The sequence below is a fragment of the Paraburkholderia sp. DHOC27 genome, assembly GCF_003429005.1.
GTDB lineage: Bacteria > Pseudomonadota > Gammaproteobacteria > Burkholderiales > Burkholderiaceae > Paraburkholderia.
Window position 1 is genome coordinate 57,672 of the sequence record NZ_QVQV01000009.1, and the last position, 57,671, is coordinate 115,342.

Genomic DNA, 57,671 nt, shown 5'->3' on the forward strand with positions numbered 1-57,671 from the left:
GCCAGCACGGGCGTCGTTCATGCCGCAAACAACGCATTGCAAAGACGCAGCGCGTTGCTACTTGCGCTTCGCCCGGTACGCGTCCAGTCCTTTGCGTGCCTGGGCACGGATGGCGCGCTGGACCAACGGCGTCCACCCCAGCAACGCGCCCTTCAGGCCGAGCGCCTGACGGGACCAGCGCCACAAGTCGAAGCTGTCGTGATGTTCGGCGATCAGGCCGTCGCGGAACACGAAGCGTGCCTCGATACGGTTGACCACCGTGCGCCCCGTCTGGCTGAACAGATAACGCGCCACCCACTGCGCGCTGCCCGTCTGCGGAGTCGCTTCGATGTCGGAAAACGTCAGGGAAAACGCTTGTGCGCGCTGCGTCAGCATGCGCCACATATCACGCGCTTCGTCGCCACGCAGTTCACCGAAGACGGGATCGCTGAACAGCACGTCGGGTACATAGCACGCGCTCATGGCTTCGGCATCGAGGCGCGCGAAGGCTTCGTAGAAGCGCTGGATCAACGCGCTGTTCGGGTCGGTCATCGGGGTGGGGTCCTGTGGCGGATAAGACGCAAGCGCCACGATATCGGAAATCGGCAGCGAACCGGACCTGTCCGAGGTCACGCTCTAAAGCGGCCCGCATCGCACCCGCACATGCACCCGCCGCCCCGCCCCACTCCTCACTCTACGACCACACCGCTCACATGCGCAGGCGTCGCACGACCCGCCAGCACGCGCACGCCGATCGCCATCGCAATGGCCGCCAATCCCGCCAGATACAGGGCAGCCGCAAAGCCACTGGCAAAACTGAAGTGTGCAGCACTCCGAAGCGCCGCCCCGGCAGCCGGCGACAGATGAGCCGTCGCACCGGCAATGTCCCCGGAGAGCACGCGTGACATGAAGCCCGCATCGAGTCCGCTGCGCAGCGCCGGTGTCACTTCGGGCCGCGCGTCGAACACGCTATGCGTGCGCGCCGCCAGCACCGCGCCGAGCACACCTACGGCGCTGACAATCCCGGTGAAACGCGTGGTGGTGCTGATGCCGGAGGCCATCCCCGTACGATGAGCCGGCACGCACGCCATGATGGCCTTTTGCGTGTCGCCGTTCAGCACGCCGGCACCCAGCCCGGTGATCACCATGCCGACCGCGACGAACGCATAGTGGGCGTCGCCCGCGAACGGCGCCGCGCACAACGCAGTGACCAGATTACCCACGCCGATCATCAGCAGTCCGGTGCTCAACAGCGACAGCGCCGACTGGCGTTTTGCGAGCGCCGCGCCCAGATGCGGGCCCACCACCATGGCGAGCGCGAACGGCAGCATGCCCATGCCCGCCGCAATCGCGCTCAGGCCGAACGCGTTCTGCAGATACAGCGGCAGGAAGGTCATCATCACCTGTGCACAGGCGGCGTAACCGAACATGGCCAGCACGGCCGCGACGAAACGCGGCTGGGTGAACAGCGTCAGATCCACCATCGCGTGCTGGCGTACGCGTTGTACCCAGACGAAGCCGACGAACAGCAGCACGCTGGCGCCGCAGCGCGCCGCCGTCGCGAGGCTGGCCCAGCCCGCCGTGGGCGCTTCGATCAGAGCCCAGATCGCGAGCGCCAGCGCCGCGCCGAACAAGGCGCTGCCGGCGATATCCACCGGCCCCGCGTCTGGATTGCGCGATTCGCGGATAGCACGCAGCGCGCACAGGGCCAGCACCGTGCAAACCGGCAGATTGAACAGGAAGATCCAGCGCCAGCCGAACCACTGCGTAATCATGCCACCAATCAGCGGCGCGACCGTCGTCGCCAGTCCCATGCAGGTGCCCCACACGGCCCACGCACGCACCCGCGCGGGCCCGGCGTGAAAGGTGTTGGCAATCACCGCCAGCGCCGCCGTCAACAACAGCGCGGCGCCCACGCCCTTCAATGCACGGGACACGTTGAGCACCGTCACCGAAGGCGCGAGCCCGCAGCCCAACGACGCGAGGAAAAACACCGCGAGCCCGAGCAGCAGCATGCGCTTTCTGCCAAAACGATCGGCCAGCGCACCGGCGGGCAACAGACACGAAGCGAACGCGACCATATAGGCGCTGACCACCCATTCGACGTCGGCGAAGCTCGCCTGAAACGAACGCGCAATGGACGGCAGCGACACCGCTACCACATTGGTATCGAGGACGATCAACGCGCACATGGCCGAAGCGGTGGCCAGCACGAAACCGGGTTTGACGGGACGCCGGCTGGGCGCGGCGCCGGCGTCGCCGTGCGCTGTCGCCGCGTGGGGCGCAGCGGGCCGCGCCGCCTGTTCGGATGATTCAGCTTGCGAGGAGGACATGGGCAATGACGCGAAAGAGGCGACGAAAAGAAGCGACGAAAAGAAACCTGCTGCCATCGTAGCGGGCTGTGTATTCCCCGTCATTGCCATAGAATCACAGAATAATTGCTCTGGATGGCAATACCATGCAACCGCTCGAACTCCGCCACATGCGCTGCATCGTCAGCGTCGCAAAGCATCTTCACTTCGCCCGCGCAGCAGAGGAGCTGGATATCACCGCGCCGTCGCTCACCCGGCAAGTTCAGGAAGCGGAGCGTCTGCTCGGCGTGCGGCTCTTTCATCGCACCCGGCGCTCGGTGTCGCTGAGCGCCGCGGGCGAGGCGTGGCTGGCCGAGGCGCTGCCCGCGCTCGAACAGCTCCAGCGCGGCGCCGAACGCGCCAGCCTCGCGGAGCGCGGCGAACTGGGACGGGTGGCGATCGGTTATGTCGCTTCGGCCGCGTATGCGGGCGTGCTGCGCCAGGCGGTGCGCGGCTTTCGCCTCGCCCATCCACGTATCGAGGTCGCGGCGCGCGAGGTGCCGATGGACAGCGTGCCTGCCATGCTCGCGGACGGCCAGCTCGATGCCGCCTACGTCCGACCACCCATGCAGTTTCTGGAAGGCATCGAAGCCACCACGGTGTACCGCGATTCCTTTGTGATCGCCCTGCCGGAAGACTCCGAACTCGCCGCCTTCCCGGTACTCGCGCCCGCGCAACTGCGCGACCAGTATTTCGTGCTGCCGGAGCAGGACTCCGGCACGCTCGAACTGGCGCGGCGCGGACGTTTTTCACCCAAACTCGGCCCGCGTTCCGGCACGCTCGCGGCCGTGCTCGCGTGCGTCTCGCTGGGCGGCAAGGTCGCCGTCGTGCCCCATACGCTGACCGAATGCGTGACCTTGCCGGGCATCGTGTATCGCGGCATCAAGGGCAAGCCCATTCCGTCGGAAATCGCGCTTGCCTACCGTAAATACGAGCGCACCGCCGCCGTGCGGGCCTTTCTCGCTTACGCGAAACAATCCTGACTTGAGGCGCCGCGCGCTGCGCCGGCGTGCCCATCCAGCGACCGTGCAACGCTGACGGAGGCCGCGCGCCAGGAGTATCGTTGACCGTGTCGTTGACCGTATCGTTGACCCCGAGCGCTATATTCGATGGTATATTGCGGTACAGAGACTGGTGCAAACCCAATGCTGGCCCAGCAGGCAGGCGTGACGCGCCCGACATCAACTGCGCCGTGCCGCGCGCCTTGCCAGCGAGCCCGGGCACCAGAACCGGATTCGAGGTCACCATGCACACTCCCCCGTTTCGCCTTGCTCAAACTGCCGGCGCCGGGCGCGTCGGCAATGACGCCACGGGCCGCCCGGCAGTTATCGCAGACGCCTGCTGCGCGCCGTCGACGGTGCAACTCGGCCGTGCACGGCGCCGCAGCAAGCTCGCTGAACTGGACCCGCATCTGCACTGCTCGGTGATCGGCACGTGCCTCACCACGCATGAACTGCGCAAGCTGGTGCCGAAATTCACGGATCTCGACCGTCAGCACGCCAGCGACCTGCAGATTCACCACGCCGCAGTGGAACTGGCCATCGCGGGCGGTCCCGGCAGCAAGGCGCTGCATAAGGCGCTGGACGAGCGCTACGCCGGCGCGATCCGCCGTTTCGACGAAGCGCGTGACGAAGACGCGCTGCTGGCGTTATGGAACGAAGCGCTGAAAAGCGGCGACATCCCGCCCGCCTATTGGGCCGTGATGACGCATGCCTGCGCAACCATGCCGGTGCGCCAGTCGGCCTTCGGCGAGTTGCATATGCTGTCGCACCTGGTGGGCGCGGCCAATCGCGCGGATATCCGCCGTCTCGTCGCGCTGGAAGAAGAAAACGCCGAACTGCGCGACAAGGTCGAGCGGCAGCAGAATCGTCTGCGCGAAATCAGCGCGGAACGCGACACGGTGATCGAGCAACTCACCGAACAGATCGTCAAGCTCAACGCCCAGGCCGAACGGCAACCGTCCGCCAATAGCGCGGAACTGGCCGCCGAGGTGCAGGCGCTTCGTCAGAAGCTCGCGGAAAGCGAACAGCGTCTCGCGCTGCACACGAGCCGTCGCGAAGCGGCCGAACAACGCACGTTGCAGGAACAAGGCACGGTCGAGGCGCTGCGGCAGAGCCGCGACCAGGCGCTCGCCATGCTGAAAGTGGTGCAGGCCGAATGTCACGCGCTGGAAAGCGCCACACTGGATGCGCTGGATCAAGCCGGCAGCCGCCGCGCCGCGCTCGAGAACGTGCGCGGCAAGCGGGTCGTCTATGTGGGTGGGCGGCCGGGCTCGAACTCCGCGCTCAAGTCGCTGGTGAGTTCGGCGGGCGGCGACTTCGTGGTGCACGACGGCGGCCTCGAAGATCGCAAGGGGCTTCTCGCGGCCGCCTTACCGGGCGCGGATATCGTCGTGTTTCCGGTGGACTGCATCGACCACGATTCGATGAACATGCTCAAGCGTGTGTGCGAGCGGCATCAGGTGGATTACTACCCGCTGCGCAGTGCGAGCGTGGCCAGTTTCATCGAACTGATCGCGCGGATACATGCCGACCCCACGCCGGTTGATAACGCGCGGCCGGCGTCGGCATTTTGTCTGCGGCATGGGTGATGCGACGCGGCGGATCTGTACGCCCGCCTGTCAGCGGATCATTCGCGTCAACTCGCTAATCTGCTTCGCGCAGCTTTTTTGCGCCTGCGCTTCCACCTCGCGATACAGCCGCACGATGGTTTCCCCAACCGGCGTCAGCACGCAGCCGCCGCCGCTCTGACCGCCCTGTTCGGAGACGGTGGCGGGCGACTTCAACGACTTGTTGAGTTCGTCGATCAGCAGCCACGCGCGCCGATACGACATGCCGAGGCTGCGCGCCGCAGCCGAGATCGAGCCCTGTTCGCGCACGGCTTCGAGCAGGTCCACTTTGCCCGGCCCGAGCGCCACGGTTTCGCCCGTGCGGATGCGCATGCGAAAGCGCACTTCCGGAGCGGTTTTAGCGGACGCCGTGGTGCGCGCTGCGGCGGCGGAGAGGGTTGAAGTTTTCGCGGATTCAGCCATGCGCGCAAGCATACACGCATCGCCCGGCTCACTTCAAACCCTTCAGAACAGTTCGGGTTTGAGCACCTGCACGACCACCCGCGCGAGCCGCTTGACATGCCGTGGCGCCGCCATGATGTCCGCGCCTGAATACAGGGTGGGCACGCCGTCTTCGATACTCAGGGGTTGATCGTCGCACTCGTACGCGATCAGCACGCTCTCGCCAACGTGGGTGTTGAACAACTCGTGCCAGGAGAAGGTGACGGCGTAACCGTCGTGCGACATCGCCATAAACACGGCGCGCTTGAAATCGCCAGGCGCATCGTTGCGCAGACCCGCTTCTTCGATCAGTTCGGTCAGACGCACGCCCCGGTAGCACCCCACCTTGCGGATGTAGCGGTTGGTGGTGAAGCAGCGCAGATCGAAGGGCTCGACTCGCACGCTGTCGTAACGGCGCAGTTGTTCCACTGACAGCGTCAACGGACGCAGCACCTGCCCGCTAAGAACGAAGTCCGTGGAAAGGTTTGCTCGAGTCGGCTCGGCCGCTTCGACAGTTGGGTGCATCAGGTCCATGCGTGCAACTCCTCCAGCAGTACGAACAGCACGCGGCACACCAGGCCGCGCTGCGCTGTATTTTCACATATATTACGAGACGAACCGGCCACGCGTATGCCGTGGCACGGACATACCGGCTATATGAAGCGGCCCATGTGATGGAAAACCCGGCGGGAGTCCCGCGATAAACAAGGTAGGAACAAGGCGGGAGCGGGTAAAAGTACGACGCTTGCCGGGCCAGACCCGGAGGTTGAACCGCGCAAAAACGCGCCCAGGATTCGAGCCACGCAACGCATTGGCATCGTAAGATACCGTTCTCAGTTTTTTCTCTCTAAACGCTACAGGAAACAGCATGATCCGCAAGCTGCTCGCCTCAGTCACCGTCATCGCCAGCATGGCAATGGCCACGCCCGGTTTCGCTCAGGACAACACCGTGAACGTGCTGTACGCCGGCTCACTGGTGAATCTGATGGAGCGCAGCGTGGGTCCCGCCTTCGAGAAATCCACCGGCCTGCAGTTTCGCGGCTACGCGGCGGGTTCGAACAAGATCGCCAACGAGATCAAAGGCAAGCTGCGCCGTGGCGACGTCTTCATCAGCGCCAGTCCGAAGGTCAACCAGAGCCTGATGGGTGCGGAGAACGGCGATCACGTCTCGTGGTACGTCAACTTCGCACAGTCGCCGTTGATGATCGGCTACAACCCGAAGAGCAAGTTCGCCGCCGACTTCAAGAAGAAACGCTGGGATCAGGTGCTGCAGGAACCGGGCATCAAGGTGGGCCGCACGGATCCGAAGCTCGATCCGAAGGGCGCGTTCACCGTCGAGATGATGACCAAGGCGGCGGATCTTTATCATCAACCGGATCTCGTCGAAAAGACGCTCGGTGCGCCGGACAATCCCGACCAGGTGCTGCCTGAAGAAACCCTGGTGGGCCGGCTGCAATCGGGCCAACTGGATGCCGGCTTCTTCTACTCCACCGAGACTTCGGATCTGAAGATTCCCGCCATCCAGCCCGCGCCGGAACTGCATGCCCAGGCGAGCTACACGCTCACCATCCTGAACGACGCGCCGGACAATGCGGGCGCGGTCCGCTTCGTGAACTTCCTGCTGAGCGCCGAAGGCCGCGCGTTGTTGAAGCAGCATGGCGTGGATGTGATCAAGCCCACCGTGAGCGGCAACGGCTCGGCCATTCCGCCGTCCGTGCAGGCCGTGCTGGATGCCGCGCAATAAGCGTCGACACCCTGCACGTCGTTATCTTTTGACGTTTAGCGAGCAGTCATGACGCGCACGGCGGCCCGGCCGCTTTTCTGGTTGGCCACGCTGCTGGCCGTGTACCTGTGCGCGCCGTTCATCGCCAGCGTGCCGCAACTGGGCGCGGCGGATTGGGCGAGCGTCAACTGGTCCGCCACGTGGTCGGCGGTCGCCGTCTCCGCCGGCAGCGCCAGCGTCGCGGCGCTGGTGATCCTGCTCGGCGGCGTGCCGCTCGGCTATTTCCTCGCGCGGTCGAACTCCCGCAAGGTGGCCGTGCTCGGCTTCGTGGTGCAGTTGCCGCTGGCACTACCACCGCTCACCAGCGGCGTGCTCTTGCTGTTCTTGCTGGGACCGTATAGCTGGGTCGGTCAATTGACGGGCGGCCGGCTCACCGATTCGTTTGCCGGCATCGTGCTGGCCCAAACCTTCGTGGCCGCGCCGTTCCTCATCATCGCCGCCAAGTCGGCCTTTGCTGCCGTCGACCCCGTGCTCGACGACGTCGCCGCCACGCTCGGCCATCATGCCGGCAGCCGCTTTTTCCGGGTCGTGTTGCCGGTTGCGTGGCCGGCCATCCGTGCAGGCTTGGCGCTCGCGTGGTTGCGTGCGTTCGGCGAGTTCGGCGCGACCGTGATGGTCGCGTATCACCCGTATTCGCTGCCGGTCTATACGTATGTGATGTTCGGCAGCCTCGGGTTGCCCGCCATGATGCCGTTGCTGCTGCCCACGTTGTTCATCGCCGTGGTGTGTGCGGCGCTGTCCTTGTATAGCCGGCGTCAGACGGGCGCGGATAGCCTGATCGACAACAGCGACGACGCGGCCGAACCCGTCGCCGGGCAAGCGCCTGTGGAGGACGGCGAGCGCCGCCTCGCCTTCCATCTGACGCGCCATCTGGGCGCCTTCGATCTGGACATTGCGTGGGCGCCGGTCACGCGTCGTCTGGCGGTGATCGGGCCGTCGGGCTCGGGCAAGTCGCTGGCGCTGCGTCTGATTGCCGGGCTCGAGCGCAATGAGCGCGGCACGGTGCGGCTCGGCGATGCGGACCTCGGCGCGCTGCCGCCGGAAGACCGCCAGATCGGTTATATGCCGCAAGACTACGGGCTCTTTCCGCACATGACGGTGGCGCAACAACTCGCCTTCCCCGTCGATGCGGACCCCGCCAGCGCCCGCTACTGGCTCGATCATCTCGGCCTCGCCGCGCTCACTGGACGGCTGCCGCATCAACTGTCGTTCGGTCAGCGCCAGCGGGTCGCACTGGCACGCGCACTCACCCGTCACAGTCAACTGCTGCTGTTCGACGAACCGTTCGCCGCGCTCGACACGCCGCGTCGGCGTCGGCTACAGCAATCGTTGCGAGCCTTGCAGCGCGAGATAGCCGCGGTGACGATCGTCGTCACGCACGATCCCGACGAAGCCGCCCTGCTCGCCGACGAGGTGCTGGTGATCGAACAGGGACGCGTGTTGCAGGCCGGTGCCCTCGACACGGTGTACGAGCGGCCCGCCAGCCTGCGCGTGGCTGAACTGCTCGGCCTGCACAACGTGGGCGAAGGCATCATGCGCGCACAGGGACGGCTCGAAATCAGCGGGGGACTGTTGATCGAGTTGGCAGACCGGAGCCTCGACAACCTCATGGCCGGTCAACGCGTGATGTGGCGCGTCTCGTCGCACGCGCTGGTTGCCGCGCCGGATGGCCCGTACCTTGGGACCATTGAAAGCATCGAACTGCGGCGCGGCGAGCGCTATATCCAGGTGGCGATGGGCGGCGCGCGCTTCGATCTCGCGAGCGAAGACGCCCGCTTCCGGCAAGGTACGCAGCATCGCTTTGCGATTGCCGCCGCCGGTGTGTCGGTGTGGGCGGCTGAGGCGGTAGTTGCGCGAGACGTGATGTTGGAAACGAAGGCCGTTGCGAGTCATTCCTGAGCGCAGTGATCCGCACCGCTGTTTTCGCGGAATCACTTTCGCAGGACCTTTTTCGCCGGATCGTTTTTCGCAGGTTCGCACCGCGGCGCTTCAGCGGAGCGCATGGCCGTGTTCCAGCGGACCACCCCACGCTCCTCACTACCCGACTCGCCAATCCGCATTCCAGCCCAATCCGCGCCGCGCTTTTTCGCAGTCGAGCGCGCCGTCCTCTTCCGCGATGTTGTAGATACCCGGTGTGCCGCGCGTCACGGCCAACGCGGCGGCATACGCGGCCGCGTCCACGTGCAGCGACCCTGCGCCGGTGGGCGCATCGAAGCCGGTGCCCGGACCATACAGCAGCCCATACCGCAACACGATGCTCTCGATGGGCGCCTCCAGCACCTGACGCTCGAGGCTCGCCACACCACCGACAGACACGGCTCGCCTGCCTGGCGCGCCGAGATCCAGTGGATCGTCTTCGCTGTGCGGCAACGGACCCTCTGCATAGGCAAACGCGACGCTCTGCGCGACCATGCGGCGCGCGCCTGCCGCCCGCGCGGCGGCCACCAGGTTGCGCGTGCCTTCATCGCGCAGGCGGGCGTTGCGTTCCGTGGCTTCCGCCATGCGTGACGGGTCCAGCGCGGGCGGCAGGTCGGTCAACTGATGAACGACCACGCTGGGCCGCGCCGCCACGAGCGCTGCCTGCAACGCGGCGGCGTCGAAGACATCCACCAGCACGGGTTCGACGCCCAGCGCGCGCAACGCGGCTGCCTTGTCGGGCGAGCGGGTGGTCCCCACCACGCGCCAACCTGCCGACACATACAACGGCGCGACGCGGCGCCCAATCGCACCCGACGCGCCGGCCAGAAACAGACATTCAGACATCGCAGACACCTCCCAGGATTGCCCGGCACGCGGCCCAACGGCCACGTGGCCCGTAATATCCAAACTCTAACATGTTATAAGAGTTCTGATATTAAGGACGAGCCGAAGCGGCGGACGGTCCTGGGGGGTATGTCGAAACCCGGGTTTGAATGGTGCTGAAGGAAGCGGGCGAGCATCAGGCTGGCGTCGAAGTGCGCCGCGGTCAGTCGCTGCTCCCTGTGGCGCGCAGTGCGGCCTGCATGCCACCCGGCCGAAGCCGTTCCCCTGAAGCGCTGCCGCGACCGGTACACACAGGACATTGAAACAACCTCCCTTGTCCAGTGAGCGCCGGTCAACCTGATCACTCGCCCGTCGTGAAACCCCGACTGCGGGTGCCTACTGCGTGAAACGTGTTCCCCGCTTGTTCACTGCTTATATCCTGCTTGTTCCCCACTCGTATCGCGCTTGACCGCACGCGTTTTTTCTTCGTTGCTGCTGTCGATTGGTTGGCCCCATCGCTTTCCTGCTACTGCTTTCCTGCTGCTGCTTTATTGGCCCCGTCGCACCCGTCGTTGCGGGCTCGATCGTCGTACTGCTTTGGTTTCTTTTTTTCCATCCCTGAGCGTCTACGCGCCTGCCTGCCCAGATTTACTTCCCCGACCTGCCTTGTGCTCCCGGCGTGAACCGGGTTTCGTCCGTGGACGCTCCTCGCACTTCCCTCGCACTTCCCTCGCACTTCCCTGCTAGCCGCCGCGTCATGCATGCACCGGCCTTGCGAGACATATAGCGACGATCGTGCCAGCGTGAGGCAACGTCCCGTCGCAACGGGGTTTGCGCTCGAACCACCGGGATGGCGCAAGCTGCGTTGCGGACGCTCCGTCCAAACTGTTGCAGCGCTGTTACTGGGTGGGCCCGGTTTTGGCAAGGCGTGATCGCGTCGTTGGGTCGCCGGCGACAGGTGGAGCGAGACACCCGGCTCCAGCATCACGCGCCGCGAACCCAGTCGCGACAGCATGCGATGACTGGCGACAGGTAGTGATGGCACTCGGCGCAGGGCTTTTAATGGGCGGCCGCCGCAGCACCGAAGGTCGTCTCAAAAGTGAGACGACGGCTTCGACGAAAGCAGCGCCGCGACCGGCGACCGTTTTTCCTCGCAAGCCGGCGCGTACGCAAAACAACGTCCGTCAGGGTCGTCAACCCGCGCGCTCGACGCTTTGTGTCGCGCATTCGCCACGCCCGGAAACACGCGTTTAAATTATCTGGATTTAACCATCCAGTGCACGCGCTCACGGCATTGCATTGCCAGGCTTGCAGGCACCCAACCTGGCGCTTCGTCTCGTCGAACTAATTCATTTCTGAATAATGGAGGTCCGCAAAGGTTTGCGTGCTTTCAGAGAAAATCGGGCCCGCCATATTTACGTCGTAATAAATCAACCGTTCGGTCAAATATTCCGTCTGATTATTTAACAATTGCTGAAAATTAATTCGTCACGGGTTTTCTCAACTCTGAGACAATCGTGTAACGACGCGGCTTTCAGGCCTGTTCCACTGGCTTGCTTTTAGCGCTGATAATTTTAAGCAAGAAATGAAAAAACCATTTGCCGGTCAGGTTTGCTAGCATGGGAGCGACCCATTCTTTTGAATGGCTTTGTTTCATCTGCGCTACGTGACGCAATATGAAGAAGCTGATTGATAGTCAGACTTATTGCATGGCCATTTGAAAACGATCGTTCGAGTCTGAACGACTACGACGGACATGAGCACGATTTGTCGCGTCGCGGCCAGTTTGGCGCAGCCGCCTGTGAAGGCGGACGCGAAGGTTCAATGGCAGCCGGCGGCCCGCACATTCATCCAGCAGAGGCCAGCACAGGCGCGTCGTGAACCCAGCATCAACCGGGGAAATTGAATGAGTACAACGGCTTCACCGCCCGACACGGAACGCACGGTGCTATGCGTTTCCGCCACGCCTGATGAGACGCTGGGCCGGTTTCTGGCCGCCTCCGGCTGGCACGTCGCGCACGCCAGAACCACGGCCATCGCCGAGCGCGTGATCGAGCGCGACAACATCAAGGTCGGCCTGCTCGAACTCCCCGAAGACTGCACGTCGCAATACCTGTCGGCGCTGGAAACGTGCATGCGGCGCATGGAAACCAACTGGGTTGCGCAGATCGCGCCGGGCCAGGCCGACGACGAACTGGTCAGCCGTTTCATCCTCGACTATTGCTTCGACTTCGTTACGCGCCCTTGCCTCAACGACCGTCTCATCTTTGCACTCGGCCACGCCCACGGGCTGTCCAGTCTGCGCAAGGCGCCGGTGGCGCCGGAACCGTCGCAAGGCCGGCATGAGATGGTCGGCCAGTGCGAGGCCATGCAGCAGTTGTACCGCCATATCGACAAATGCGCCGTCACCGATGCCCCCGTGTTCGTGGCCGGTGAATCCGGCACCGGCAAGGAACTGACCGCGCGGGCCATTCACGTGCGCTCGCCGCGCGCGCAAAACGCCTTTGTCGCCATCAATTGCGCGGCGATTCCCCCCAGCTTGCTGCAGGCGGAACTGTTCGGCCACGAGCGCGGCGCGTTTACCGGCGCGGTGCAACGCAAGATTGGCCGCATCGAAAGTGCGCATGAAGGCACCCTCTTCCTCGACGAAATCGGCGACATGCCGCACGAGTGCCAGGCCGTGCTGCTGCGTTTCCTGCAGGAAGGCACCATCGAGCGCCTGGGCGGCACCGGCCAGACCAACGTGGATGTGCGCGTGATCTCCGCGACGCACGTCGACCTGGAAAAAGCCGTCGACGAAGGACGGTTTCGTTCCGACCTGTATCACCGCCTGTGCGTGCTGCGGCTCGTCGAGCCGCCGCTGCGCGAACGCGGCGGCGACATCAAGCTGCTTGCCAACTACGCGCTCAGCATGTACCGGCAGGACGGCGCCCGCAAGATTCGCGGCTTTTCCAGCGATGCGATGCTGGCCATGTCCAGTGACGCGTGGCCGGGCAACGTGCGCGAGCTGATCAACTGCGTGCGCCGCGCGGTCGTGATGAGCGAGGGACGCTTCATCACCGCCGCCGACCTCGGCCTGCCGCATGTCGTGCGCACGCCGGCCGCTACACTCGCGGAGATTCGCAGCAAGGCGGAAAAGGATGCCATCGAACAGGCCTTGCAGCGCCACAACTTCAAGCTATCCGAAGCAGCGGCGGATCTGGGTGTGTCGCGGGCCACGCTATACCGGCTGATGCATGCGAACCGTATCGGCAATGGCGGCACAGCGGCGCCGGTGGACGCGCCGGAGCGCGATGACAGCCATACCGAGAACCGCGGCAACGGCGGCAACGGTCATGACAAGGGTGATAGTGGCGCAGGGCTGCCGTCGCTGCGGGCCTCGGGGGAGTGAGGCTGCGAAGCGCACTCCAAGCGCTAGTACAGCCCGGGGATGACCCTGTACCGCACCTTGCCCTGATAGGCGCGATAACGCTCGTCCTCGGAGAGCAGCTTTTCTTCCCGCCCGATGCGCACCACCTGCAGCGCGAACTGACCGGCATACACGAGCACGTTTTGCAGACCGAAGTTGGCCAGCAGGAAACCCATATCCATGAGGAAGTAGCCGAGGTACATGGGGTGCCGTACGAAGCGGTAGGCGCCGCGCGAAACGACGCCGCGATTGGCCGGCAGGATGCCGAACGAGCGGCGCAGCGAGACCTTGGCGAAGAGTTGCCAGCCGATCCCGGCAATCTGCAGCGAAGCGCCGACCGCTTCCGGCACGAGGCGCAAGCCCGGTCCGAGGTGCACCGCCAGGAAGTAATACGTGGCACCCAGTGCGCATAGAAACGCCACCGGATTCCAGTCGCGCCGCTGGGGCACGCGCACGACCAGCGACAGCCCGAGGGTGAAGAATTCCGCCACCACCAGCAGTAGCAGCGTGATACGCGTGGGGTCGGCGCGCCAGTTCTTGATCGCGAGGTAAGCGAACAGGCCGAGCAAGAGCGCGGTGCCAAGGCGCGCGGCCAGTTCGACCGTGAAATCGCGCAGGGTCGGCATGGCCGCTTCGGCCGGTGTGAGCGGCAGTGCGTCTCCCCCGGATTCAACCGAAGCGGTAAGAGATACTGATTCGTCTGTGAATGTGCTCATGCGTTTCCCGGCTTCGACTTCGCATCATGCTACGTTTTGCCGTTGTTTGGCTATCCGTAGAATTTCCGACGCAAGTTTTTCGAAACGCGGCATGAGGGCAGTGGGCGGGAGCTGCGCCGACGACGGCGCAAGCCCGAAAACGATACGTCGTTTCAGAACACCCCGGGAATCACGCGATAACGAACCTCGCCTTTATAGGCACGGTAACGTTCGTCGTCGGAGAGGATCGCCTCCTCCCGCACGATGCGCCCGATCTGAAACGCGAACTGGCATACGTAGACGATGATGTTTTGCAGACCGAAATTGGTGAGCAGGAAGCCCACTTCCGCGACCAGATAGCCGAGATACATTGGATGCCGGACCAGCCGGTATGCCCCACGCGAGACCACCCCGCGATTGGCGGGCAGGATGCCGAACGAACGGCGCAGCGACGCCTTCGCATACACCTGCAGCAGCAGCCCGGACACCTGAAGCATGGCGCCGACCGTCTCCGGCACGAGCTTCATGCCGGGGGCCAGACGAATCGCGACGAAATAGTACGTACCGCCAAACGAAAACAGCAACGCGAGCGGACGCCAGTCGCGCTGTTTGGGGGTTCTGGAAAAGAGCGACAGCCCCGTGGTCATGCACGCCGTCACCACCAGCAGCACTAGCGTAATGCGCGACGGCGCCGCGAGCCATTCACGTATCGCCGCGAAGGCAAAAATGCCGAGGCAGCTCGCGGTGAACACGCGGATCGCAATTTCGAGCGTGTTCAGCGACACGCGCGGCGCCGTGCCCTGCCCGAGCGTATCGGACAACGTGGGCTCCGCGCTGGGAGAGGAGCAAACTGGTTCGATGGTGGACATGGCCGATTCCCCGCTGGTTTGTGCGTTGGTTTTGCTTTCGTTTTATGGCTTCGTGCGAGCCGTGCTCACTTCGTAATGCGCAGAATCTGCGACGCGAGTTGCTCGTAGCAGGGTCCGAGATCCGCCGGCGTCGCCGCATAACAGAACACGCCCACCGGCTGGCTCGGCGTATAGCAGCGTGCCAGCGAGTCCGGCGTGTTGGCCATGCATTTGAGAACGTCTTCACCGAGTTCGCCGTTCGCGCCTTCAGGCTCCACCAGTTCCGGCCCATATCCCAGCGTGAACACAAAGATGCCTTCCGCGCGCGCCTCCGCGGCCATCTCTTCGAGCAGGTTGCGCGACGCATTGTTGACGTTCACGAAGTTCACCGTGCTTGTCACAGGACGCGGCGTATTGGTGATGATGGGGAACGTGCCCGGCACACCGGAAGCGGGGTGAGCGTTATATGCAGCCGGCAGCGAGGCGACCACGTTCGACGCCCGGCTCGAATAGCAGTTGGGCGCAGGTTGCTGCTGCGAAGGCTGGGTACCGTTGAGCTGCTGCGATTGAATATTGTCCGCGTACAGACCGGCAGGCGTGCTGTTCGAGTCGGCGGTGGCGATCGTCCCGTCCTGCTGTTTGCAGGCCGCGGTATACGCAGAAGTGGTCGGGAACACCGAGGCGAAACTATTGGGCGCACCGTCGGAGAAGAAAACAATGACGCGCTGGCTCGACGGTTGCGTGACGACCACGTCCAGTTGATACAGCGCGTTGAAGATCGCCTCGGACGAGTTCGTGCTGTCCTTGAAATTGTAGCCGCTGATAGCCGAGGTCATCGCCGCCAGATTGAAACCGCGCGTGTTGCCGTTAAACGGCTGATCGACCTGCGTGCCGTACGCGAAGTGCATGAGCGCGACGCGGTCCTGGGTGACGTTGAAATTGTTCAGGAAGCTGATGGCATTGGCGCGCACCGCCGCCGGCACGCTGGTGCCGTTCCACGTAGTATTCATCGACCCGGTCGTGTCGATCACGAACACCATGTCCAGGTCCTTGCGCGTCGCGACCGAACTCGCGGCAACGTTCAGCAGGCTGAAGCCGTAGGTCTGCATGAACGTCACCGGCACCTGCGCCTGCGCAGCAACGTTGATCGTCACCGTGCCGGTCTGATCGAAGACGATGGACGGCGTTTGCAGCGTCGCTGTCGAACCCAGATAGCCCACCGGATAATTCGCCCCGAAGTACGCAACCGCGGCCTGCTGTGCATTGGCAATCTGCTCGGACTGGTTCGCGCCCCGCGAGACGGCCTCACCCGCCGCAATCGCCGCACCGTCGAGCGCGGCATCGAGCTTCGCGCGGGTCATGTAGCCGAGGCCCGAATCGAGCGCGAGCCCCAGAACGCCGATCAATACGAACAGCAAAATCGCTACGAGGATGCTGACCGCGCCCCGTTGATGTTTCCGTCTGGTTATTATTTTCATCGCATTACCCGATCATGGTGCGGAAATCAGAAAACAGTCATCGCGTACAGGTTCGGCGACAAGGCGGGCGTCGAAATGCCGAAGCCCAGATTGAGCGCACCCACCAACGGCGTTTCGAGGTAAAACGACTCGACCACATACGCAATCTCGCCCTGATAGAGCTGGCCCTGCAACAGGTTCACCACCGGCGAGGTATTGCCCGGCGAGGGCAGACCGCTACAACTGCCCGTGCCGTCCGTGGCCCACGAGGTGTTGTTGTTGCCGCAATTCCAGATCTGGCTCGCGGGATAGTAGTTGCCGCCGGTCCAGCGGTATTGCGCGAGCACGACCCCCGTGCAGTTGTTGCCGTTCGCATCGCAGTTGTTGTTGCCAATCACCTCGGTGATATAGATCATGCCGTTTGCGGCCATATCGAGCGGCGGCGTCGTGGCGGCCAGCGAAGACATGATGGTCTGCATCGGATACGTCAACGACGCACGCGACGACAGATTCGCCCCTTCGCGGCTGATGTTGGTCAGGATCATCTGCGCCTGGATATTGCGCGCGAAGTCGTAGACCGGCAGCGCAACGGCGACCAGCATCGGCAACAACAGCGCCATCTCCACGCTGACGGCGCCCCGCCATGCGCGCCGACCTTTCAGCGACGATTTGGCTTTCATGTCAGAAGTCCTCGTTGCGCATCGTTGCGGCCACGCTGAACGCGTACGATCCCCCCGGGAAGAACGGCTGCACCAGCGGCGTAAGCAGCGGCCAGGTGCAATTGAGCTGCAGCACGACGATGTCGTCCGGGTTGCCGAACATGTTGCCGTTGTAGCTGCTCTGGTTCGCGTAGCTCTGCGTGGTGCCGTTGATCGTGATGACGTAGCTCGGATTGACGATGTTGTAGAGGCCCATCGAGCTATCCTTGATCTCCTGAATCACCGCGAGGTAGCGCTGCTGGCTCGACGAATTCGGATCGAGATTGCTCTGGCCCGTCACGGCGTAACGCGCGCCTTCGCGCACCGCATACTGCATGGTCAGGTTCACCCACAGCAGCAGCCCGAGGTCCACTGCGATGAACAACAGCAAAAACAGCACCGGGGCGATCAGTGCGAATTCGATCGTGCTCACGCCGCGCTGCCGCCGGTCTGCCCGCTTTGAGAGCCGTAACGTCATAACCCCTACTCCTTGCATCACCTGAGGGCTTGCCATGCTGTCCCGACCAGCAGGCAAGGCCGACCATTTTTTATTGGGCCATCTGGGACATCGCCGGCATCAGCGTTTTGCTGGCCTGGATGAAACACGGACCGAGCAGCACGAAAATGAGCGCGGGGAAGATGAAGAAAATCAGCGGGAACAGCAGCTTCACCGCGATCTTTGCCGCCGCCTCTTCGGCACGCAGGCGGCGCTTCGTGCGCAGATTGTCCGTGTAGACACGCAGCGAATCGCCCACGCTCGTGCCAAAACGGTCTGCCTGAATCAGCATCGTGGCGAGCGTGTCGATGTCCTCGACTCCCGTTCTGAGCGAGAGATTGCGCAACGCCTTGTCGCGGCCCGAACCGGCGCGCAATTCGAGCAGCACCAGTTCCAGTTCGTCGCGCAGCGCCTTGCTCTTCATGCCGATTTCCTCCGTGACCCGCGCAAGTGCCGCGTCGAAGCCGAGACCCGCTTCCACACACACCGTCATCAGGTCGACCGCATCGGGCAAGTCTTCGAAGAGCTTGCGCTGACGCCTTTCGATCAGACGTGCGAGCACGCCGTTGGGCAGATAGAACCCGGCCGCCGACGCACCCAGCAGCGCGAACAGCAGATACAGGCGCGACATGTCGTGCAGACTGCCGCTCAGGGCAAGCATGGCGACGAGCGGAAGCGCGAGCGCCAGCAGGGTCTTCGCCGTGAAGTACATGGCCGAGGCCGACTCGCTGCGCAGCCCCGCGTTCATGAAACGCACGCGCAGCGGCGAGGTGTTCCAGTCCTCGCTCGGCGCCGAGTATTTCGCTACCCGCGACGACACACGCGCAATCGTCTCCGCCCACTTGCCGTCGTCCGGTGCGGCATTGCCGCCATTGCCCGGAATGCCGCCTGCCGCGGATGCCGGTCCGATCTGGCCGATGCGCCGCTTGAGCGTGTCGGGCCGCATCATGCTCATCGCTTTCAGCACGGCGCCGAACACGAGGAAAAACAGCACTGCCAACATCACGATCTGTTCGATCTTCATGATTGCCGGGTTGCCCCGCCCTCGTCGAAGGGTTGAAGGACTATGGTGTTCATACGCGGATCTGCACCAGCTTGCGGGTCCAGATAATCCCGAACAGCATGCATAGCAGCGCGGCGCCCGCCACCTTCATGCCGGTGGGGTCGGTCCAGAAAATGCGCATCAGCGCCGGGTTGAGGAACCAGATCACAGCGGTCAGCACGAACGGCAGCAGACACAGAATCCACGCGGATAACCGCCCTTCCGCTGACAGCACGCGCACCTTGCCGAGCAGTTTCAGACGCTCGCGAATGATGGTGCTGATGTTGCCGAGAATCTCCGCCAGATTGCCGCCCGCATCGCGCTGGATCAGCACGGCGATCACGAAGTAGCGCAGGTCGTCCACCGGCACGCGCTTGACCATGTTCAGCAGGGCGTCGTTCATCGACACACCGAAGTTGATCTCATCGAAGGCGATCTTGAACTCGCCACCGAGCGGCTGCGGCATCTCTTCGCCCACCATGCCGAGCGCGCTGGGAAACGAGTGCCCCGCCAGCATGGCGCGGCCCACGAGGTCTGCGGCGTCCGGCAGCTGCCGCTCGAGAACCGCAATCCGCTTGCTGCGCTTGCCCCGCACATGAAGCAGCGGCAACGTTCCGCACAGGGCCGCGAGTCCGAGCAGGAAGGGAAACGGCAGATGCATGACCAGCCCCACCATTGCACCCACCCCCGCGAATACGCCCATGTAGCCGACCAGACGCCCGAGCGACCAGCTCAGGCCCGACTGGCGCAGCATGGCTTCGAGCATCTCGATGCGCGGCACGGCATTGAGCAGGCGTCCCGCGAGCGCCGAGCCGTTTGCCGAGCGATCCTTCATGATCGAGAGCGGCTCGCCGTTCACGCGGTTGCCGACGCGCAGTGCGCCGACGCGTGCCTTGACGCGCGTGACCGCCGCACCATGACGCCCGTTCCAGTACAGGTAGAGGCCTTCGATCAGCAGTACGGTGGCGACGAAAATGAGTACGGCGAAGCCGAGAAACGTGGTGTTCATGCTGCCTCCTTCCTGTGTCCCGTGCGACTCATACTTCGAAGCGCCGCGACGGATCGAACATGTTGTCGGGCAGCACGATGCCGAACGCCGACAGACGGTCGCAGAACTTCGGACGCACGCCGGTCGCACAGAAATATCCGCGCACGCGTCCGTCCTGATCGACGCCGGTCCGCTTGAACGTGAAGATCTCCTGCATGTTGATGACCTCGCCTTCCATGCCGGTGATTTCCTGAATGCTCATCAGCTTGCGGCGGCCGTCGGTCAGGCGGGACGCCTGCACGACCACGGAAATCGCCGAGGCGATCTGCTGGCGCATCGCCTTGACCGGCATCGTCAGGCCGGCCATCGCCACCATGTTCTCGAGACGCGCCAGGGCATCGCGCGGGGTGTTGGCGTGCAAGGTGGCCATCGAGCCTTCGTGGCCGGTGTTCATGGCGTGCAGCATGTCGAGCGCTTCACCGCCGCGCACTTCGCCGAGCACGATACGGTCAGGGCGCATCCGCAGCGCGTTGCGCACCAGCGCGCGCTGCGAGATTTCGCCCTTGCCTTCGATGTTGGGCGGGCGCGTCTCCAGCCGCAGCACGTGCTCCTGGCGCAACTGCAGTTCCGCGGCATCTTCGATCGTGACGACCCGCTCGTCTTCCGGAATGAAGCCCGACAGCAGGTTCAGCAAGGTGGTCTTGCCGCTACCCGTGCCGCCGGAGATCAGCACGTTGAGCTTCGATTTGATCAACGCCTCCAGCAACTCCGCCATCGACGTGGTCATGCTCTGGTTGTTGAGCATGTCGTTGACGGTGAGCGGGTGCACCGAGAAGCGCCGGATCGACACCAGCGGTCCGTCGATCGCCGACGGCGGAATGATGGCGTTCACCCGCGAGCCGTCGGGCAGACGCGCATCGACCATCGGGGTCGACTCGTCGATGCGCCGTCCCACCCGCGACACGATGCGCTCGATCACCTTCATCAGATGCGCGTCGTCATAGAAGGTCACGTCGGTGAGTTCGAGCTTGCCGCGCCGCTCCACATACACGTGCTGCGACGTGTTGACGAGAATGTCCGACACGGTCGGATCGTTCAGCAGCGGCTCCAGCGGGCCGAGGCCGAGCATTTCGTCCTGCACGTCCTGCACGAGCCGCTTGCGTTCGGCTTCGTTCATCGGCAGCTTGTCTTCGTCGACGATCCGTTCGACGAGTTGCGCCAGCTCGCGCTTGACCTGCTCGGGCGTCAGACGTTGCAGCTTGTCCAGTTCGACGCGCTCGATGATCGTCTGGTGGATGTTCATCTTGAGCTGCTGGTAAGCCTGCCGCGTGGCGCGGGCATCGAGCGCGGAAGCGACCGGGTTCGGCGCCGGTGCTTCGGCGACCGCCAGATCGCTTTGCATCAGAAGTTGTTCGCGCAGTGACATGCTGGTCTCCGGTATGGCTTAAGTGAATCGGCTTCAGTGAATCGGCTTGAGCTGGCTGTCCGAGCGCGCTCTCGACGCGAACAGACGGCTGAACGCACCCTTCGACGCCACTTCCGGATACGGCCAGAGCAGTTCCGTCAGCGCGACGACGTTCTTCGTGAGCGCGCCGGACTTTGCGACGGCGAGCAACGGCATGCCCTGATTCGCTGACTGACGTGCGCTCTTCTCATCCGTCGGCAACAGGTGCGACGGTTTGGCACCCAATGCCTGTTCAACGGCGTCGAGGCCGATCTGGGCGCGCTTGTCGTACTGATTGACGAGCACCCGCGCGCGGCTCGCCGGATAACCCAGTTCCGTGAGCATGTCGAGCAGACGCCGCGTGGTGTGCAGATGCGGGATGGTCTGCTGCGCCACCACGCAGATCGCCTCGCTCTGGTCCAGCACGTGGATGGACAGCGGGTTGACGTTCTGGCCGATGTCGAACACCACCGCGTCGTACTGGTCGCGCACCAGCGTCAAGAGACGCTGCAGGTGCGAGGCGCGCAGATCCGCTGCCTTGACGGGGTCGCCTGCCCCGGCCAGCACATCGAGGTTCGGATGCACGCGCGTCACGCAGGCCTCGAACAGCGACGTGTCGAGCCGGTCGATCTGCGCGCACAGGTCGCTCAGGGTAGCGGGCGGTGTCTTCTCGCTCAGCAGCAGGCTGGCATCGGCGAAGTGCTGGGTGAGGTCGATGAAGAGCACGCGCTTGTCGCGTTCAGCGGCAAGCGTGTAGGCCACGTTGGTGGCGATCAGGGTCGTGCCGCAACCACCCTTGCCCGCCGCGAACGAAATGACGCGCCCGGCGCGCCGTGCGTTCGCGCTTTTCTTGCTGGCCACGTGCGCCAGCTCACGCGTGAATTCGTGCACGTCGATGGGCCAGGACAGCACGTGCCGCACGCCCGCGCGCATCGCCGCCATCAACATGTCGGTCGAAAGCGCCGCAGTCACCAGCATGCAGGTCAAGAGAGGCGTATGCACGATCGCTTCCTCGATGGCCGCGAGATCGGCCACTGCGAGTTCCGCGTCCTCGACAATCAGAAGATCCGCCTTCTTGATCTGCGCGCTGAAGCGGGCAAGCTGCTTCGCGGAGCCCGCCTCGATGCGCAGGCTGTGGCCGATGCTGCTGTTGGCCAACATCGTGCCAATCGCAGTGGCGCGCTCGTCGCTGGACGAAAGCAAAAGAATGTCGATCATGGTGTGTCTCCTTCTCTACTCAACCTGACGCCAGTTTTCAATTACTGGCTGAACCGGCGCTAACGCCGATCGTGAACATGTTCGCCGGCGGCGTGGGTGTCTTGAACGATTTGTCGTAGTTGGCCTGGGCCGATTGCGCAGCGGGTCCGTCGACGCCCGAGACCGGATTGTCGTTATCCGAGGCATTCGGGTTGAGGGTCTGCATCACGGTGATCTGCGTCACGGCACTGCCGAAGGTTTTGTCCCACGTGGGGGACGAACTCAGGCACGCACCCAGCATCGAGCACGCGCCCACGCACAGTGCGAGGCGAAGGGCCGTGGCTAGCATTTTTGTGTTCATGTTCGGTTCCTTTGAATCCAGACCGCAAACTCGGATCATTGCAAGGTGTCGGAGCGGGGTCTTGCATGTGCAGCCCCGGTCAATGCGACTGCGTCGGAGCGCTCGGGCGTGTTGCTCGCCAGGATCGGCACCCGGTCGGCGGCGCTGTGACTGACCTCGTCGGGCGCATTGGCTGGTCCCGGTCCTGGTCCTGAGCCTGGTCCTGAGCGCGAGCCAGGCAAAGGCGGCGGTTCGGGTAGCGGCGTCACCGTGATCTGGGCCGTGCGTATGGTGTCCACCCGGGGCTCGTCGAGCGCAATCGGCTTGGCGCCCGGTGCGCTCTCGTTGACCGCCGGCTGCGTGCCCGGCACGGTGGTCTGGGTGGGCAGCGGCGCGGCATCGGGCGCTGCTGCGGGTGCCATGACCGGCAGTCCCGAGGCCGGCGGCACGACCACGGCGGTCGAGCCGGGCATGGCGGTGCTGCCCGAGGCAGGCACGGCCGGTGCGGCAGGCTTCGTGCCTTCCATGTTGCCGGTGGCGTAGACGTTGGCCTCGTTGACGTTCGCGAAGCTGTCGGTCGGCAACGGGTAGGTCTTCGGCAACGGCTTGGCGAGACGCGGGGTGACGACGAACACGAGTTCTGTCTTGTCGGATTCATAGTTCGTACTGCGGAACAATGCACCCAGTACCGGCAACTCGCCGACCCCCGGCAGGGCTTTCAGCGTGCCGGTGACGTTGCTCTTCAGGAGGCCGCCAATCGCGAAGCTCTGGCCGTCGTAGACCTGCAGCGTGGTGGAGGCGCGGCGTGTCGTGATCAGCGGCAGGATCGCGGTACCGGCGACAGTCCCGGTCGAAACCGCGACGCCTGTCGGCGAAAGCTCGGACACTTCCGGCGCCACTTTCAGGTTGATACGGCCGTTGGCGAGCACGGTCGGCGTAAAGGTCAGTCCCACGCCGAACTGTTCTTCCTGCAGCACGATGGTCGTGCCGGCTGTGCCGTTGCTCTGCGGCACCGGAATGAAGACCTTGCCGCCCGCGAGGAAGCTCGCTTCCTGGCCGCTAATGGCCATCAGGTTCGGCTCGGCCAGAATCTTCACCAGTTGATCGCTCTTCTGCGCATCCACCACGAGATTCAGCGGTAACGTGTTCGCTTTCGATGCCCCCACCGCGCCGAGGCCGCCGGACAGAAACTGCGCCAGCAGGCCAAAGCTCCAGCTACCGATGTTGCCGTTCAGGTTCGCCTGGGCGCCCAGCTGGTCGATCAGGGTCTTCGAGACTTCGGCCACCTTGACTTCGAGCATCACCTGCTGGGGCGCGGCGATCTGCATCATGTTGATGATGCGCGCATCCTTGTTCCCCGCCGCAACCGCAACGGGCGCAGCCGCGAGGCGCGAACCGGGCGCCGGCGGGACCGCCGCGTCGGGGCGTTGCGTGTAGGCTTCGGCCAGTTCCACCACGCGCTGTGCCTTCACCGAATCCGATACGGTACCGGTCAGCACGAGGGAGTCGCCCGCCGTCTTGACCTCGACGCCGGTTTCTTCCGGCATCAGTGCGGCGAGCGTTTGTTGCAGGCCGGCCGGATCCGCGCCGACGATCACGTCGATCACGCTGCACGAGCCGCTCTTGCCCTGCACGATCATATTGGTCGTGCCGATTTCCGCGCCGACCACATAGAGTGTCTGCGGCGATACGAGCATTGCCTGGGCGACCGTCGGGTTGCCGACCGTGCGCTCGCGAATCGGCTCGCGCAGATTGACCATCGTCGATTTGCCGAGCGGCACCGTGACGGTGGAGTGTTCGCCAACCGGTCCGGCGCAGTTCGGTCCGCGCGCCGACATGCCTGCCGACGTGCCGGGTTGAGGCGCGCCCGGCGCATTCTCCGCTGAACCGATCGTGAGACGGATGGGGCCGGTTCCGGCCACGGTGATGGGTTCCGCCGATGCGTAGGTCTGCGCCGGCACCGTGCCCGACACCATGCCCACCGCCGTGTTTGCCGCACGGGCACCTTCCGCCTGCGCCGACGGCAACACCCACAGGAATGCGCCGATCGCGCCCAACATGACCGTCAGCGCGACGCGTGCTCCGCCCGATCGTCCACTCGTTGCCTGTCTAGCTGACGGGCGCGCAAGGCGCCGTGATTTCGCGTTCATGTCCTACCCCCGTTAAGGTGCTGCCGGTCCTGCTTATTCGATGTGTATTCGGGCGACTCTCTGGTCGCGCCGGTCAGAAACATTCTTTGGTCGTCTCACTGCCGCTGATCACCCGCACGCAGTTGCTCGGCGCGCGCGCCGCCACCCGCTGCACCACATGCACCGGCGCGGGCTCCGAAGCCGCCACCGGCGCCGCCGCGACGACATTCAGCAGCGACGCGCGGGTCGCGCCGCCGGTCAGGGTGGCCTGCGGATCCACCTGATTGCGCAACACGAGCGAGAGCGTGCCGATGCTGCGTGCCAGGTCGATCTTCTCCGCCTGATCGGGCGTCACTTCCAGCGTGACGGCATCCACGACTTTCGGTTTGGTATCGTCACGGCCCACCTCCTGGGCCACGGCCAGCACGAGGATCTTTTCGAGGACGATCTTCGAGATGTTCTGGTCGTGCGTGGCGTTGGCGTCCTTCTGCGTGTTGACGATGATGTCCACGTAGTTGCCCGGCAGCGCGAAACCGGCCACGCCGATCACGTCGTTCACGCGCACCGTGATGGCGCGCTTGCCTTCGTTGATGACCGCGGACAGACCACCGAGTGTGCCAACCGGCGACAGCCGCGACTCGACCACCGGCTCGCCGCGCAGCGTGCTCTCCTTGAGCACACGGCCGTCGATCTTCTGTACGTCCGAGAACGAGCCCGGCGGCACGCTGGTGGATGGCCAGTCCACGGCCTTCAACAGGTCCGGTGTAATGCGCTGACCCAGATTGATGTCGGAAGTCGCCACCACCACCTTGGTCGTGGTTCCGGCAGACTGGGACACCATCCAGCGCGATCCAAACATCACCGCTGCGAGCCCTGCTACGGTCGCAATCAGCAACATGACGACGCCTCTCGAACTGTTCATTTCGTTCTCCTGCTTTTATCCGTCTGAGGACGGCATTTCCGATAAGTCAACGCTTTTTCAGGCCGTTTATTCAGGTGCGCTTTTCACGCGCACTTTTCAGGCACTCACCAGACGCCGGATCCGCTCGGCCGCGCGCACCGGGTCTTCTGCAACGGGATCGGCGTTGCCCGAGTTCGCGAAGTAACTGTTCCACGCCTGCCGCAGGCTATTTGCCGTGGCCACCGGCTGCTGTTCGCGATAGCTCGCCTGCGCCACCACCAGACCGAGCAGATCGCGCGGGTAGCACGCGAGCAACGGCCGCCGTGAGGGCTGGTGCAACTGCTGGATCAGATAGTCGAAGGCCTCTTCGTCGGACTGCACGCCCAGCTCATTGCAGAAGCGGTCATACAGCACGCGGTAGTCCTGTTCGCTCAGCGGCCCCACGTAGAGCTTGCAGCCCAGCCGGCGCAGGAAGGCTTCATCGCCGAGCTGATCGGGCGTCAGATTGCTGGAAAACGCGAGGCGCACGTCGAACGGCAGCGAAAAACGCGCGCCGCTTTGCAGCGTGAGGGTCTCGGTGCCACGCCCGAGCGGCACGATCCAGCGGTTGAGCAGGTCTTGCGGCGCGACGCGTTGCCGCCCGAGGTCATCCACGATGTAGAGACCGTTATTGGCCTTCATGTGCCCCGGCGCCTGATAAAAGCCGGTGCTGGCGTCGTAACGCAACTCGAGCATGTCGAGCGTCAGTTCGCCGCCCGCCATCACCACGGGACGGCGGCAGCGTTGCCAGCGGCGATCCGGGACCACGGCCAGCAATGAGTTATCGACCGGCGTGGGCACCGGTACGTGGATCAACGGATCGAATACCTGGACGATCGAGCGGTCGATCAAAAGCGCGTAAGGCACGTCGATCGTGCCGGGCAGCAGTCGCGCGAGGCTCTCGGCAAGATGTGTCTTGCCGCCGCCCGCCGGGCCATACAGCAGCACCGGACGGCCCGAGTTGACCGCGCCGCCCAGTTCGTCGATCAACGCATCGCTGATCGTGAGCCCGGCCAGCGCCGTGCGTGCAAACGAGCGCGAGATGCGCACGAGGTTCACCGACTGGCGCGCGATGGTTTCCGTGTAGTTCTCGAGCGTGACTGGCGCCGGACCAATGTAGGCGCACTTCGCGAGATACCCGATTGCGCGGATCCGGCCGTCTTCGGTGAGCTGATACTGAACGTCGAAGTCCGAGGCGCCACGGTGGGTGATCTCGAGCTGGCGCTCGCGGATCATGAAGCCGGTGATTTCGTCGAGTACGGTGATGGGCAGCTTGAGACGCTCCGTTAACTGAGCGACGCTGATCTTGCCCTCCACGGCGGCGGCTTTCGCGGTAAGTTCAGCGAGGAAACGCAGATCGAGCCCGGTCTGGCTCACTGTCTGCGGCGCACGGCGCACGCTCGCCGCGCCGCTCTCTTCGGCAGACGGACTGCTACCACGGGACGCAATCCCGCCCGGTAGAGGCGTAGTGTTCATCGTACTTCCCCGTTTATGGCCAACTTTTCTTGTTTGAACGCTTTTATCTTTTCTGCTGCCACTGCGCACTGGTCGATGCACAGCTCACCGCCTTAAACGCGTCCCTCTGTGGGGACTGAAAACAATGCTTCGCTGCTAATGCCATCGTGCGTTGCAACTGCATCAACAGCGCGTGGTCTTCCTGCGCGCTACGTGCCTGCCAGCCCTGCGCCTTACGCGCCCGCCAGCAGCACGCACACCGTACTCAGAGCGATGGCTGCGCCATACGGCAGCCTGCCAATCGCTCGTGCATTTTTTGCTTCGGTGTACTGTGAATCTGCTGACGGAGCAGCCCCGACTTCAGACTCCACCTCAGCTTGAGTGTCAACCTGAATGTCAACGTTAGCGTCAGCTTGAGCGACGACTTGAGCGACAGCGGGACGCGCACTCAACATGGACAATTCGTAGTTCGAACCAGCAAGGCTATGCCGGCGTCGAATCAACGTGATCAGTGCCCAGATGCCGCCAATCACACACGCGATCACCGCGATCTGAACCACGGCAAGCGCACCGCAGAAAGAGCCGACTGCGGCCGTCAACTTGACGTCGCCGGCGCCGACCATCCGCATCAGGTAACCTGGAAAAAACATCAGACCGCCAACGAGGCAGCCGAACAACCAGAGCTGCACGCCCCCGAGCACGCCGTGCAGCGCACATTGCATGGGTAGCGCAACCAGCAGCGCAGTTGCAACCAGCCAGTTCGGAATGCGTCGGGTCTGGAGATCCCATGCAGCAGCCAGGACCACCAGCAAAATCACGCACGGACCAACCGGGAAGTGAATACCGTCCATCGCAGACTCCGCTTTCGAAATCGGCACACCCTGCGGCACCGAACGAAGGTGACCCTCTGCCTCGCCCTTGGGACGCGAGGCAGAGCGCACCGTTCTCGTGTGTTGCCTCAGGCCGGAATGGCGATGCCCGTCAGCTTGTTGCCGATGTTGGTGAAAATCGTCGAGATGTCGGTCCCGAGTGCGGCCGATGCAGTGATGATGCCGACGCCGATCAGGCCTGCCAGCAAAGCGTATTCAATAGCCGCTGCACCTTCTTCGTCGCGCAGGAATTGTTGGATCATGCTCTTCATAAAAACCCCCGTAAGAGAAATTTAACTACTCAAGAATCCGCCTCTCCCCCTATGGAAGGACGGAAGTCGACCGCCTTGGCTGGGCGGAATTTCAGCAGGCCCGGTTGCATCACAACGATGTGGCAGGAAGAGCGAAGCCGTGCTTCATTCGTTCGTACCGCTCACGGTATGGTGCAATCCGGTCCTGCTGTTCCCCGGCGTTCGCCGCGAACAGATGTCCGCAGCGCCGTCGAAGTTCTGCGTCGCCTTCGCAACCGGTCCTTGTTTGCGAGCACGACTTTTCTTGAGTCGCTCTAGAGCAATGTGTATGCCATGCGTGCGCAAAGTCTTGTTTTTACGAGGTCACGGAGAGGGGTGCCGCATTTTTTACTGCCCTGTGCGCAAGGAATGTTGCGTGATCGTTACGCTTTCTGTTCGGGCGCAAGATGTGAATCACGCTTGAGATGCGCGTAATGCGTGCCCTTATCCACGGGGTAAAACGGGCGCAGAGCGAGCACCGGCGCTCGCTTTACGATAAGTCACGCCCGATAAGCCGCTATTGCCGCATGGCAATGGCGAGCCAATACGAAAGTGGAAAATGTGTCGCACGTCTGAGACGGCATTCAGCAGGCGCTAAACAAGCCTTTGCCAGCCATTGCGACACGGCCAAAAAAACTTCCTTAACAACCCTAAAGTTTTTTTTAGCGCCGCCGATAATGCAGGGATTGCGTCCAGTGGCCCCGACCAGCCTCTGTTCGCGCCCATGATTCAGGCAGTCCGCACTAAAAGAACAAACGTGGGCTTGACGAGGCCGGCATGAATTTATTGCCGCCCGTTTAGCGCCATCATCGCAGTGCTGTTTGGTATCGCTGAGATCCTTTCGTCATCCTGAAAGGATATTTTCTTATGGCAATTTGAATCGCTTTGTTCTATGTTGGCATTCATGTGCCATTCAGAGCGCATCGTAAAAGTCAAAGAAGACAGCAGGCCAGTCAAGATACGGGGGTATCAAAACATGGTTAAGCACCATCGCTCGCGGTGCGCGCTTCAGCGTACCGGTCATCTGCAGCGGCCTTGCACCGCGCACACTCAATTGTCCGCCACAACGGCAGCGCGCCAGTATCAACGGCGTTGAACGTTTGCGTCGGACTCCGACATTGAAGCGGGCTCACCCGATTCGCTGTGAACCGGCCCGTTTCGATGCGACTTCCGCGTGCGGCGCGTCGCTGGCGGCACGCCCTACGCGCGGAACCAGACGGGGGCATCATGAACACGAATAGCACGTCGGGCGCGACGCCGCGCACTGCGCTGTACCTTTCGTCCGCGCATGACGAGCGCGTTGCCGACTTCCTCAGCCAGGCCGGCTGGCAGGTGGAGCGCGCCGGTTCGATTGCCGAGATGGAGCGTGCGCTGGAACGCCATGAGATACCCGTGGGTCTGGTCGACATTCCCGCGCGCTGGACGACGCCGCAGCGGCTTTCGCTGGCGTCGTGCATGGAGCGCAACCAGACCACCTGGATCGCCCAGGTGAGCCCCGGTCAAACCGAGGACGAGGCGCTGCGTCGCTTCATCCTCGACTACTGCTTCGATTTCGTCACCATGCCCTGCCTCGACGAGCGACTGCTGTTCGCGCTCGGCCATGCGCATGGTCTCGCCGGGCTGCGCGGCAGCGGCGCCACGCCTCAACTGAGCCTCGGCAAGCACGAAATGATCGGCCAGTGCGACGCCATGCTCAGGTTGTATCGCGGCATCGAAAAGTGCGCCAACACGGACGCGCCGGTGTTCATCGCGGGCGCCTCGGGCACCGGCAAGGAACTCACGGCGCGGGCGATCCATGAACGCTCGGTGCGCGGCGGGCACGCCCATGTCGCCATCAATTGCGCGGCCGTGCCGGCTACTCTGTTGCAGTCCGAACTATTCGGCCATGAACGCGGTGCCTTTACCGGCGCCATGCAGCGCAAGATTGGCCGCATCGAAGCGGCACATGGCGGCACCCTCTTTCTCGACGAAATCGGCGACATGCCGATCGAGTGTCAGGCCGTGCTGTTGCGCTTCCTGCAGGAAGGCACGATTGAACGGCTGGGCGGCAGCGGTCCGATCAAGGTCGACGTGCGCGTGATCTCGGCCACGCACGTGGATCTGGAAGCGGCCGTGGAAGCGGGCCGTTTTCGCGCCGACCTGTATCACCGCCTGTGCGTGCTCAAACTCCAGGAACCGCCGCTGCGCGAGCGCGGCGGTGATATCAAGCTGCTCGCCCAGTACGCGCTCGGCATGTTCAGGCAGGACAATGCCCGCAAGATTCGCGGCTTCACGTCCGATGCGATCACGGCGATGTGCAACTACCCGTGGCCCGGCAACGTGCGTGAGCTGTTCAATTGCGTGCGGCGCGCGGTCGTGATGGCCGAGGGTCGTTTCATCACGGCGCGCGATCTCAGCCTGCCGGTCGACCCGGCCTTCGTGCCGCGCACGCTCGCGGAAATTCGCGCGGACGCGGAACGCAGCGCCGTGCAGGACGCGCTGAAACGGCACGGATTCAATCTGTCGAGCGCGGCCGAGGAACTCGGCGTTTCGCGCGCCACGCTGTACCGCTTGATGAACGCGGTCGGCGTACGTTCGGAGCCGGCCACGGTCCGCCTGCTACGCGCGCAGGGTGCGCAGCAGACGCCAGACACCGAGGAAACCCACGCGGCCGTGGCGGCGGCCGCGGTCGCGGCGAACGACGCTACCGCAGTTCATGTGGACGAGCCGCGTCTGCTGGCGGGCCAGGAAGGCTGATCTGCCAGCGGCGTCCGCGTCCGCAAAGATTGTCGCTGTCGCGATGACGGGTGCCGCAGATGGTCTGCAGATGGCACCCGTTAGCAAGTCCTTCCCCCCTCGCCCGTCCCTCCATCGCAGCCCTGTCGATAGCGTCACGCTGCGACGCCGCGCGTCGCCATCCTGAGCGTGCGTGCATAATCTCCCCAAACCCCGGCAATTACGATTGACTGACAGTGCTGTTCATCGCGCCGGTTGAGTGCCGAATCTGCGCGTGGCTTGATACGCCGCCGCCATCTGCACCGCGGTGCGGAACTTGCTGCGCTGGCCTGCTGTCGTCATATATTCAGTCAATTGGTCCCGATCGACCGCGGCCCGGATGCGATGTCCGCTGCCGCCCTGCCCAATTTCTATGCGCAAACTACTCGTTGCCTGCTTTCTGCTCCTGTTCGCCGCATCAGCGTTCGCCGCGCCACCCGCCAAGGCGGTGGTCGCCGTCTCTCCCGTCACCCTGACACCGGATCAGGCCAGCCAGGCACTGGCGGTGCTCAACGACCCGCAACGCCGCACCCAGGTGCAGAACACCCTGCGCGCCATCGCCGCCGCAGGCGCGCTGAGTACACCGGTGGCCGCGTCTGCTGCTTCGGCCGCCACGGCTGCCTCCGCCTCTGCCGCTTCCACGCCCGCTCCGGCTAGCGGCCCGGCCGGCGTGGTGCGGGCCGCGCTGGAGTCCAACGGTCTCGCTTCCCAGCTCGCCCGCGAAGTTGCGCGCGGCACCGTGCGGGTGACCAACGATCTGAGCCGCTCGACGGTGGCCTTGCTCGATGTTTCATCCGTGCGCGCCTGGTGGGGCGACCTGATGACCAACCCGGTGCATCGCGCGCAATTCGCCGGCATCGCGCTGGCGCTGGCGGGTGCGCTGCTGCCCGCACTCGCTCTCGAATGGCTCGCACGCCGGTTGCTGCGCCGGGCCATCCTTGCTCTGGGCGAGCGTCACGTCATCGATCCGTATGATCTGTTCTTCAACGACCCGTCGGTGCCTGAAACACAAGCCGTCGCACCGCCGGGCGCGGCAGCCGCCGGCGCCCCGGCGTCGCAAGCCGCCGCGGCGCCACCCGCCGATGGCGCGCCGGTGGTCGAATCCGCCACACCGCCGCCCGATGGCCCGTTCGATATTCCGGACGCGGCCGAGGCCGAAGCCGCGGCCAATGCAGCGAAAGCGAGCGCCGCCGCCACGGTCCGTTCGACACCCCCAGCGGCAGCCGCCGCGCCGGCCCCCGGCGTGAAGACCGCGCCGGGCGCACCCGTCAAAAAAGAAGCAAAGGGCCGCTGGTACGCGGCACGTCACTGGTCCCTGCTGCGCCGTCTGCCGCGCGCCTGTCTGCGCATGCTCGCCCAGTTCGTACCGCTCGCCGTGTTCGTGGGCACGGCCAGTCTGTTGATGTCGGTGCTCAGTGACGAAGGCACGCCGCAGGATCGGGCGCTCGATTCGATCATCGACATTTATGTGCTGAGCCGCGTCATCGTGATCGTCAGTGGCTTCTTCATGCAGCCGGACGCCCCGCGACTGCGTCTGTTACAGATGGATGATGCGTGGTCCGCGTTCACGCAGCGCTGGGTCGTGATGATTGTCAGCGTGGTCGGCGCCGGTTCGGCGTTCGCGGAAATCGCAGTGGCGCTGGGTCTGAACGAAGAGGCGCACCTCGCCTTGATGAAAGTGGTCGCGCTGGCTGCGCATCTGCTGATCGCCCTGCTGATCCTGCAGTGCCGCGTGCCGATCGGCGCGCTGATTCGCAGACGTTTTGCCGCGAACGATTCGCTGGCGATGTTCGGCAGCGCGGTCGCCGATTCGTGGGCGGGCATCAGCGTGTTCATCGTGATGGCGCTGTGGTTCGTATGGGCGCTCGACGTGCGCAATGGCTATCACACGCTCGTGCATCTGGGCGGCATTTCGATTGCGATTCTGGTGGCCGCGCGGCTCGTCTCGATCGTGATCTTCGGCGCCCTTGCGCGCATCTTCGAGGTTCGCGACGGCGAAACCAGCAACTCGCTGGTGCATCAACATGCGTACCGCTATTACCCGCTGTTGCGCCGTACCGTTTCGTGGGTGATCGGCATCTCGACGGCGCTGGCGCTGCTCCAGGTGTGGGGAGTCAATGCGGCCTTGCTGTTCGAGGACGGCAGCATCGGCCACCGACTCGCGTCCGCGCTCGTCACGATCGCGGTCGCCGCGGTGATCGCCTTGTTCGTCTGGGAGGCGGTCAACGTGATGGTCGAGCAGCGCCTGCACAACTGGACCACCGCCGGCGACCTGGTGCGCGCCGCGCGGCTGCGCACCTTGTTGCCCATGCTGCGCAGCGCGCTGTTTGTTTCGATTGCGCTGATCGTCGTGCTGACCGGCCTGAGCGAACTCGGCGTGAATATCGGCCCGCTGCTGGCGGGCGCCAGTATCTTTGGCGTGGCACTCGGTTTCGGCTCGCAAAAGCTGGTGCAGGATTTCATCACCGGCATTTTCCTGCTGATGGAAAACGCCATGCAGGTGGGCGACTGGGTCACGCTGGCGGGTGTCTCGGGTACGGTCGAGTATCTGTCGATCCGCACGGTGCGGTTGCGCGGCGGCGATGGCTCGCTCTACACGGTGCCGTTCAGTTCGGTGTCGACGGTCAACAACACCAACCGGGGTCTGGGCAACGCGGCGGTGAAGGTCAGCATTACCTACGGCGAGGATGTGGAGCGCGCGACAGCCACGCTCAAGGAAATCGGCGCGGCGCTGCGCGACGATCCGCAGTTCAAGGACGGCATCCTCTCCGACTTCGCCTTCTGGGGCGTCGATTCGGTAGACGGCGCAACCATCACGCTGACCGGGCAGATTCAATGCCGGGACAGCGGCCGCTGGGGCGTGCAGCGCGAATTCAACCGGCGCGTGGCGCAACTGTTCCAGGAGCGCGGCATTGCGATCGCGAATCCGCAACGGACGGTGCTGGTGCATGGCGACATGGGCGGTACGCCCCTTCCATCTGACGCACCATCCGCACCATCCGCGCCTTCCACACCTCCCACGCCTGGCGAAGATGCGCAACCGCCTGCCGGTACTGCTTCACCTGCGGACCCGGTGGTGCAGAAACCGCCCGTGCCGGAAGCGGACGCCACCAAGCCCGCTGCGAAATGATCCAGCGAGTGCGACGGTCTGCTTTCGGGCAGACTGTTGCACCGCTTTTCGCGCAACATTTGGCGCAACATTTGGCGCAAGGCGAATGGCACATGCGACTCGCGGCGTTCGCGATTGCCCACGAAGTGGGACATTACCTGCCCGCTAGCTGACATAAAGCCTGCGATGTCTGACCACTCGCCCCCGGCTCATACACAGTGCGCCGCTTCCAGGCAGACGGCCCCCGCAAATAGCGTTGCAGACCTGAAACACTAGGGCACTTGCCACCAGCGCGGCAGCAGCCGGCGAACTTCCGGCCGCCGGTAGCGATCGTCGATCAGATGCACGACGCCCACGTCCTGCTCGGTGCGAATCACCCTGCCCGCTGCCTGCACGACCTTTTGCAGTCCGGGGTATAGATACATGTAGTCATAGCCGCTGCCGAATTTCGCTTCCATCGTGCGGCGCATCTGTTCGTTCACATCGTTCACTTGCGGCAGACCGAGCGTGGCAATGAACGCGCCGATCAGCCGCTCGCCAACCAGGTCGATGCCTTCCGAAAAGGCCCCACCCAGCACCGCAAAACCTACCCCGCGTCCGAGGCTTCGAAAGCGCGCGAGGAACGCCTCGCGCGCAGCCTCGTCCATGCCTTGTTCCTGCGCCCACACGGGCATGTCGGGATGACGCTCACGCAGCAGCGCGACCACGCGTTGCAGGTAGTCGAAGCTGCTGAGAAAGCCCAGATAATTGCCGGGCCGCGCCGTGTATTGCTGCGCGATCAGTTCGACGATCGGCATCAACGAGCGGTCGCGATCGCGCCAGCGCGTCGAGACATGCTTCGCCACATGCACCTGAAGCTGCTCCGCGCGAAACGGTCCTTCCACGTCGAGCCAGCCGGTGTGCTCCGGCAAGCCCAAGGTGTCGCGGTAAAAATGCTGCGGACTCAGCGTGCCGGAAAACATCACCGTGGTGTGCGCGGCGGCATAGCGCGGCGCAAGAAACGGCGCGGGGATCACGTTGCGCACGCACAGCCGCGACGCGGACCGGGCCGCAGCACGTCCCGCAACCAGGGTGGTATCGAACACAGAATGTTCGCCGAACTGCTCGGCGAGCGCCACGAAATGCATCGCGTCGAAGTAGAAGCGCAGTTGCGTTTCATCGATGGAGAGCGGCGCTTCCGCGAGTTGATCCGTCACCGCACCAATCAGATTCTGGGCCGCGCTGAGCAAACGCGGCGGCACCTCGGCGTGCACCGTATAAGCATCGGTCTGCGCGCGATTCAGCGCGTTCCACTCCCGGTTCAAACGATCGAGCGGCTTGCGCAATGCCGCAGGTGCCTGCTTGCGCGCAATTCTAAAGGTGTCCTGATCAAGTGACGCGGTGTACATGCGCCGCGCACGGTCCAGCAGATTGTGCGCTTCGTCGACCAGCACGCCCACGCGCCACTGGTTCATCTGCGTGAGCGCGTACAGCATGGCGCTGCTGTCGTAGTAGTAGTTGTAGTCGCCCACCACGACGTCGCTCCAGCGCACCAGTTCCTGCGCGAGATAGTACGGACAAACCTCGTGCGCAAGCGCCGCAGTGCGCACATTGCCCCGGTCGAGACGGCGCTCGCGCAGCGCCGTACTGCGTGCCGCATCCAGCCGGTCGTAAAAGCCGCGTGCGAGCGGACACGACTCGCCGTGGCACGCCTTGTCGGGATGCTCACAGGCTTTGTCGCGCGCCACGAGTTCGAGCGTGCGCAACGGCAGCGGCGTATCGTTGCCCGTAGCGCTGGCATGGAGGCTCTCGATCGCGTCGAGTGCCAATGCGCGACCCGGCGTCTTGGCGGTCAGAAAGAACACCCGTTCGATCCGGTCTTCCGCACACGCTTTCAGCAATGGAAAGATCGTCGCGAGCGTCTTGCCGATGCCAGTAGGCGCCTGCGCCATCAGCGCCCGGCCATCACGCGCCGCGCGATAGACCGCGACCGCCAGTTCGCGCTGACCGCTACGAAATGCGTCATACGGAAACGCCAGCGTCGCCAGCGCGGCATTGCGCGCGACCCTGTGCGCTTCCTCCTGTACGGCCCAGTCGATGAATCGTTCGCACTGCTCGATAAAAAACGCCTGCAACGAGGCCGCGCCATGCAGTTGCGTGAGCAGTGTTTCCCTTTGACTGCCGATGTCGAAATACACCAGCGCGACGTGCAATTCCGCAAGCCCGCGCGTTTGACACAGCAGGTGTCCGTACACCAATGCCTGAGCCCAGTGCAAGGCGCGATGATTGGCGGGCATGGCGTCGAGATCGCCGCGGTAGGTCTTGACCTCTTCCAGCCGATTGAGCGCGCTGTCGTAGCCATCGGCCCGGCCCCGCACAGTGAGGCTGCGATGCGTGCCGGTGAGCGTGATCTCCGATTCGTAGCCGGCCGCACGCCGTGCGGCCACGGTGGCGTGTCCCGCGATGCCTTCCAGCGCGGTGGGTGCCGGCGTGAAGCGCAGATCGAGATCGCCGCGCCGGGCCGTGAATTCGCACAGCGCGCGCACTGCCACCACGTAAGTCATGCGGCCACCCCGGCGCCGCACGCGAGCGCGTCGTCGGCCCAGCGCACATCGAGGACACGCACCGGCATGCCGTGCTCCACACAGTATTCGAGCCAGCGGATCTGGTTGTCCTGCAGACGGTCGCCCGGTCCCTTTACTTCGATCAATTCGTAGCGCGCTTCGGCTGGCCAGAAGCGCACCAGATCGGGCAGTCCCGAACGGTTGCTACGGATATCGCGCAGCAGCCGTTCAAACCACAAACGCAGATGCGCAGCGGGCAAACAGGCGAGCGACTGCCCGACCAGTTCGGGCGTCAGCGCGCCCCAGAACACGAACGGCGATTGCACGCCTGCCTTGACCGCAAGGTGACGAAGAATGGTCTCGCGATAGCGGCCGCTTTCGAGTTGCGCGAAGCACGCATCGAATTGCGGCGCGCGGCGCAGATGAAAATCAGGCGCGTGCAGATCGGCGGGTCCGCGTTGGAACGGGTGAAAGAAAGCCCCCGGAATTGCCGTAAAAATCGCTTCCCAGCACAGCAGACCAAACAGTGAATTGATCAGTGCGTTCTCGACGTAATGAACCGGCGCCTGCGCGGAATGCAGATGATCGCGCGCCGCATATTCGACGGCGAACGGTTCGCTCGGCCGCGCCAAGACGAGCGCGCTGCGTTCGATGGTGCGCGTGCGCGCAACACGCGTCACTGGGTGCCCGAGGTGACGCCGCAAGCGTGGCAGCATGCGCGCGACACGCTGCCGTTCCTCTTCGCTTTCCGGCGTTTCGGCGGCCGCCATGGCAAGCGTATAAGCCGCATCCAGTTCGCCGCTGCGCTCCAGCACGCGTATGCGCCGGTGCCGCGCACCGGGCCATGCACAACGTGCATACACCGACAGCGCCGCCTGCCAGTCCTGGCGGCGCTCGCAATGCTGGCCGACGCGAAACAGCAATTTCGCGCGCCGCGTGTCGAGCCAGGGGTTGTTTCTGTCGAGCGTATTGATGGCGTCAACCGCCGCGACGAGCGCGCTCACCTCTTCTGCGTCAACGGCTGTTTCGAGCGTCTCACGGCACGCGTGCAGCGCGAGGTAGACGTCGACGTCCTCGCGCTGCTGGAAGGCGCGCGACGACGGCGCGAACGCCACCGTTTCGTACTGGAACACACCGAGATCGGCCAGCACGAACTCCGACCAGTCCTGTTGCAGATTGCCGAAAAACATCAGACGCAAGCGCTCGCAAAGCGCTGCAATGTCGACGCGAAACACCTGGTCGTTGGTGCTCGGATGCCAGGCCGTCAACGCACGTGCCTCCACATGAGTCGCGCGCAAGGTATCGAGCAATTCCGCTTTGCGGCTGCTTTTGTTGAGCGGTGCGTGCGCGAAAATCTGCAGCAGTTCGGGCCGCGTGGTGAGGGCGAACAGTTCGTCGAGACTGAGGGCGGGTTCGGCATCGAGCCAGCCCAGCGCGACGAGCGGCGCGGCGGCCTGCAACGGGCAGCCAATCTCCTCGTACGACAGACGGCTCGCGCGAAACAGCGTGCCCTTGCGCATCAGCATGCGCACCAGCAAGGCGCGTGAGGCTTGCGGCAGGCCGCTGAATTGCTGGAGAAAAGCCCGTTCGTCGGGACCGAAAATATCGTCGTAGCGCTCGCCGAGCCAGGCCAGCGCGCGTTCGAAATTCAGCAGGTAATACAGCTTGAACGGAGCGGAAGATGGGAGCGCGGTGGCCGCCGTGGGGTCGTCCTCGCGGGTTCCTGTTTGCGGAGACCCCTCTGGATGGTCGTCGAGGAAAGCGTCAGGGAGCATCTGTCACCACGGAGCGGAATCGGCCAGCTTGCCAGCCAACTGTATATATATACAGTGAATGATATCAAAAAGCGGCGCGCTGTCTGGAACTTTGCAATCTGGGCGTCCCCGCTGCAGCGGCCTCCACGCGCTGTGAATTCTCCTCACATACGCGTGAATATTCGTGACTTGGCGTGTGCGCAGCGAGCGACTAGGCTCGAGTTGTATCGTCAAAACGCTTGCGGAGAACCAGCATGATCGAGCCCATCGATTTCCACGCAATCGCTGACGCGGTGCCTCACGGCTACATGAACCAGGTCCTGAGCACGGCGAACGACCATGACATCCACATCAGCGTGATGGATGCGCCCTACTTCTGGCACCTGCATCCGGATTCCGACGAGACTTTCATCACATTGGAAGGAATCCTGATCATTGATTTCCATGAAGGCCCGGTCGAACTGCGTCCGGGCCAGATGTTGACGGTGCCTGCGGGAATGCCCCATCGCACCCGGCCGGCGGGAGCCCGCACCGTCAATCTCACCGTGGAGCGGCGCGACGCCACCACCGTGCGTTGCAATGAGCGCATCGTGCAGGCGTAAAAAAAGCGAAGCCCGCGAGGGCTTCGCTTTCGTGCAACACACTAACCGCATCGTTGCAAAGACAAAGACTCGAAACGATCAACCACCAGGATCAACCACCAGGATCAACCGCTGCGATCAACCGCTGCGATCAACCGCAGGCCGGTGCCGCCTTCTTGCAGGCGTCCGCCAGTTGCGGCGGCGGGTCCTTCTTGAACACTGTCTTGTACGATTCGAGCACGTTGGACTGCACGACCGGCAGCGATTGCACGCCGATCCACGCCGGCGGCGTCTGGCCGATCAGCGCCTTCATCATCGCCATCGCTTCGGCTACGCCCTGATCGTAAGGACGTTGCGAACCCGTGGCCTTGAGCGGACCACCCTTGGCGATTTCGATGGCCGATTCGAGGCCGAGGTCGACCGTCGTCATCGGCGTGTTGAGACCCTGCGCGCGCATCGACGTCAGCGTGTCGAGCGCGGGCTGATCCCACACGGCGAACACGCCCTTCACGTCCGGATTGGCGGTGAGGAAGTCACCCGCAATCTGGCCGACCTTCGACGGATCAGTAAAGCCCACCTGCTTGATCTTGATGTCCGGACGGTTCTTCTTCATCCAGTCGTTGACGGCCTTGGTGCGCTCCGTCGTGCTGAAGTAGTCCACGGCGAAGTTCACCATGCCGATCGTGCCGCCCTTCGGCACGCACGACGCCAGCACCTTGGCGGCGATCTGGCCATTGCCCTCGCTGTCGGCCGAGACCATCGCAGAGTATTCTTCCGGATGCTTGAGGCCGGTCGGCACGTTGTCCATGAACACCAGCTTGATGCCGGCCTGCGAGACCTTCTTGTAGGTCGCCGCCGTCGCCGTGCCGTCCACCGGAATCGAAATGATGCCGTTAGGATGGCGCTGGATCGTGTTTTCGATGTCGGCAATCTGCTTGTCGACCTGATACTCCGCCGACGCCGTGCCGATCACTTCCACGCCGTATTTCTTCAGCGTGTCGGTAATGCCCTGCACCTGCAATTGCGACCAGTCGAGGTTCATGGTCTGCATCGAAATGCCGACCTTGAAGTTGCCGGCCTTGACCTTGGCGGCCTCGGCATCGGTCAGCTTGACAGCATCGACGGAGGCCGCCTTTTCACCGTTCGGCCCCTGCCCGACGATGCCCTTCGGCCCGATCGAATCCACCGCCAGTTTTTCGCATGACTGCGCAAACGCCTGCGAACAACACAGGGCAATGGCAGTCGCCACCCAGATACTCGCCAACCGCGTTCCTGATCCACGACGATAGTTCATGACTTTCCTCCGTTGGTCGTGTTGTACTGCGTCTCCTGCCGCTTTTTGAATTGCCTTGCATGCCCTGCTACGCGTGAACGTCCCGAGCTGGCCTCGAGCGCACTCATGCGAAAAATCGTTAAACAACTCACTACGTTCCCACCGCGCGCTGCAATTACTTGCGCGTGAACGCCACTGCCGCGACGATGATGACGCCCTTGATGACGAGTTGCAGCGACGAACTCACGCCGAGCAGCACGAGGCCGTTATTCAGCGTGCCGATGATGAGACTGCCGAGCAGCGTGCCGAGAATGAAGCCACGTCCGCCGAACAGGCTGCAGCCGCCCAGCGTGACGGAAGCGATCACGTCGAGTTCCATGCCCTGCACCACGTCGGGCCGCGCCGCATGCGAACGCGCGGCCAGCACCAGCGAAGCGAGGCCGGCGAGCACGCCCGTCAGCACGAACGCGAGCGTCGTCACGCGGCGAATGTTGATACCCGAATACAGCGCCGCCGTGGGGTTGCCGCCGGCCGCGTAAATCTGTCGGCCGAACACGCTGTAGTGCAGCAGCAGAATGCCGCCGATCACCGCGAGCAAGGTCCAGATGATCGGCACCGGCACGCCGGCAATATCGCCTTCGCCGAAAATCGCTATGAAGCGGTCGTTGGTGATGATCTCGGGGCGCGTGGTGGTGACCAGCAGCGCGAGGCCGCGCGCCGCACTCAGGCTGCCGAGCGTGACGAGAAACGATGGAATGGAAAGGCGCGTCGTAACGAAGCCGTTGATGGCGCCGACAATCGCGCCGGTGCCGATGCCCGCAATCGCGCCGACGATCCAGCTATCGCTCACGTGCGACATGGCGAGCGCCGCCGACATGCCCGAGAGCGCCAGTGTCGATCCCACCGACAGGTCGATCTGCCGCGCGATGATCACGAAGGTCATGCCGATGGCGATGATCGACACGAGCGCCGTTTGCCGCCCGATGTTCAGGAAGTTGTCGATCGAAAGGAACCACGGTGACGCAAAGCTGAACACCACCAGCAGAATCGCGAACGCGAAATACAACATGTACGGGCGATCGCCCTGCAACAGCATCTTCGCAATGCGCCACGCGCGTCCGTGACGCTGGGTGGCCTGTTGCTCGGCGGAGATCGGCGAAACAGACTCGTTCATGTTGCAAGCTCTTCAGTGGGCCGGGAAAGCTGGATGAGATGGTGAAGTTCTTCGGCGTGGCGAATCTCGCCGCGCTCGACGGTACGAAAAATCGAGCCGTCTACCACGATGGAAATGCGGTCGCACAGCCGCAGCAGTTCGTCGAGATCCGACGACACGACCACGACGCCCGTGCCCGCCCTCGCCGCGTCGTGCACGACGCCGTAGATTTCCTCGCGTGCGCCGACATCGACACCCACAGTGGGCTCGTCGAGCAGCAGCACCTTCGGGCGCGGATAATTCCACTTCGCGAACACCACTTTCTGCTGGTTGCCGCCGGAAAGAAACTTCACTTGCGTCGAGGCGTCCGGCGCTTTCACGGACAGTTGCTTCATCGCCGTGCGGGCCTGTTGCGCGGCGGCTTTCGCGCGCAGCCAGCCGCCGCTGGAAAACTGCGGCAGGCGCGGCAAGGTTAGATTGCGTTCAATGGAATGCTCGAGCACGAGCCCTTGCAGATGGCGGTCTTCGGGTACGAGCGCAACGCCGCGCCGGATCGCATCGGTGGGACGGCGCGCGACGAGCGGCTCGCCGTCGAGCTGGATCGTGCCTGAGTGAACAGGCAGGAGACCGAAGATAGTCTGGAGGATTTCCGTGCGGCCGCTGCCGATCAATCCAGCCAGACCATGCACCTCACCCGCGCCCACGGAGAAATTGACGCCGGACAAACGCGCGTTGCTCACGTTCGAAAGGGTCAGCACCGCGGCTCGCCGTGGCGCGGCTGCATCTTTATCTTTAGACGCGCTGCCTGGCGTTGCGGCTTCCGCGGACGACTGCGCCGTTGCCGTCGACGTTTCCTGTCTGGCCTGCATGGCCGCATGACGCGGGCCGACGATCGCGGCCACGAGCTGCTTCATGTCGGTCTCGGCGGTAGCGAAATGGCCCGCGTTGGCGCCGTCGCGAAACACCGTCACACGCTGGGCAATGCGAAACACCTCATTCAGCCGGTGTGTCACATAGATCACACCCACGCCGCGCTCGGTGACGGTGCGGATCGCGTCGAACAGAATCTGCTCTTCGCCACCCGTGAGCGCGGAAGTCGGCTCGTCGAGAATCAGCACGCGCACGTCGCCCATCAACGCCTTGCAGATCTCCGTCATCTGCCGGTAGGCAAACGGCAATGAATCGACGGGGACGCGTGGGTCGAGCGGGATATTGTGTTGCTGCAGAAAGGCGCTGACCTGCGCCATCAGTTCGCGTTGCCGGACGAAACCCAGCCGCGTGCGCGGCTCGCGTCCCAGCATGAGATTGGCGCCAACGGAGAGCGATTCCACCAGGCTCAAGTCCTGGTAGACCACGGCCACACCCGCCTCGCGCGACTTCGCGGGCGATTCGAACGCCACTTTCTGACCGGCGATTTCGATCGAGCCTTCGTCGTACGTATGGACGCCGCTCAGAATCTTGATGAGGGTGGATTTGCCCGCGCCATTCTCGCCGAGCAGTGCATGCACTTCGTTTGGCAGAACTTCCAGATTGACGCCGCGTAGCGCCTGCACGCCACCAAATTTCTTGGTGACGCCGGTAACGCGGATTAGTGGCGCGCGAGGCGATGAAGCGGCCGCGACCGCAACCGGCTCACTCATCCTGATGTCTCCTTCGTCGGTAGGACGAATTCTTATGCTGCGCGATCGGGTCGCGGACTGTGTTGTGATCTTCGCATCAGGCAAATGATGCGTCAATAACATTTAGCCCTATCTAGCCAGCATTCGACGGGAGGATTGAAACAATAATCGCGGAATTTGTGATGATCCTATCGTTTTCACGGATCAAATGATCCGATCCTGTGACGAAAGGCGGCGCGCGGCCCCGGGCGCGTCGCCCCTCCTCGTGGCAGGCGTTAGCGGATTTCCCGCGCCACCTCCTGCAGCTTGATGAACGCGCGATATCGGGCGTCGTGCTCGGCCGTGACGCTGCCGCCGGCCGGCTCATACACCTGACCGATCTGGGACATGCCGGCCATCGCCGCGCGCACGTCACCGAACGTGCCGCCGGCCACTGCGCCCAGCATGGCCGCGCCCAACAGAACCGGCTCTTCCGCCCGGGTCGCCAGTACGGCCTTACCCGTGGCATCTGCCAGCAATTGCCGCACGAAATCGAGCCGGCCGGCGCCGCCGCTGATCACGACGCGCCTGATCGGCGCGCCGGCCGAGTCCTGCGCTTCGATGATCTGCCGCAATCCATAGCCGATGCTGCACACGCCCGCCACATAGAGCGCGACGAGGCTGTCCAGATCGTCGTCCATGCCGAGACCGGCAATCACCGCACGCGCGTGCGGATCGGCAAACGGCGCGCGGTTGCCGAGAAACTCCGGCACCACGTGCAGCCCTTTGGCGAGCGACACCACGCCCGACAAACCGCCCGACGTTCCGACGGCCTGCACCGCGAGCGCCGCCAGCAGGCCCGGCAAGGACTGGCCTTCTTCCTCGGCACGGCGGCGCGCATCGACCGCGGCGGGATGCAGCGAAATCAGCCGCTCGATGGCCGCGCCCGCCACCGACTGTCCCCCTTCGTTCAGCCAGGCGTCGGGCACCATCGCCGAAAAATACGGTCCCCAGACGCCAGGCACGAACACGGGCTCGCGCGTGGTGGTCATCGTGCAGGACGAGGTGCCGAACACGTAGCCGAGACAACCTTCGGCGTCGTCGTCCGCGCCCACCGTGCCGATCCCGCCAGCGTGCGCGTCGATCACGCCCGTGCCCACTGGCGTGCCTTCACGCAGGCCGAGTTGCGCGGCGGCTTCGGCGGTCAGCCCATTGCCCAGCGGCGTGCCACCGTCCACCACCTTCTGGCCGATGCGGGCAAACTCTTCGTCCGCGAGCACGCCCAGACCCACGCTGCGGAAATAGCTCTCGTCCCAGCGCCGCTCGTGCGCCAGATACGTCCATTTGCAGGTGACCGTGCAGGTGGAGCGGGACAGATCACCCGTTGCGCGCCACGTCAGGAAATCGGTCAGATCGAAAAACTGCCACGCCGCTTCGAACACGGCCGGGCGATTTTCGAGCAGCCACAACAGCTTGGGCGTTTCCATTTCCGGCGAGATCTTCCCGCCGACGAACTTCAGCACTTCATGGCCGGTTGCATTGATGCGCTCCGCCTGCTCCACGGCGCGGTGATCCATCCAGACGATGATGTCGCGCTCGGCCTGCTCCGAGGGGCCCACCGGCAGCGACTGGCCGCCCTCGCCCAGCACCACCAGCGAGCAGGTCGCATCGAAGCCGATACCCGCCACCTGCTCGGGCGACACGGCGGCCTGCATCATCGCCTCCTTCACGCAATGACACACGGCGTGCCAGATCTCCTTGCTCGACTGCTCGACGATCGAGCCGCTCGCATGAAACAGGGTAATGTCGTGTTTGGCCGAGCCCACCATGCGGCCCTCGAGATCGAACACGCCAGCGCGGGCGCTGCCCGTGCCGACGTCCACGCCAATCACATAACGCGCGCCGTTTGCCGCGCCGGAAGTGGAGTTTTCTGAAGTCATGATTCGTTGCCTGCTAACAAGGTGCGCTTATTTTCTCTCGCATTCTCTCTGATGTGCGGCGCGTCGGCACGCAAGCAGTGCAGTCAGCGCCGATGCGCTGCAGCATGTGCGCGCCGCGCCAGGCTAACCCCGCTCAAAGATCGACGCTGTTGGGCAGGATCACCAGATCGCGCACCGTCACATTGCGCGGCCGCGTCAGCATGAAGAGCACGCAGTCGGCGACTTCCTTGGGCTGCATCAGGCTGCCGTTGGCGAGCGCGTCTTCCATCTTCGCCTTTGGCCAGTCGTCGAGCAATGCCGTCACGACCGGGCCAGGCAACACCGCACCCACCCGCACGCCATGTTTGGAAAGCTGGCGCCGCGTCGTATGGACGAAGGCCTGCACGGCGAATTTGGAGGCCGTGTAGATCGGCTCCCACACCACCGGCACCACGCCCGCAATCGAACTCGTGAAAATGATATCGCCGGATTTCTGCGCGACCATATGCGGCACGACCGCCTGCACCGAGCGGAACGCGGCATTGATGTTCAGATTCAGCATGCGGTCCCATTCGTCCGGATTGCCGTCCACTATCTCACCGCCCACATAGGCACCGGCGTTGGCGTGAAACACATGCAGGCCGCCCGCGAGAGCGAGGATTTTCGGCAGCATGCCGGACACTTCCGCCGGTTGCAGCAGATCCACCACCAGCGGCAGCGCGTTCTCGCCGAGTTCCGCGCACAGTGTTTCGAGCCGGTCTTTGGCGCGGTCCACCAGCACCACCTTTGCGCCTTCCGCGAGCAGCGTGCGCGCGCATTCGAGGCCAATACCCGAGGCCGCACCCGTGATGGCGGCAACCTTTCCCTTCATCAAATCAGACATGTGATGTTCTCCTGTGTCGATTCCGAATAGCTCAACTCACGCCCGGCCATGCGAGACGCGCGACTGCCGGGCGAGCGAATCGACGATCACGGCAATCGCCAGCACCGCGCCGGTAATCATGAAACGCAACGAGGACGACAGATTCAGCAGCGTCAGGCCGCTGGCAATCGACTGGATCACGATGATCCCCAGCACCGCCGAGTACGCGCTGCCGCGTCCGCCGAACAGACTCGTGCCGCCGATCACCGCCGCCGCGATGGCGTTCAGGTTGACGTCGCCGGTGCCGGCCTGCTGGCTCGCCGAAGCGAGCCGTGCCGCCGTCAGCACGCCGCCGAGCGCAGCGAGACTCGCGCACAGCACGAAAGCGCTCGTGTAGATCGCACTGACGTTGATGCCGGCACGGCGCGCCGCTTCGTGATTGCCGCCCACCGCATGCATGGAGCGGCCCCAGCGGGTGCGCTTGAGGGCATAGTCCATCGCAACGGCAATGCCGAGGAACAGGCCGAACATTAACGGCACGCCGCGTCCGCGGTTGAGGTAGGCCACGACGATTTCCAGCAGCACGGTGATGGCAACACTGCGCACCAGCAGGCTGCTCACCGACGGCGCAGACAGATTCGACGCCTGGCGGCGTTCACGCGTGCGCATGCCGAGCACGAGCATCACCGCGCCGGGCACCAGCGCAATCAGATAGGCAATGGCAGCCGGGATGATGATCAGCTGTCCCAGGTTAACCATCGCGGTATCGTACGGCAGGTTGATCGAGCCGCTGGCGCCGAGCACGTACAGTTGCATGCCGAGAATGGCGAGCAGGCCGGCAAGCGTCGCGACGAAGCTCGGCATGCCCAGACGGTTGAGCAACAGCGCATAGATGGCGCCGACCACGGCGCCCACGGCAATCGCCACGACGATGGCGAGCAGCACCGGCCAGCCATGATTGACCCACAGCATGCCGACCAGCGCCGATGCGAAGCCGCTCATCGAACCCACCGACAGGTCGATCTGCCCCACCATCAGCACGCAGACGATGCCAAGCGAAATCACGCCCACGGTCGAGCAATCGAACAGCAGATTGACGAGGTTGTCCGCCGAGAGGAACACCGGGTTCAGGCTCGTGAACACGGTCCAGATGATGATCAGGCCGGCCACCACCGGCAGCGAGCCCAGATCGCCCGAACGCACGCGGTCGACAAACGCCGACACCGTGCCGCTCACGCCGGTGGCATGCTTGACGCGCACGTCGCTGCGATCCAGCAACGTGGCGGGCTTTGCCGCCCCCTGCGTGTCAGGCCGCGGGGTGCCTTGCATTTCATTACTCATGATGGTTCCTTTGGCTACGCGCCCTGTTCGGCCTGGCGACGGCCGGCGCGGCGCGACACCGCGTTCTCGGTAGCGCCGGTAATCGCGGCCACCAGTTCCTGATTGGACGAATCCGGGTAGAAGACGCCGTTATTGCGGCCCAGCCGCAGCACGACGATGCGGTCCGCCACGGCGCGCACGTCTTCCATGTTGTGGCTGATCATGATCACGGCATGGCCGCGGTCGCGCACCCGTTCGATCAGATTCAGCACCTCGGCGGTCTGCGCCACGCCGAGCGCCGCGGTCGGCTCGTCGAGCATGATCAGCTTCGGGTCGAGCAGCAGCGAGCGGGCGATGGCCACCGTCTGACGCTGACCGCCGGACAGCGACGCCACCACGTCACGCACGCTGGGAATGCGCGCGGAGAGTTCGTTCAACAGCGTCCATGCCTTCACCTCCATCGACACTTCGTCGAGCCGCAGCGGATTTTTCTCGCGGCCGAGGTAGATGTTCGCGACCACGTCGAGGTTCTCGCACAGCGCAAGATCCTGGAACACGGTGGCGATGCCGAGATCGAGCGCGGCAGCGGGATTGGACAGCGTGACTTCCTTGCCGCCAAAGGTGATGGTGCCGGAGCTGGGTTGATGCACGCCGGCCAGCACCTTTACCAGCGTGGATTTGCCGGCGCCGTTGTCGCCGACCAGCGCGACCACTTCGCCGGCGTGCACGTCGAGTTCGATGTCCGTCAGGGCCGAGACCGCACCGAAGTGCTTTGACACGCCGCGCAGGCTCAGCACCAGTTCGCCGCGCGTGGATCGTGGGGTGGCGTTATCACTCATGGGACGGGTACCTCATCAAAAGTAGTGGGATCCGGCTCGAACCGGATCCCGTCCAGCGTGCGCAGTGCGCCTGTGTTTTGTTTATGTGCTGCTTGCGCCGTTTAGTTCGCGATGCCGAGCTTCTTGCAGCCGTCGGCGTAGCGGTCGGTACAGAGGTCCTTCGCATTCGCGAAGCCCTTGTCCACCACTTCCGCCTTCAGGTTTTTCGCCGTGATGACGGCCGGCTTGAAGAGCTGCGTCGGCGTGTTGAAGAGCGTCGTTTCGCCCTTCGGCGTCTGGCCGTTCAGGAAGCCCACCGCCACTTTGGCCGCTGCTGCCGCGACGATCTCGCTCGGCTTCAGGATCGTGTTGTACTCGTCACCGGCGATGATCAGTTGCAAACCCGCGAGGGTGGCGTCGTTACCTGTGACGGGCGGCACCGGGTTGACACCCGCTGCCTTGAACGCCGCGACCGCGCCGCCGCCCGTGCCGTCGTTGGCCGCTACCACGCCGACGATCTGCGAGCCAAAGCGCGTGATCTGGCCGCTCACCCATTGCTGCGCCTTCGGCGGTGCCCAGTCCGGCGTGTCGTACTCGGCCAGCGTCTTGTAGCCGCTGCCCGCCAGACCCGCATGAATGCCCTTCTTGATCAGGCCGGCGGCTGCGTCGGTCGGCGAACCGTTGACTTCCAGCACGCCCCCCTTGCTGGTTGGCACATTGGTTTCCTTCAGATGATCGACGAGCGATTGCGCGATGGCCTTGCCGATGCCCTCGTTGTCGAACGACACGTAGTAGTTGGCCGGCGTCGACGGCACCGGACGGTCATACGCGATCACCTTGATGCCCTGGCCCTGCGCCATGTGCACCAGCGAGGCAGCCGCCGTCGAGTCCACCGGATCCAGCACGATCACCTTGGCGCCCTGCGCGATCACCGAATTGAACTGTTGCTGCTGCGTGGCGACGTCGGCGTTGGCGTTCTGGTAGAGCACCTTGCAGTCGGGGCAAAGCTTGGACATTTCAGCCTTGAAGCCGGGGAAGTCGTGCTGTTCGTAGCGGGTCGATGCCTGGTCGGGCATCAGAAACGCGACGGTGCCGCTGGGCGCAGCCATTGCCGCGGTGCTGCCCAGGATACTGAGGGTGAGCGCGCTGGCGCCGATGAGTTGGTTCGAAAGTCGGGTCATCGAATGTCTCCAATTATTAGAAAAATGTCGGCGTCGGTCGGCGTGGTTTTGCCGTCGCGTCGCTGTCGCCATGCTCGAGCCGTGGTGTGGCCTCTTGTTGAAATCCCTGACGGTATTGCACAGGTGCGTTTGCGCTCGCCGTGCCCGGACAGGCACGGCGTCTTGCGGTATTGCAGGTGATGCAGGTAGTGCGATCTATCAGTAAGAACGACGCTAGCCGACTGCTTCCAGTACGGGTGTCGCGTCAGATGTGGCGGACGACTCCGTCGCGCTGGCAGCGTTGAGCTGTTGATAGGCTCGCCATCGCGACGGCGGCATCGCCTTCAGCAACAAAAACTGCCGGTTGAAATTGGACAGATTATTAAAGCCCACCTGGTAGCAGATATCCGTGATACTTAGTTCACCTGACATCAACAACTGGCAGGCCAGATTGATGCGCAGCCGGTTCACGTACTGCACGAAAGGCACGCCCGTATGACGGCGAAAATAGCGTGAAAAGGCGCTGACGCTCTGCCCTGCGAGTTGGGCCAATTCGGTTTCGCGCAACTCCTGCGAGAGGTTCTTGCCGATATACGACAGCACGTGATTGATGCGCGTCTCGGCATAGCGCGCCGGGTCGGCGTGGTACTCGGCGCTCGCCAGCTTGACCGGCTCCGGGCTTTGCACGAGCAGATCGAGCAGCGCCACGAACAGGGTGATGCGGCGGATGCCCTGGGCGCCCAGCAGTTCACGCATGATGGGCTCGGCGGCCGCGCCGGTTTTCTCGGTGAACAGCACGCCCCAACGCGAGGCGTCGAGCAGCGACTCCACGCGCCTGAGTTCCGGGAACGTCTCGATGGCGCGCTCGATGAAGCCGGCATCGAACTGCAGGATCAGACAGCGCTCGTCCACCCGTTCGCCATGCGGGACATTGCTGACCCAGTTGTGCGGCAGGTTCGAGCCGGTCATCACCAGATTGCCGGGCGCGAAGTTGCCGATGTAATCGCCGACGAAGTAACGGCCCGTCGTCGCGGTGATCACCTGAATTTCGTACTCGGGATGGAAATGCCAGCGCACCGTGCGGTAAGGATAGCCGTGCGACCAGACCTTGAACGACTCGTCACGCGGCACGGCCACCAGCTCGAGGTCCGGCTGGTCGATCTTGACGTAGCGGCTTTCCTTGCGCGCCGTGTCACTCCGCGTGTTGCGCATCTGAGTGTCTCCTGATCCTGATCTTCTTGTTCTGCGTGGCGGGTATGGAACGTTGCTGTGGTGCCGCCACTTCGCAGCGACTTTGATTCGTGCGCCGCCATACCCGAAAGTTAGCCCTGTCGCAGTCGTTTCACCACTAAAAATAAGACCGCAAACTGATACTTTTTTGCATTCGGGTTAGCCCGTAAGCAGTCATAGGTCAACTTTTGTGCAATGCAACAGCTAACGAATTATGCGTCAAAGCCGCGTCACGCTGGCGTTGCACCGGCCTCGACCGCGTCAATTCTATAAATTGCGCCAATTGCTGCGGCCTCGCGCTTGCGTCACCATGAGCAACAAACGTACTACCGCAACGCACGACCGCAAGTCTCCCCCTGCCGGCACCCGACGCTCTCAATGAAACAGGTCAACGAATCCTGGACCCGCGAGTCGGCCAGCCAACCGAACGCCCCCACTCTCAACGAATCGGTCAGCCGCCCGATCGCACCGCTCACCGGCGCCACCCTGCAACCACCCGCTCAACCGGCCACTGCTCCCACTGCGCCCGCCGGCAGCATGCAGGCGACCGCCATTCTGCTGCTGGGCTACGCCATTCTGATTACGGGCAATGGGCTGCTCGGCACCTTGATCTCGCTGCGGCTGATCCAGCAGCAGACGCCCGCGCTGGTAGTGGGCGTGGTGCAGTCGGCCTATTACGTCGGCTTCATGGTGGGCGCGTTGTGGGGCGGCGGCCTGATTGGCCGCGTCGGCCATCATCGTGCCTTCGTGAGTTTCGCCGCAATGTCGGCCTGCTGCGCGCTCGGCTATGCCGCGTGGGCCGCGCCTGCCATGTGGGCCGTGCTGCGCTTCATCATGGGCTTTTGTCTGGTCGGCATTTTCACGGTGGTGGAAAGCTGGCTGCATCAAGTGGCCAGCAATGCGCAACGCGGCCGGGTGTTTTCCGCTTACCTGATCACGAATTATCTCGGCGTCGGCACCGGCCAGTTTCTGATCGGTCTCGCGGACCCCGCGGGATTCGCGCTCTTTAGCCTCGTCAGCGCGCTGTTTTCGGCTTCGTTGATTCCGGTCGCGCTGGCGGGCAATGCGCCGCTGCCTGCTGTCGCGGAGACCAAACCCGCCGGCGCGCCCGGCTCGCGCCTTGCGCGCGGTTTGTCAGGCTTGAGCACGGTCTATCAGTGGGCGCCGCTTGGCGTGTTTGGTTGCCTTGCGGCTGGACTGCTGAACAGTGGCTTCTACACGATGCAGCCCATCTTCATGCGCCGGCTCGGCTATTCGGTGCCGGACGTCTCGCACTTCATGGGTTTCGCGCTGCTCGCGGCGCTGCTGCCACAGTGGCCGGTGGCACGCCTTGCCGATCTGTTCGACCGGCGCACCATCATCGTCGCCATCACCACGCTTGCCGCGGGCTGCAGTCTGCTGCTGTTCCTGCTGCATGGCGGTGTGCTGGTCGAAGCGCTCGGCTATGTGTACGTGAGCGTGGTGTTTTCGCTGTACGGCGTGGTGACCTCGTACGTCAACGATTGTATTCCCGCCGAGCAGCGTATTGCAGTCAGTGCCGGGTTGCTGTTGATCTTTTCACTGGGCGCGAGTGCGGGGCCGACTTTGGCCTCGGCCTTGATGGCACTCGCCGGACCTAACGGCCTGTATCTGTTCACCGGCATCGTGACCGTCACGCTGGCCACGCTGACCTTGAAGAGTCTGCGAAGCACGCCGTCGCGGGTGCGTTGAGGTGAACTGATTTGGGTTGAGGTGCGCAGATTTGGGTTGTGGTGAGCTGAGTAACGCCTGAGGCCCTCAGGCCGGCGCCAGCCACACCACCGTCAACGAGCGCACGCCCTGCGCGCCGCGAATCAGCACGCCTTCGATATCCGCCGTGGCCGAGGGGCCCGTCACCAGCGCTGCATAGCGGACCCGGCTGAAATCGGGCCGGCGGTAGACGTCCTGCAGGCCGTCCACAAGTTGCGCCGGATCGAGCAGCACGATGAGATGCTGCACGATGTAGCCGATCGCATTGACCACGTACTCCTCTTCGCTGAACCACACGGAGCCCGTTTCCGCGACGCCGAAGCGCGCACGCACCACGCCGACGTCCACATCCTGCAACGACACCGGCGGGGTCTCGGGCGTCAGCGCACGCGTGCCCTGCACTTCCGGCGTGGCCGAACAGATCGAAGCCTGTGCGCCGAAGCGCTCATGGATCATCGGCAGCACTTCGGCAAGTGTGGCGGGCTGCACGCATTTGCCGCCCATACCCTCCAGCGCCGTGGTGAAGCGCGCCTTCAGGTCGCCGCCCACGGCAGCGAACAAGGGCACCTCGGGCCGCTCGCGCGCTTCCGGCTGCGCCGCGCGCACCTTGGCCAGAAAAGCTTCACGCGTTGCCATCGCCGCCTCCCCGATTTTTCTTGTACCACGCGTGGAAAGTCAGCTTGGGCGCCTCGGGCAGCTCACGCTGGCGCCCCCAGATATTGAGCGGGTTGTAGAGCACGAAATTCGGCAGCCGGCGCAACGCGCCGCCCATCGACGATACCGTCGCACGGTAAAGCGTCGGGCTCGCCAGCAGCCGCCCCGCCATCTTCAGCACTTCCTTCTTCACGAACGGCACCTCGTGACGCTCGGTGATCACTTCGCGCCACTTGTAGATCTGCTCGTGGATGTTGATCTTCACCGGACACACGTTGGTGCAGCTGCCGTTCAGCGTCGACGCGAACGGCAGCGCGCTATAGCGCTTCAGGTCGAAGGTCGGATTGATGATCGCGCCAATCGGCCCCGAGTATGTGCCGCCGTACGACAGGCCGCCGCTGCGCCGATACACCGGGCACGTATTCATGCACGCGCCGCAGCGGATGCATTTGAGCGAGTACCAGAAGTCGTGCATGGCGAGCCGCTCGGCGCGGCCATGATCGACGAGGATGAAGTGCATCTCCGTGCCGGGACGCGGCGCGCGGAAATGCGAGGTGTATTGCGTGATCGGCGAACCAAGCGCGCTGCGCGACAGCATGCGGATAAACACGCCGAGATCCGACACCTTCGGAATCAGCTTCTCGATGCCAATGGACGCAATATGCAGCGGCGGCACGTTCGCCGACAGATCCGCATTGCCCTCGTTCGTACACACCACCACCGTACCGGTTTCCGCCACCGCGAAATTGCAGCCCGTCATGCCCGCGGTTTTCTCGCGCACGAAATACGGACGCGTGTTCATGCGCTGGCTTTCCGCGAGGTAGTGGATGTCGCTATTGTTCGGATCGGTGCCGATGGTGCGGCCAAACAGTTGCGCCACGTCGCCGCGCAGCTTGTGCACGGCCGGCACGACCATATGGCTCGGATCCTGATGGTCGAGCTGCTGGATGCGCTCGCCGAGATCGGTCTCCATCACCGTGATGCCGCGAGGTTCAAGATACTCGCGCATCGCACACTCGTCGGTCAGCATCGACTTGCTTTTGACGAGCGTGGTCATGCCGCGCTCCGACATGATCTTGTAGACAAGTTCGTTGTGCTCTTCGGCGGTAGCGGCCCAATGCACGGTGACGCCGTTCGCTTCGGCGGCGCTCGCGAACTGGTCGAGATAGGTCGAGAGATTCGACAGCGTGTGTTCCTTGATGCCCGAAGCGAGTTCACGCAGCGTTTCCCATTCGGGAATGCGCTGCGCCTGCGCGTCGCGCTTCTCGCGCAAGTCCCACAGACGCTTGTCATGAAACGCCACGTGCTCCGTCTTGGCGATAAACGCGCCCGCCGCCTTGGCGTGATCGATCCGGCTCATTCGCGTGCTCCATTGAGGATCTGCGCAATGTGGATGAAGCGCGCATTGGCCTTCATGCGTTCGGCGCAGCCCTGCTGATGCATCAGGCACGACATGTCGCCCGAGACGATGTACTCCGCGCCCGCATTCAGATGATCGCGGACCTTGTCCTGTCCCATGCGCACCGACACGGGTTCTTCGGTCACGGAAAACGTGCCGCCGAAACCGCAGCATTCGTCAGGCCGCGCGGGCTTGACGAACTCGATGCCCTTCACGCCCCGCAACAAGGTCAGCGGTTTGGAAAACGGCGTACCGGCCACTTCGGAAATGGACGCTTCCTTCAGATGCCGCAACGCGCTGCAACTGTTGTGCAGCCCGACCCGATGAGGAAACTCCGCCCACGGGAAGTCACGTGCGCCCACCACATCGTGCAGGAATTCGACCAGTTCGTACGCCGCGGCGCGCACGTGCCTGACCTCATCGGTCTGCTCGATGGCGGTCATATGCGCGCGCACGTGATGGATGCAGCTTGCCGACGGTCCGACGATGTAGTCGTAGCCCGCAAAGTTTTGCGCGAACACCTTTTCCGCGCCGGCCGCTTCGCCTTGCGCGCCGCTGTTGGCCATGGGCTGGCCGCAGCAGGTCTGCTCCTGCGGATAGTCGACCTCGATGCCGAAGCGCTCTAGCAGTTCGAGCGTGGCGATGGCCACCTCGGGGTAGAACGCGTCGATGAAGCAGGGAACGAAGAGTGCAACTTTCATGGATGGCGGACGGACTGGGTGGGGACGAGGCCGCAACGTGAACGTGGTCTTGACGCGGTACCTGACGTGGTACTTGACGTGGTACCTGAGCCGACCCGCTTCGCTGCATGCGTTGAACCATCTTACTGCTGTGCGCACCGGAAGAGCTACAAAACGCTACAACGGGTCGCCTGGTCATGTTGGTCTGACCAAGACTATAAGGAAGTCCCCAAGGCGTGTCAACGCAGGCCATTCAGCGCTTCAGGTGGGTTTCGCCGCTTCTTCCGCGTACAACTCGCGCACGTAGGTCAGATGGCTTTCGGCCGCTTTCCGCGCCTTTGTCGCGTCGCGGGCCATCACGGCGTCGAAGATCGCCTGATGCTGGATCAACAGTTGCGCTTCCTTGGCATCGTCATAGTCGATCAGGCGGTGATACTGCCGCATGCCTTCGCGAATCAGTGTATGAATGCCGTGGATGACGTGTGCCAACGCGACGTTGTGAGTCGAATCGGCGATGGCGAGATGAAAGGCGGCGTCCAGTTCGGCCAGGTTGACGCGATCCGCGGATTCCGAGCAGGCTTTCAGCGCTTCGAACGCGCGCCGGATCTTCTGCTGATCGGACGCGGTGGCGCGCTGCGCCGCGTAGACGGTGGCGATGGACTCCAGCCCCTGGCGCAGTTCGAGAATATCGCTGCTGGTGCGTGGATTTTGCAGCAGCAGTTCGGCGAGCGGCTTGGAGATGATGGGCGCGGTGACGTCGACCACGGTGAAACCGCCCCGCCCCGAGGTCTCGATGTAGCCGTCCGCTTCGAGCCGGATCAACGCTTCGCGCAGCGACGGACGCGATACATGCAGTTGCGTGGCCAGTTCGCGCTCGGCGGGCAGACGGTCGCCCGGCATCAGCACGCCGTCCGAGATCAGACGTTTGATCTGGTCGGACACGACGTCGGAAAGACGTTTGCGCGTGAACGACGGAACCGGATGAAATGGCATGGGCAAGGCGGAGCGCGAAGGTGGATGCAATTATAGCCGCCGCGTTTTGCTCCCCGTTTTGCTTCCTTGCCTGACGCTATTGATGCCCGTCCGCGTGCCCCGCCTGCCCATAAAACCGGTCGAGATCGCCTTTCAGCGAATGCAGCGCGCCATCGTCGAGATAGATCATGTGGCCGGTCGGGTAGTACTCGATCTGGATATGGCTGTGCAGCGAGGCATCGAGCGTCATGTGCGCCAGGTCGTATTCCGTCGCGAAGAACGGTGTCGCCAGATCGTAGTAGCCGTTCAGCGACAGCACGCGCAGTTGCGGATTCTGCCGCATGGCTTCCGCGAGATCACCGGCCGCATACGGAACGGCGAGCTGCTCGCCCCACCACGCACGGTGCTTCATGTCCCATTCACGGCCCGCTTCACCGTTGAACACGCGGTAGCGATCCGTCGGCGTGTAATGCAGGTCCTCGGCGAGGTATTGATGCAGCGCGCCGGTGAACGCATTGGCGACACTCGTCACCGACGCATCGTAATCCGGGACCTCGCTCACATTGTCATAGTCGATGCCTTCGAAGCGCGCGTCGTAACGGCCTAAGGTACGCGATTCACTCTTGAGCAACTGCTTGCGGAAGCGCCCTGGGCCCACCCGCAAGTTCGTGTCTTTGACGTACTGCACATCCAGGCCCGTGTAGTGCGCGATCTGGGCGGCGATGGCGTCGCGCTCGCTGTCCGGCAATGCGTCGCCCTGCGCGAGCGCGGCGGCATACGGACCGCGCGCGAAGGCGCGGGCCTCGTCCACCCAGGCGGCCAGATTGGTTGGTCGCGGCGAGATCTTGTTGTGATACCAGGCAATCGCCGCATACGTGGGCAGATAGCTTTCGACGCGGAAGTCCGTGCCGGGTGCGTAGTGCGCATAGTTGAGGACCGACGACATCAGGATCACGCCATTGAAGGCGATGCCGTTCTCGCTGAGGCGGTAGGCAAGCATGGCCGCGCGGGTCGTGCCGTACGATTCGCCGAGCAGATACTTGGGCGAATTCCAGCGCTGATTGGCTGTGAGATAGCGATCGATGAACTGCGTGAACGCACCAAGGTCGGCGTCGGCGCCGTAGAACGCTTTCGGCGTGCCATGACCGACGATGCGCGAGAAGCCCGCGCCCACTGCGTCGATGAATACCAGGTCCGACTGGTCGAGCAGGCTGTCGGGATTGTCCGCCAGCACATATGGCGCGGGTGGCGTGATGTCCGGGCTCGACGTATGAACCCGTTTCGGTCCAAACGAACCCATCAACAGGAACACCGTGCCGGCGCCGGGGCCGCCGTTGAAGAGAAACGTAACGGGACGCTGCGACGGCGTTTTCGAATCGGCGGTGTACGCGACATAGAACACGCTGGCGGTCGGCTCGCCGGCGTCGTTACGCAGCAGCAGGTTACCTGCGGTGGCCGTGTAGGCGATCTTTTTGCCGTCGAGCACCACGCTGTGATGCGTGACTGCGGTGTTTTCCGGCGGGATGGGGAGCGCCGCGCCGGGTCGCGCCGGGCCTTCGTGCGCTTCGTCGTCAGGGGCACCATGTACTGAGGATTGCGCGGATTGTGCAGATTGCGCGCTTTCCGTGGCCAGAGGGGAACTCGCCGGCCGCATCCGCGTAGCGCGTGGCGTCTCGCCGCCGGGCCGTTCAGGTTGGGTCGTGAGGTTCGCGCTGCTGTTTGCGTTTGGGTCGGCGCTGTTGCCGCTGTGCGGGGTCGTTGTCGTTGCCGTGCCTGCTGACGCAGCAGTGGTCGTAGCAGGAGTACCAGGCGGCGAGCTTACGGAAAGGTCAGCGGCGTTACTCGCCTGAAAGGACAGCACCCAGACGACGATGCTCATGCATGTCGCCTTCCACCCGCCACGTGCCGCACTACGAAGATACGTGCCCATGCGCTCTCCCCCTGTCTGGCAAGAGTGTACCCA

45 protein-coding genes are annotated in these 57,671 nt (G+C 63.8%); 9 read left to right on the forward strand and 36 right to left on the reverse strand.

The window, feature by feature from the left end; all coding sequences use genetic code 11:
- Positions 1 to 57: 57 nt before the first annotated feature.
- Positions 58 to 531: a nuclear transport factor 2 family protein gene (locus tag D0B32_RS26220; RefSeq protein WP_117337239.1), complete on the reverse strand. Its 474-nt coding sequence runs from the start codon at positions 529 to 531 to the stop codon at positions 58 to 60.
- A gap of 137 nt (positions 532 to 668) precedes the next feature.
- The gene (locus D0B32_RS26225) at positions 669 to 2,312 is read right to left on the reverse strand and encodes an MFS transporter (RefSeq protein ID WP_117337469.1); all 1,644 of its coding nucleotides are present in this window, start codon (positions 2,310 to 2,312) and stop codon (positions 669 to 671) included.
- Positions 2,313 to 2,437: 125 nt separating this feature from the next.
- On the opposite strand from D0B32_RS26225, the gene D0B32_RS26230 reads away from it, so the two are divergent.
- Both D0B32_RS26230 and D0B32_RS26235 read left to right on the forward strand, forming a co-directional pair.
- Positions 2,438 to 3,313 (forward strand): LysR family transcriptional regulator, encoded by an 876-nt coding sequence (locus tag D0B32_RS26230; RefSeq protein WP_117337240.1) that lies wholly within the window; start codon positions 2,438 to 2,440, stop codon positions 3,311 to 3,313.
- Between the two features lie 263 nt (positions 3,314 to 3,576).
- Positions 3,577 to 4,920, forward strand: coding sequence for a DUF2325 domain-containing protein (locus D0B32_RS26235; protein ID WP_117337241.1), 1,344 nt, complete (start codon positions 3,577 to 3,579; stop codon positions 4,918 to 4,920).
- A gap of 30 nt (positions 4,921 to 4,950) precedes the next feature.
- Here the strand turns inward: D0B32_RS26235 and D0B32_RS26240 are convergent, their stop codons facing one another.
- Together D0B32_RS26240 and D0B32_RS26245 are read right to left on the reverse strand one after the other, a co-directional pair.
- Positions 4,951 to 5,361, reverse strand: a complete 411-nt coding sequence (locus tag D0B32_RS26240) for a winged helix-turn-helix domain-containing protein (protein ID WP_259295157.1) — start codon at positions 5,359 to 5,361, stop codon at positions 4,951 to 4,953.
- Positions 5,362 to 5,403: 42 nt separating this feature from the next.
- Positions 5,404 to 5,904 (reverse strand): molybdopterin-dependent oxidoreductase, encoded by a 501-nt coding sequence (locus D0B32_RS26245; protein ID WP_259295169.1) that lies wholly within the window; start codon positions 5,902 to 5,904, stop codon positions 5,404 to 5,406.
- A 343-nt stretch (positions 5,905 to 6,247) separates the two neighbouring features.
- Here D0B32_RS26245 and D0B32_RS26250 point away from each other — a divergent pair, with 343 nt between their 5' ends.
- Together D0B32_RS26250 and D0B32_RS26255 are read left to right on the forward strand one after the other, a co-directional pair.
- On the forward strand, positions 6,248 to 7,123 hold the full coding sequence (locus D0B32_RS26250) for an extracellular solute-binding protein (RefSeq protein ID WP_117337243.1): 876 nt from the start codon (positions 6,248 to 6,250) through the stop codon (positions 7,121 to 7,123).
- A 48-nt stretch (positions 7,124 to 7,171) separates the two neighbouring features.
- Entirely contained in the window at positions 7,172 to 9,061 is a 1,890-nt protein-coding gene (locus tag D0B32_RS26255; RefSeq protein WP_117337244.1) for an ATP-binding cassette domain-containing protein, read from the forward strand.
- A 138-nt stretch (positions 9,062 to 9,199) separates the two neighbouring features.
- Here D0B32_RS26255 and D0B32_RS26260 read toward each other — a convergent pair whose 3' ends face one another.
- The gene (locus tag D0B32_RS26260) at positions 9,200 to 9,925 is read right to left on the reverse strand and encodes an NAD(P)-dependent oxidoreductase (RefSeq protein ID WP_117337245.1); all 726 of its coding nucleotides are present in this window, start codon (positions 9,923 to 9,925) and stop codon (positions 9,200 to 9,202) included.
- Between the two features lie 1,885 nt (positions 9,926 to 11,810).
- Between D0B32_RS26260 and D0B32_RS26265 the strand changes: the two genes are divergently transcribed.
- Complete coding sequence (locus tag D0B32_RS26265; RefSeq protein ID WP_117337246.1) at positions 11,811 to 13,295, forward strand: sigma-54 dependent transcriptional regulator; 1,485 nt, start codon at positions 11,811 to 11,813, stop codon at positions 13,293 to 13,295.
- A gap of 23 nt (positions 13,296 to 13,318) precedes the next feature.
- Here D0B32_RS26265 and D0B32_RS26270 read toward each other — a convergent pair whose 3' ends face one another.
- The 15 genes from D0B32_RS26270 to D0B32_RS26340 form a co-directional block, all read right to left on the reverse strand.
- Positions 13,319 to 13,939, reverse strand: a complete 621-nt coding sequence (locus tag D0B32_RS26270; RefSeq protein ID WP_181969926.1) for an isoprenylcysteine carboxylmethyltransferase family protein — start codon at positions 13,937 to 13,939, stop codon at positions 13,319 to 13,321.
- A gap of 242 nt (positions 13,940 to 14,181) precedes the next feature.
- Positions 14,182 to 14,877, reverse strand: coding sequence for an isoprenylcysteine carboxylmethyltransferase family protein (locus D0B32_RS26275; protein ID WP_117337248.1), 696 nt, complete (start codon positions 14,875 to 14,877; stop codon positions 14,182 to 14,184).
- A 65-nt stretch (positions 14,878 to 14,942) separates the two neighbouring features.
- Positions 14,943 to 16,334, reverse strand: a complete 1,392-nt coding sequence (locus D0B32_RS26280) for a VWA domain-containing protein (protein ID WP_117337249.1) — start codon at positions 16,332 to 16,334, stop codon at positions 14,943 to 14,945.
- A 26-nt stretch (positions 16,335 to 16,360) separates the two neighbouring features.
- Positions 16,361 to 16,993 (reverse strand): TadE/TadG family type IV pilus assembly protein, encoded by a 633-nt coding sequence (locus D0B32_RS26285; RefSeq protein ID WP_117337250.1) that lies wholly within the window; start codon positions 16,991 to 16,993, stop codon positions 16,361 to 16,363.
- A gap of 1 nt (position 16,994) precedes the next feature.
- The gene (locus D0B32_RS26290; protein WP_259295158.1) at positions 16,995 to 17,444 is read right to left on the reverse strand and encodes a TadE/TadG family type IV pilus assembly protein; all 450 of its coding nucleotides are present in this window, start codon (positions 17,442 to 17,444) and stop codon (positions 16,995 to 16,997) included.
- A gap of 115 nt (positions 17,445 to 17,559) precedes the next feature.
- The gene (locus D0B32_RS26295; RefSeq protein WP_117337252.1) at positions 17,560 to 18,531 is read right to left on the reverse strand and encodes a type II secretion system F family protein; all 972 of its coding nucleotides are present in this window, start codon (positions 18,529 to 18,531) and stop codon (positions 17,560 to 17,562) included.
- Positions 18,532 to 18,580: 49 nt separating this feature from the next.
- Entirely contained in the window at positions 18,581 to 19,558 is a 978-nt protein-coding gene (locus D0B32_RS26300) for a type II secretion system F family protein (RefSeq protein WP_117337253.1), read from the reverse strand.
- A 28-nt stretch (positions 19,559 to 19,586) separates the two neighbouring features.
- Positions 19,587 to 20,963 (reverse strand): CpaF family protein, encoded by a 1,377-nt coding sequence (locus D0B32_RS26305; protein ID WP_117337254.1) that lies wholly within the window; start codon positions 20,961 to 20,963, stop codon positions 19,587 to 19,589.
- Positions 20,964 to 20,996: 33 nt separating this feature from the next.
- Complete coding sequence (locus D0B32_RS26310) at positions 20,997 to 22,199, reverse strand: AAA family ATPase (RefSeq protein WP_117337255.1); 1,203 nt, start codon at positions 22,197 to 22,199, stop codon at positions 20,997 to 20,999.
- A 37-nt stretch (positions 22,200 to 22,236) separates the two neighbouring features.
- Positions 22,237 to 22,539 (reverse strand): hypothetical protein, encoded by a 303-nt coding sequence (locus D0B32_RS26315; protein WP_117337256.1) that lies wholly within the window; start codon positions 22,537 to 22,539, stop codon positions 22,237 to 22,239.
- A gap of 35 nt (positions 22,540 to 22,574) precedes the next feature.
- On the reverse strand, positions 22,575 to 24,668 hold the full coding sequence (locus D0B32_RS26320) for a type II and III secretion system protein family protein (protein WP_117337257.1): 2,094 nt from the start codon (positions 24,666 to 24,668) through the stop codon (positions 22,575 to 22,577).
- 73 nt (positions 24,669 to 24,741) lie between these two features.
- A complete protein-coding gene (cpaB, locus tag D0B32_RS26325) occupies positions 24,742 to 25,569 on the reverse strand; it encodes a Flp pilus assembly protein CpaB (RefSeq protein WP_117337258.1) in 828 nt (275 codons plus the stop codon).
- A gap of 96 nt (positions 25,570 to 25,665) precedes the next feature.
- Positions 25,666 to 27,063: an ATP-binding protein gene (locus tag D0B32_RS26330; protein ID WP_181969911.1), complete on the reverse strand. Its 1,398-nt coding sequence runs from the start codon at positions 27,061 to 27,063 to the stop codon at positions 25,666 to 25,668.
- A 212-nt stretch (positions 27,064 to 27,275) separates the two neighbouring features.
- Complete coding sequence (locus tag D0B32_RS26335) at positions 27,276 to 27,860, reverse strand: prepilin peptidase (protein WP_259295159.1); 585 nt, start codon at positions 27,858 to 27,860, stop codon at positions 27,276 to 27,278.
- 140 nt (positions 27,861 to 28,000) lie between these two features.
- A complete protein-coding gene (locus D0B32_RS26340) occupies positions 28,001 to 28,183 on the reverse strand; it encodes a Flp family type IVb pilin (protein WP_117337259.1) in 183 nt (60 codons plus the stop codon).
- 1,245 nt (positions 28,184 to 29,428) lie between these two features.
- Between D0B32_RS26340 and D0B32_RS26345 the strand changes: the two genes are divergently transcribed.
- Positions 29,429 to 30,937: a sigma-54 dependent transcriptional regulator gene (locus tag D0B32_RS26345; protein WP_117337260.1), complete on the forward strand. Its 1,509-nt coding sequence runs from the start codon at positions 29,429 to 29,431 to the stop codon at positions 30,935 to 30,937.
- A gap of 391 nt (positions 30,938 to 31,328) precedes the next feature.
- A complete protein-coding gene (locus D0B32_RS26350; protein ID WP_117337261.1) occupies positions 31,329 to 34,085 on the forward strand; it encodes a mechanosensitive ion channel family protein in 2,757 nt (918 codons plus the stop codon).
- Between the two features lie 251 nt (positions 34,086 to 34,336).
- On the opposite strand, the gene D0B32_RS26355 is transcribed toward D0B32_RS26350, so the two are convergent.
- Together D0B32_RS26355 and D0B32_RS26360 are read right to left on the reverse strand one after the other, a co-directional pair.
- On the reverse strand, positions 34,337 to 36,607 hold the full coding sequence (locus tag D0B32_RS26355) for an ATP-dependent DNA helicase (protein ID WP_117337262.1): 2,271 nt from the start codon (positions 36,605 to 36,607) through the stop codon (positions 34,337 to 34,339).
- Positions 36,604 to 38,382 (reverse strand): VRR-NUC domain-containing protein, encoded by a 1,779-nt coding sequence (locus D0B32_RS26360; protein WP_117337263.1) that lies wholly within the window; start codon positions 38,380 to 38,382, stop codon positions 36,604 to 36,606. Before D0B32_RS26360 ends, D0B32_RS26355 begins: the two co-directional genes overlap by 4 nt.
- 233 nt (positions 38,383 to 38,615) lie before the next feature.
- On the opposite strand from D0B32_RS26360, the gene D0B32_RS26365 reads away from it, so the two are divergent.
- Entirely contained in the window at positions 38,616 to 38,963 is a 348-nt protein-coding gene (locus D0B32_RS26365) for a cupin domain-containing protein (RefSeq protein ID WP_117337264.1), read from the forward strand.
- 130 nt (positions 38,964 to 39,093) lie between these two features.
- Here the strand turns inward: D0B32_RS26365 and D0B32_RS26370 are convergent, their stop codons facing one another.
- From D0B32_RS26370 to D0B32_RS26410, 9 genes are all read right to left on the reverse strand, one after another.
- Entirely contained in the window at positions 39,094 to 40,236 is a 1,143-nt protein-coding gene (locus D0B32_RS26370; protein WP_117337265.1) for a substrate-binding domain-containing protein, read from the reverse strand.
- A 154-nt stretch (positions 40,237 to 40,390) separates the two neighbouring features.
- Positions 40,391 to 41,389 (reverse strand): ABC transporter permease, encoded by a 999-nt coding sequence (locus D0B32_RS26375; RefSeq protein ID WP_117337266.1) that lies wholly within the window; start codon positions 41,387 to 41,389, stop codon positions 40,391 to 40,393.
- Positions 41,386 to 43,008: a sugar ABC transporter ATP-binding protein gene (locus D0B32_RS26380; protein WP_117337267.1), complete on the reverse strand. Its 1,623-nt coding sequence runs from the start codon at positions 43,006 to 43,008 to the stop codon at positions 41,386 to 41,388. Before D0B32_RS26380 ends, D0B32_RS26375 begins: the two co-directional genes overlap by 4 nt.
- 254 nt (positions 43,009 to 43,262) lie before the next feature.
- Positions 43,263 to 44,906 (reverse strand): FGGY-family carbohydrate kinase, encoded by a 1,644-nt coding sequence (locus tag D0B32_RS26385; protein ID WP_117337268.1) that lies wholly within the window; start codon positions 44,904 to 44,906, stop codon positions 43,263 to 43,265.
- Between the two features lie 133 nt (positions 44,907 to 45,039).
- Positions 45,040 to 45,768 (reverse strand): SDR family oxidoreductase, encoded by a 729-nt coding sequence (locus D0B32_RS26390; protein ID WP_117337269.1) that lies wholly within the window; start codon positions 45,766 to 45,768, stop codon positions 45,040 to 45,042.
- A 36-nt stretch (positions 45,769 to 45,804) separates the two neighbouring features.
- Positions 45,805 to 47,088: a sugar ABC transporter permease gene (locus tag D0B32_RS26395; RefSeq protein ID WP_181969912.1), complete on the reverse strand. Its 1,284-nt coding sequence runs from the start codon at positions 47,086 to 47,088 to the stop codon at positions 45,805 to 45,807.
- A gap of 14 nt (positions 47,089 to 47,102) precedes the next feature.
- Complete coding sequence (locus tag D0B32_RS26400) at positions 47,103 to 47,906, reverse strand: ATP-binding cassette domain-containing protein (RefSeq protein ID WP_117337270.1); 804 nt, start codon at positions 47,904 to 47,906, stop codon at positions 47,103 to 47,105.
- 101 nt (positions 47,907 to 48,007) lie between these two features.
- On the reverse strand, positions 48,008 to 49,066 hold the full coding sequence (locus D0B32_RS26405) for a sugar ABC transporter substrate-binding protein (RefSeq protein ID WP_117337271.1): 1,059 nt from the start codon (positions 49,064 to 49,066) through the stop codon (positions 48,008 to 48,010).
- Between the two features lie 213 nt (positions 49,067 to 49,279).
- Positions 49,280 to 50,257 carry an AraC family transcriptional regulator gene (locus D0B32_RS26410; protein WP_117337272.1) on the reverse strand — a complete coding sequence of 326 codons (978 nt, stop codon included), beginning with the start codon at positions 50,255 to 50,257 and terminating at the stop codon, positions 49,280 to 49,282.
- Between the two features lie 396 nt (positions 50,258 to 50,653).
- Here D0B32_RS26410 and D0B32_RS26415 point away from each other — a divergent pair, with 396 nt between their 5' ends.
- Positions 50,654 to 51,985, forward strand: a complete 1,332-nt coding sequence (locus tag D0B32_RS26415) for an MFS transporter (RefSeq protein ID WP_117337273.1) — start codon at positions 50,654 to 50,656, stop codon at positions 51,983 to 51,985.
- 66 nt (positions 51,986 to 52,051) lie between these two features.
- Here D0B32_RS26415 and D0B32_RS26420 read toward each other — a convergent pair whose 3' ends face one another.
- The 5 genes from D0B32_RS26420 to D0B32_RS26440 all read right to left on the reverse strand — a co-directional run bounded on the left by D0B32_RS26420 (position 52,052) and on the right by D0B32_RS26440 (position 57,587).
- Complete coding sequence (locus tag D0B32_RS26420) at positions 52,052 to 52,639, reverse strand: LUD domain-containing protein (protein ID WP_117337274.1); 588 nt, start codon at positions 52,637 to 52,639, stop codon at positions 52,052 to 52,054.
- On the reverse strand, positions 52,626 to 54,017 hold the full coding sequence (locus D0B32_RS26425; protein WP_117337275.1) for a lactate utilization protein B: 1,392 nt from the start codon (positions 54,015 to 54,017) through the stop codon (positions 52,626 to 52,628). The genes D0B32_RS26420 and D0B32_RS26425 overlap by 14 nt, the downstream gene beginning before the upstream one ends.
- The gene (locus tag D0B32_RS26430) at positions 54,014 to 54,757 is read right to left on the reverse strand and encodes a (Fe-S)-binding protein (RefSeq protein WP_117337276.1); all 744 of its coding nucleotides are present in this window, start codon (positions 54,755 to 54,757) and stop codon (positions 54,014 to 54,016) included. Before D0B32_RS26430 ends, D0B32_RS26425 begins: the two co-directional genes overlap by 4 nt.
- A gap of 240 nt (positions 54,758 to 54,997) precedes the next feature.
- A complete protein-coding gene (locus D0B32_RS26435; RefSeq protein WP_117337277.1) occupies positions 54,998 to 55,729 on the reverse strand; it encodes a FadR/GntR family transcriptional regulator in 732 nt (243 codons plus the stop codon).
- Positions 55,730 to 55,805: 76 nt separating this feature from the next.
- Complete coding sequence (locus D0B32_RS26440; protein WP_117337278.1) at positions 55,806 to 57,587, reverse strand: S10 family peptidase; 1,782 nt, start codon at positions 57,585 to 57,587, stop codon at positions 55,806 to 55,808.
- Positions 57,588 to 57,671 lie beyond the last annotated feature (84 nt).

Coding starts and splice junctions, on each gene's coding strand:
- D0B32_RS26390 (WP_117337269.1), bottom strand. CDS start 45,768: ATGTCTGATTTGATGAAGGGAAAGGTTGCCGCCATCACGGGTGCGGCC.
- D0B32_RS26250 (WP_117337243.1), top strand. CDS start 6,248: ATGATCCGCAAGCTGCTCGCCTCAGTCACCGTCATCGCCAGCATGGCA.
- D0B32_RS26310 (WP_117337255.1), bottom strand. CDS start 22,199: ATGATCGACATTCTTTTGCTTTCGTCCAGCGACGAGCGCGCCACTGCG.
- D0B32_RS26270 (WP_181969926.1), bottom strand. CDS start 13,939: ATGCCGACCCTGCGCGATTTCACGGTCGAACTGGCCGCGCGCCTTGGC.
- D0B32_RS26420 (WP_117337274.1), bottom strand. CDS start 52,639: ATGGCAACGCGTGAAGCTTTTCTGGCCAAGGTGCGCGCGGCGCAGCCG.
- D0B32_RS26295 (WP_117337252.1), bottom strand. CDS start 18,531: ATGAAGATCGAACAGATCGTGATGTTGGCAGTGCTGTTTTTCCTCGTG.
- D0B32_RS26375 (WP_117337266.1), bottom strand. CDS start 41,389: ATGAACGAGTCTGTTTCGCCGATCTCCGCCGAGCAACAGGCCACCCAG.
- D0B32_RS26360 (WP_117337263.1), bottom strand. CDS start 38,382: ATGCTCCCTGACGCTTTCCTCGACGACCATCCAGAGGGGTCTCCGCAA.
- D0B32_RS26395 (WP_181969912.1), bottom strand. CDS start 47,088: ATGAGTAATGAAATGCAAGGCACCCCGCGGCCTGACACGCAGGGGGCG.
- D0B32_RS26415 (WP_117337273.1), top strand. CDS start 50,654: ATGAAACAGGTCAACGAATCCTGGACCCGCGAGTCGGCCAGCCAACCG.
- D0B32_RS26255 (WP_117337244.1), top strand. CDS start 7,172: ATGACGCGCACGGCGGCCCGGCCGCTTTTCTGGTTGGCCACGCTGCTG.
- D0B32_RS26280 (WP_117337249.1), bottom strand. CDS start 16,334: ATGAAAATAATAACCAGACGGAAACATCAACGGGGCGCGGTCAGCATC.
- D0B32_RS26400 (WP_117337270.1), bottom strand. CDS start 47,906: ATGAGTGATAACGCCACCCCACGATCCACGCGCGGCGAACTGGTGCTG.
- D0B32_RS26385 (WP_117337268.1), bottom strand. CDS start 44,906: ATGACTTCAGAAAACTCCACTTCCGGCGCGGCAAACGGCGCGCGTTAT.
- D0B32_RS26245 (WP_259295169.1), bottom strand. CDS start 5,904: ATGCACCCAACTGTCGAAGCGGCCGAGCCGACTCGAGCAAACCTTTCC.
- D0B32_RS26240 (WP_259295157.1), bottom strand. CDS start 5,361: ATGGCTGAATCCGCGAAAACTTCAACCCTCTCCGCCGCCGCAGCGCGC.
- D0B32_RS26350 (WP_117337261.1), top strand. CDS start 31,329: ATGCGCAAACTACTCGTTGCCTGCTTTCTGCTCCTGTTCGCCGCATCA.
- D0B32_RS26305 (WP_117337254.1), bottom strand. CDS start 20,963: ATGTCACTGCGCGAACAACTTCTGATGCAAAGCGATCTGGCGGTCGCC.
- D0B32_RS26425 (WP_117337275.1), bottom strand. CDS start 54,017: ATGAGCCGGATCGATCACGCCAAGGCGGCGGGCGCGTTTATCGCCAAG.
- D0B32_RS26330 (WP_181969911.1), bottom strand. CDS start 27,063: ATGAACACTACGCCTCTACCGGGCGGGATTGCGTCCCGTGGTAGCAGT.
- D0B32_RS26265 (WP_117337246.1), top strand. CDS start 11,811: ATGAGTACAACGGCTTCACCGCCCGACACGGAACGCACGGTGCTATGC.
- D0B32_RS26430 (WP_117337276.1), bottom strand. CDS start 54,757: ATGAAAGTTGCACTCTTCGTTCCCTGCTTCATCGACGCGTTCTACCCC.
- cpaB (WP_117337258.1), bottom strand. CDS start 25,569: ATGAACAGTTCGAGAGGCGTCGTCATGTTGCTGATTGCGACCGTAGCA.
- D0B32_RS26220 (WP_117337239.1), bottom strand. CDS start 531: ATGACCGACCCGAACAGCGCGTTGATCCAGCGCTTCTACGAAGCCTTC.
- D0B32_RS26365 (WP_117337264.1), top strand. CDS start 38,616: ATGATCGAGCCCATCGATTTCCACGCAATCGCTGACGCGGTGCCTCAC.
- D0B32_RS26230 (WP_117337240.1), top strand. CDS start 2,438: ATGCAACCGCTCGAACTCCGCCACATGCGCTGCATCGTCAGCGTCGCA.
- D0B32_RS26315 (WP_117337256.1), bottom strand. CDS start 22,539: ATGAACACAAAAATGCTAGCCACGGCCCTTCGCCTCGCACTGTGCGTG.
- D0B32_RS26225 (WP_117337469.1), bottom strand. CDS start 2,312: ATGTCCTCCTCGCAAGCTGAATCATCCGAACAGGCGGCGCGGCCCGCT.
- D0B32_RS26345 (WP_117337260.1), top strand. CDS start 29,429: ATGAACACGAATAGCACGTCGGGCGCGACGCCGCGCACTGCGCTGTAC.
- D0B32_RS26275 (WP_117337248.1), bottom strand. CDS start 14,877: ATGTCCACCATCGAACCAGTTTGCTCCTCTCCCAGCGCGGAGCCCACG.
- D0B32_RS26300 (WP_117337253.1), bottom strand. CDS start 19,558: ATGAACACCACGTTTCTCGGCTTCGCCGTACTCATTTTCGTCGCCACC.
- D0B32_RS26440 (WP_117337278.1), bottom strand. CDS start 57,587: ATGAGCATCGTCGTCTGGGTGCTGTCCTTTCAGGCGAGTAACGCCGCT.
- D0B32_RS26405 (WP_117337271.1), bottom strand. CDS start 49,066: ATGACCCGACTTTCGAACCAACTCATCGGCGCCAGCGCGCTCACCCTC.
- D0B32_RS26380 (WP_117337267.1), bottom strand. CDS start 43,008: ATGAGTGAGCCGGTTGCGGTCGCGGCCGCTTCATCGCCTCGCGCGCCA.
- D0B32_RS26435 (WP_117337277.1), bottom strand. CDS start 55,729: ATGCCATTTCATCCGGTTCCGTCGTTCACGCGCAAACGTCTTTCCGAC.
- D0B32_RS26355 (WP_117337262.1), bottom strand. CDS start 36,607: ATGACTTACGTGGTGGCAGTGCGCGCGCTGTGCGAATTCACGGCCCGG.
- D0B32_RS26410 (WP_117337272.1), bottom strand. CDS start 50,257: ATGCGCAACACGCGGAGTGACACGGCGCGCAAGGAAAGCCGCTACGTC.
- D0B32_RS26260 (WP_117337245.1), bottom strand. CDS start 9,925: ATGTCTGAATGTCTGTTTCTGGCCGGCGCGTCGGGTGCGATTGGGCGC.
- D0B32_RS26370 (WP_117337265.1), bottom strand. CDS start 40,236: ATGAACTATCGTCGTGGATCAGGAACGCGGTTGGCGAGTATCTGGGTG.
- D0B32_RS26235 (WP_117337241.1), top strand. CDS start 3,577: ATGCACACTCCCCCGTTTCGCCTTGCTCAAACTGCCGGCGCCGGGCGC.
- D0B32_RS26340 (WP_117337259.1), bottom strand. CDS start 28,183: ATGAAGAGCATGATCCAACAATTCCTGCGCGACGAAGAAGGTGCAGCG.
- D0B32_RS26285 (WP_117337250.1), bottom strand. CDS start 16,993: ATGAAAGCCAAATCGTCGCTGAAAGGTCGGCGCGCATGGCGGGGCGCC.
- D0B32_RS26320 (WP_117337257.1), bottom strand. CDS start 24,668: ATGAACGCGAAATCACGGCGCCTTGCGCGCCCGTCAGCTAGACAGGCA.